The organism is Adhaeribacter swui (assembly GCF_014217805.1).
Taxonomy (GTDB): Bacteria; Bacteroidota; Bacteroidia; order Cytophagales; family Hymenobacteraceae; genus Adhaeribacter; species Adhaeribacter swui.
The window spans coordinates 1,960,828-2,018,498 of the sequence record NZ_CP055156.1 but is presented as its reverse complement, the minus strand read 5'-3'; the positions used below and the strand labels follow the sequence as shown (position 1 = coordinate 2,018,498).

The following is a 57,671-nucleotide window of genomic DNA, read 5'->3' as shown; positions in this document are numbered from 1 at the left end:
CGTGCCGCATGCGGAGCGCATTTACCGGGTGGCAATAGATTTTAACAACCAGGGTGAGATTATAAAAAGTGTTCATTTTCAGGCTCCCTTTGCCAAAGCGTTAAAAGCCGATTTCCCGGAAATTGAAAAAGCAGGTCGCTTAATTGCCAGCGAACTTTTTGGGGCCGGCAACGCCCAAATTAGGCGCAGCGATAGGCTGGAAAACTCCTACGAAGAACACGTAGCCTTTGTCGATCAGGATTTAATAGATTTGCTGCAACTGCCCATGGTATACGGCGACCGGCAGCACGCTCTCGCGGAACCTAACACCATTGTTATCTCTAAAACAAAAGCCGATAAATTTTTCCCGAACGAAAACCCGGTTGGCAAAACTTTAATCATTAACGACAACACCGAAAAGCCTTACAAAATTGGCGGCGTAATGGCCGACATGCCGGCTACCTCGCACCTGCAGTACGATTTTTTACTTACTTTAACCGGGCTGGAATTTTTCCCGGGCGAACAAACCAATTGGCAAAACACCAATTACCTGACTTATGTATTGCTGCGGCCAGGAGCAGATGCCAAGCAATTAACGAAAAAATTAATCTCCGTTATTGAGAAAAACATGGTGCCGCAAATGGTGGCGAATGGTAACGTAGAGGCGGCAAACATTGTTAAAAATATTACGTTTAAGCTGCAGCCGCTTCTGGATATTCACCTGTACTCCAACGGCATCCGGGACACCTGGTCTAAGTACGGCGATATTCGGTTTGTGTATTTGTTTGGCGCTATTGCGGCCTTTATTTTAATAATTGCCTGCATTAACTTCATTAACCTGTCTACGGCTAAATCGGCCAACCGGGCCAAAGAAGTAGGCTTACGCAAAGTGTTAGGCTCTTACCGTAGCAGTTTAGTTAAACAATTCTTAACCGAGTCGCTTTTATACAGCGTTATTTCTTTTGCTGTTGGGCTTATCCTGGCCTGGCTTTTACTGCCTTATTTTAACCAACTAGCCGCTAAAGCGCTGGTTATTCCGTGGCAGGCCTGGTGGCTGCTGCCTACTTTACTTTCTGCGGCTGTGGTTGTAGGTGTAGTGGCAGGATTGTATCCGGCATTTTACTTGTCGGCTTTTCAACCGGTTAGCGTATTAAAAGGTGCTGTCAGCCGCGGTAGCAAAAGCTCCGGCACCCGCGGTTTATTAGTGGTTTTTCAATTTACTACTTCTATTGTTCTAATTGTCGGTACTTTTATCATCTACCGGCAAATGAATTATATTCTGAATAAAGAAATTGGCTTTGAGAAAGACCAAGTGATTTTACTGCAAGGCACCAATACGTTAGGCAATAAGATAAAAACTTTAAAAACCGAACTCCTGCGCTTACCTGAGGTAAAAAGTGTGAGCGTAAGCGATTACCTGCCCGTGAAAGATACCAAACGCAATGGCAACTCTTTCTGGAAAGAGGGAAAAGTTACCGAAGAAAGTTCTATTAATGGTCAGATTTGGGAAGTAGACCAGGATTACGTGAAAACCCTGGGCATGAAAATTACCGCTGGACAGGATTTCTCCCGCGACCTGGCCTCCGACGCCCAAGCCGTAGTAGTAAACCAAGCGCTAATTCAAAAATTTAATTTTGCACAACCCATTGGTCAACGCATTACCAATGGCGGCCAAACCTGGACGATCATCGGGGTAATTGAAGACTTTCATTACGAAACGTTTAAACAAAATATCGAACCCTTGTGCCTGGTGTTAGGCAATAGCCCGTCGGTAGTGGCGGTAAAAGTAAATACCCCGCAAATGGCTAACCTGCTGCAAGACCTAACCACCGTTTGGAAAACCGTAGCGCCGCACCAACCTATCCGGTTTAGCTTCCTCGACGAGTCTTACGCCCGCATGCACGAAGACGTGCAGCACATGGGCCAGATCTTTAGCAGTTTTGCGATACTGGCTATAATCGTGGCTTGCCTGGGCTTGTTTGCTTTATCGGCATTTATGGTGGAGCAACGCAGCAAAGAAATCAGCATCCGGCTGGTGCTAGGGGCTTCTACGTTTAACATTTTCCGGTTACTGACTCAGAATTTTTTAAAATTAGTGTTCATTGCCTTACTCCTGGCAGTGCCTATTGCCTGGTTCGGTATGCAAAAATGGCTGCAAGATTATGAGTACCGCGTTTCTATCACTTGGGATGTATTCTTGATTGCCGGGATACTAGCCGTTTGCATTGCGGTGCTTACCATCAGCTATCAATCTATCCGGGCTGCTTTTACTAAACCGGTGAAAGCTTTGCGTAATGAATGATATCCGAACCAGGATTTATGCGATTAAAGGCTCCTCGTGATTCAGTTATTTTTGATTTTCCATCTTTTTAACAGAATTAGAGACTCCGCTTAGATTTTAAGTAATGGTCATCTTCTATTTTCTGGCGTAAGTTTCCAAAACTTGGGTCTACTTATAATGTAAAGTCTGTGACTTTACTCCGGCTGGCGTCCGGATTAATCATCTGCTTTAACAAGCTATTAGAAGCTAAATTCTTTTAGAATAATTTAAGAATAAGAGTTTTCCACTGCTTGCTTTTAGAAAGATTTCATCTTTCTAGGTAATGGTGCTATCTAGCTTGAACAGTAACCAGTTTGCCTCTTGGCCGGCGGGCCTCGTTTGACTCTTTCGGGCTGGTCTAAGCTTCCTTTCCTCGCTCCGCTGAGGAATTTTGCTGCGCAAAACCGGAACCTTAGAAGGCCCTCAACAGCCAAACTGGTGTTAGTAGCATTTAGCTACTGTTTGATGATAAGTTGAAATCTTAAAGACAACCTTGGCGCAAGCCGTAGCGTAGCGAGACTTGTGTCTTCATAACAAAAGCTTGTCTCCCGACTGGCGGCAATATCTGCTAATTTGTTTTACGTGAGTCAGGAGACTTCCTTTTGCTCATGAAGCACCAGTGACGCTACGCTGAACACTGGCGCTAGTTTAAGGGAGCTTTTTATTCGCTCTTGAAAGTTGCCTGAAGCGTCCTGTTTTTACGAAAGCAACTTTTCTATTTCTTCTTCCAGTTTTGGAAGGTCTTTAATCACTATAGCCCAAATGATGTCTTCCGAAACAGTATCGTAGCAGTGGATTATTCTATTTCTTGTATTTACAATTCTTCGGGCATTTGTAATATTTATTTCAGGATGTATTCTTAAAATTCGATTGAGGGCTTCTCCTATTATTTCCAGATTTCGCTCAACTGCTTTCCTGGTTTTCAGGTCTTGCTGGAACAGGTGAAAGTCTTTTTCTGCTGGTAAGAAATCATAAATTTCTACTACAGACCTTTTAATGTCGGCTAACCATAATTGAATATCACTTTCCATAAACAAGTACTTTGGTTCGATCAATTTCTTGTTTGAGGAAAGGGTTTCTAATAGCTTTTTGTTCTAGTAAATCAACTTCTCGTTGCAGGATTTGTTCTAACTCAAATTTTAGTTCAAAGTAATGATCCGTATATTCTAAAGGATCAGGTGCATCAATATCTACCACTAAGTCAATATCACTATCGGCTTTAAACCTGTCGTTGGTGACAGAGCCAAATGCAAAAAGGCTTCTAACGCGGTGCTGCTCACAAAGGCTTTTTATTTGCTCCTTATAGTCACTAATTGTTTGTATCATAACTAAGTTTACGATTTTCGTTAATCTTTTTTATTCTGTGCTTAGTACTAACAATTCGTAATTTAACGAAGTGCGAAACTGCGGAGTAATTAATCTTCGGACTGAATTTATGTTAATAAAGTCTAATTAACCAATAGCTTGCATACCACTTTCATGTCGCGACAAACCGTGCTCTCAGTATTTTTTATTCCCATATACTAAACTTACTTTTGATTTCAAATGAATAATTGTCAGCATTTAAGTCTGTTTCTTCTTTAAACTCCTTAATCTTTTCTTCACTCCAAGACTCGAAAATATCAGGGGATATTGCCCAAAAATCGCTCCTATACGTCACAATATCACTAATTTCTTTATCAGCGTAAGTTTCATTAGCCTTAATTTTACTTAATAGGTTAGTAGTCCATTTACATGGGTATTTTGTGTGAAAAGAGGCTAACAAGTACGAATTATTTTCATAAGGAAAATAATTTAACACACTTATGACTATGGGCTTTGTTCTCGTGTAACCATATTTGTCGTACTCAAAAGTAAGAGGATTATTTTGGTCGAAAATAGAAACTACTGTTGAAAAGCATAATTGTCTTTCAGGTAGTTTTAAGTAAAAATGGTTGAACCTTTTCTTGTCTTCGAATAACTCAGACTCTAATTCAGCTTTAAAAAACTTCAAATCAGAAATTGCGAGCTCTGCTGGTCCTAAGTCAAAATAATTTGTTACTAAAGGGAAATGCTTTTTCCTAGTTGCTTTTATTAATTGAACGAGCTCTAAGTAAATCTCTTTTCTTCTTAATTCTAAACATAAAGTTCTATAAGCAAATAATGATTTAAGCCTTCTACTTTGAAATATGAGTTTATTATTTTCTATTTCAGAGAAAAAATCTCTGTCACAGCTTTGGCAAAATCCAGGAAAAATGCATGCTTCTTTTATACCCATTTTTTTAATAATGAGCAATCCTCTGTGTTCTTTATTAAAAAGGCTAGTTTTTTCTAGAACGTAAAATTTGTTCGTTGCATCAACAATTTTTTCTAAAATTCTCTTCCTCTGTAACACATGACTATTCTTAATTGCATATTTTGTACAATCTGGAATTAGACACATTCTTTTACTACAATAAATTTTTTGCCTACCCTCTTCGAGTTCTCTTACATAATGAATATTCTCCATAATAAAATATTGATAACTTTTAAGATATTTACCTAAGTTGTCTAAAGTTAGAAAATAGATAGATTATTAGACCAACTTACCAGGAATAGAACTTACCATAAAATCACCATAAAAACTTACGTTGTAGTCAATTACAAAAACGCAATACCTGCTAAAGCAATAGCAAGAACACTAATCACTGCTTACCTTTTACGCTAAAAAGAAACCTCCTTTAAAGCCCACTCCCCGCCTGTTTCAGAATCGAACAATATATTGTATCAAAACCGGACATTTTTAAATTTAAGAACAGTTTACACCTATATAACAATCTAAATTTCAGTGTTTTATAATCGTGGCATTTTTATTACGCGGTATTTTGTACCGGTCTATTAAATCGCTTCGGCTATGTTACTCAACTACTTTAAAATTGCTTTCCGAAATTTATTGCGGCACAAAGCTTTTTCGCTGCTGAACATTGCCGGCTTGTCGGTGGGCGTAGCGGTGGCTTTGCTGATCTTTTTAATCGTGCGTTTTGAGCTGAGTTTTGATACGTTCCACCAGAAGCGCGACCGGACGTACCGGGTAGTAAACGATTTTACCCACGAAGCCGGTAAAGATTACCAGGTGGGCGTACCGTTTCCGTTTGTGCCGGCCTTAAAAACCGACTTCCCGCAACTAGAAAAAGTAACTACTACATTTCAAGCCTATAATTCGCAAATCACGGTTCTGGATGAGCAAGGTGCTATTACCAAAAAGTTTAGAGAAGAAAACAGCCTTTTATTTACAGAACCCGAGTTTTTTCAAATTTTTGATTACCCGTGGCTAGCCGGAGATCCCAAGAAAGTTTTAGTAGAACCCAATACCGTTGCCCTCACCCGCTCTATTGCCGAAAAGTATTTTGGCTCCTGGCAAAAAGCTTTGGGCAAGTTTATTAAGCTCGATAACAAGCAATTGCTGCAAGTAAACGGCATTTTAAAAGATCTGCCGGATAATACCGATTTTCCAATACAAATAGCCGTTTCGTTCCCTACCCTGCGCAAGTTTATAGATGCCAATGAATTTACCAATTGGGGCAGTGTCTGGAGCAGCACGCAATGCTACCTGGTACTTCCGCCCAAGGCATCGCCCACGCAGTTTGACCGGTCATTAGCGTCTTTTTTAAAAAAACACAATTCCGACGACCGGAACCACACCTACAAACTGCAAGCTTTATCGGATCTGCATTTTAATACGCGCTACCCTTCCATGACGTACCGCAGCATCAGCAAAACTACGGTTTTATCGCTGGTGTTAATTGGCGCTTTTATTCTAATCATTGCCTGCATTAACTTTGTGAACCTGGCTACGGCGCAGGCTATTGGCCGGGCTAAAGAAACCGGCATCCGCAAAGTGCTGGGCAGTAACCGGGGACATTTAATAGTGCAGTTTCTCGGCGAAACTTTCTTTATTGTGCTACTGGCGGTATCCGTAGCTGTGTTGTTGGTACTAGCCGTGCTGCCTTTCGTGCGGTCAATTTCGAACCTGCCCGACGATTTTCAGCTGCCTTTATCTTTAGAAATGGTCGGTTTCCTGCTCTTTTTGATCTTGGTGGTTACAGTGCTTTCGGGCTTTTATCCGGCCTTAATTTTATCGGGGTTTCAGCCGGTGCAGGCTTTAAAAAGCAAAATGACGCTGCAAACCGTGGGTGGCATTTCGTTGCGCAAAGCTTTGGTGGTAATGCAGTTTTCTATTTCGCAGGTACTCGTAATTGCCACCTTGATTGCCATTACGCAAATGGACTACGTACGCAAAAAAGATTTAGGTTATAACCAGGAAGCCATCTTGCTGGTAAGCGTACCCCAGGACAGCCTGAGCCAATTTAAATTACAAACGTTAAAAAACCGGTTCCAGGCTTTATCGGCAGTACAAAAAGTAAGTTTGCATTTTGCGGCGCCTTCGTCGGGTAGTAATTCCATGACCAATTTCCGGTTTGGCAAGGCCACCGAAGACGCGCAGTTTCCGGTTAACTTAAAAGCCGGCGACGTTGATTATTTTTCTACGTTCCAGTTGCGCTTAGTGGCGGGCCGAGCTTATTTCCCCAGCGATACGGCGCGCGAAGTAGTGGTAAACGAGAAATTACTCCGCCAAGTTGGCGTGAAACACGCCCAAGATGCCATCGGCCAGACCATCCGCATCAACGACCGCAATTATCCGGTAGTCGGCGTAGTACAAGATTTTCACAATGTATCGCTACGCGACCCTATTGCGCCCACCGCCATTCTCGCAAACAAAAGCAGCTACCGGCAGGTAGGGTTAAAACTAAAACCCGCGAATGCGGACATGAAAGAAACCCTCCGGACTGTGGAGCAAATCTGGAACGAGACTTTTCCGGAGTACGTGTACGAGGCCAGTTTCCTGGATGAGCGCCTGGCTGAGTTCTACGAAGGCGAAACCAAACTAGCCCAACTTTTTAAAATTTTTGCCGCCATTGCCATTTTCATTGGCTGTTTGGGTTTGTACGGTTTGGTATCGTTCGTAGCAATGCAAAAAACCAAAGAAATCGGTATCCGCAAGGTATTAGGGGCCTCGTTGCCCAACATTGTTTCGCTGCTATCCCGCGATTTCCTGAAACTGGTTTTATTGGCTAATGTGCTGGCCTGGCCGCTAGCCTGGTGGGCCATGCAACGCTGGCTCCAGGATTTTGAATACCGCACCCCCATTGGCTGGTGGATGTTTGCCGTAGCCGGTTTGGGCGCCTTGTTGATTGCCTTGATTACGGTCAGCTTCCAAGCCATCAAAGCCGCCGTTGCCAACCCCGTGGAGGCGCTGCGGAGTGAGTAGTTTTTAAACCTTTGATTATTAGGATTGAAGGATGAACAGGATTTTTTAAAATCAATGAGGAAGAACTTACGCAGAAGTTATCGACGAAGGAACGAGCATCGGGACTGCCGCCGTTTGTGTATGCACAATCGGCTTTTTGATCCTTTGCCGCGAATAATGTCGGAACCTTGATTTATGAGATTTTAGGATTATCCGGATTATTTAGGCTTCACAAAAACACTCTAATGGTTGATTTGAAAATCATTTCCTGTAGTTGCGGTCTGTGCAGACACAAACCGCGGCAAGTCGTGGCAGAAAAAGTTTAATCCTAAAATCCTTTAATCTTGAAAATCTTGGTTCAGACAAATGCATCCGGTAATCCCAAAATCTAATAAATCAAGGTTCAGACTAAACCCCAAAGAGTATGCTTACCCACTACCTGACACTCGCCTGCCGGAACTTGTTCCGGCATAAATTTTACTCTTTTTTAAATATAGCTGGGCTGGCGATTGGTATGGCGTGCTGCCTAATCATATTCCTGTACGTGCGCACTTCCTTGAGTTATGATACGCACCACCGGGGAGCCAACAATATTTACCGGATAGTGGGCGAAGATAAAAAAGACCAGCAAAAATGGATGGCCTTTACCACGCCCATGCTGGCGCCTACCTTACAAAAAACTTTCCCGGAAGTAGCACAGGCCGCCCGCCTGCTGATTTTACCCGGCACTTTAATCGAGCACGACAACCGCCGGTTTTACGAAGACAACTTTTACCTGGCCGATTCCGCCCTGCTCCAAATCTTAAATTTACCCTTGCGTTCCGGCGATGCCCGCACGGCCTTGCACACGCCAGATGCGGTGCTGATTTCAGCAGATGCGGCCCAAAAATACTTCGGCTCCGAAAACCCAGTAGGTAAAATTTTGTCCCTGGATAAAGAAGTAAAACTTACTGTAACCGGGGTACTGGCAAAACCCACCACGCCAACGCACCTGAAAGCGGATTTTATCGGCTCTTTTGCGCTGGCCCGCAGCATGTACCAGGAACGGTTAAACGACTGGACCTGGCAGCAGTTTTATACTTACGTCCGCTTGCGGGAAAACACTTCCGCGCCCGCGTTTGAAGCCAAACTCGCTGATTATATACAAAATAAGGTACAACCCTTGCTCCAAGACGACGACATCGGGTTTAATTTTCATCTGCAGCCAGTAACAGCTATTTACCTGCGTTCCGCGCACCTGGAGTACGACCAGCCCAACCGGGGCAACAGCAATTACGTGTACGCCTTTGCCATTATCGCGGTATTTATTCTGGTAATTGCCTGCTTTAATTTCATGAATTTATCTACGGCGCGTTCATTAAAACGGGCCAAAGAAGTGGGCGTACGGAAAGTAATTGGGGCACACAAAAGCCAGCTCATTGGCCAATACCTCGGTGAATCTATTTTGCTCACTTTCATAGCTTTTACGTTAGCTATTCCGCTGGTTAGAGTAGTGTTGCCTTTCTTCAATGAGTTGTCCGGCGAAGTGCTGCAATTACATTTCACGAAAGATTTGCTGGTAATAGTTGGGTTGCTTTTGCTAAGCATTCCGGTGGGTTTACTGGCGGGCTTGTATCCGGCTTTTTTCCTGTCGTCTTTGCGACCTATTGCGGTATTAAAAAGCAATACTACCACCAGGGGCTACCGGCTTTCTTCGTTGCGGCAAGGTTTGGTAGTGGCGCAATTTGTAATATCAGTGGTGCTGATTGCCGCTACCGCTATCGTGTACCGCCAACTGAATTACCTCCAAAACAAAGATTTAGGGTTTGATAAAGAGCAAACTTTGGTTTTCCGAATGGAAGGCACCCGCATGCTTCAGGCCGCGGAACAATTTAAAATTGAACTGCTCCGCAACCCACACGTGCTAGCGGCGGCTACTTCGTACGGCGAACCGGGCGGAATAGCGGCCGGCGAAACCATTCGGCTGCGCGGCGACAAGAATAACCGGCACATTAGCATGTTTACCGTGGATTACGACTACATCCCGCTAATGAAAATGCAAATGGTAGCGGGCCGGCCTTTTTTTAAAAAATTTAAAACCGATGAGCAACAAGCCTTTATCCTGAACGAAACGGCCGTAAAAGAATTTAACCTCGGCACGCCCGAGCAAGCTCTGGGTCAGGAAATTTTCTGGGACGAATGGGAAGCACCCGACAAAGTAAAAGCCGGTAAAGTTATCGGGGTAGTTAAGGATTTTCATTTTAAATCCTTGCAGCAGAAAATAGAACCTTTCGTGATGCACGTGTACCCGGCCGCCGCCACCTGGATGACCGTACGAATTCGCCCGGATAATGTCTCCAATACGCTAGCAGACCTGGAAAATACCTGGCGCACCCTAGCGCCAGAATATCCTTTTACCTATCACTTTTTAGACGAGTCGTTTGACCAGATGATCGGGAAAGAGCGGAAGATGAGCCAGGTATTTACCCTTTTCTCGGGTTTAGCCATTTTTATTGCCTGCCTGGGTTTGCTGGGATTAGTGGCTTTCTCGGCGCAGCAGCGCACCCGCGAAATTGGCATCCGCAAAGTAATGGGCGCCTCCGTGCCGCAAATCATGTTGCTGCTTTCCCGCGATTTCACCCGGCTGGTACTCATTGCTATTGTTATTGCCTGCCCCATTGCCTGGTACGGCACCCACCGCTGGCTGCAAGACTTTGCCTACCGCATCGACATTAACTGGTGGGTATTTGGGCTAGCCGGTGTAGTGGCCCTGCTCATTGCCTTAATCACCGTTAGTTTCCAGGCGATCAAAGCCGCAGTAGCCAATCCGGTAAATGCCTTACGCAGCGAGTGAGTCGGAACCTTGATTCGTAGGATTATGGGATTATCAGGATGAAGGTGTTAAAAGGAAATCAATTTATTTCGGGAGTTCAATTTTTTAAATTTTATCAATCCAGGCAATCCCTTAATCCCATAAATCAAGGTTCAAAAGACTAAAAATATGCAATACATCCACTTTAAAATAGCGCTCCGGAATTTACGGCGACACCAGGTGTTTTCGTTGATAAACGTGCTGGGCTTGGCCATCGGCATTAGTGCCTCGCTGCTGATTTTTTTAATCACGCAGCACGAACTGAGCTACGATCAACTTCCCGACAAGGACCGCGTTTACCGGGTGGTGCTGGATTTAAAATTTAACGGGGAGGCAGGGCATAGCGCCGGGGTGCCGGCTCCTTTAAGCCAGACTATTCCAGTGGAAGTAACCGGAGTAGAATTAACCGTGCCAATCATGCATTTTCAGGGCGATGCTACGGCGAAGGTAACCATCCATCCAGGAAGCACTGGACAAGCCAAAATTTTAAAAAAACAGGCCGGTATTATCTTTACCAATCAACAGTATTTTAGTTTGCTGCCTTACCAATGGCTGGCGGGCTCGCCGGCTACGGCGCTGCAACAGCCTTTCCGGGTAGTGCTCACTCAAAGCCGCGCCCAACAGTATTTCCCGACGTTAAATCTGGCGGACATTATTGGTAAAACCCTGCGGTACAACAGCGATTTTACGGCTACGGTGGCCGGAATTGTACAGGATTTACCCCAGAATACCACCCTGGATGCCGTGGAGTTTATCTCCTTCCCAACCATCGCCGAAACGCACCTGCAGGAAAACTTTATGATGAACGTCTGGAACGATTGGATGGCTTATTCGCAGGTGTACGTGAAATTGGCCCCAAACAACCCGGCCGCTCCAGTGGCGAAGCAGTTAAATGCCCTGTTAAACAAGTACCACCCCAATGCCAACCGCCAACCAGGTAACGCCCTGCGTTTTGCCTTGCAACCATTGCCCGACGTGCATTTTAATCAAGACTACGCAGGGTTTAACCAAAGAGTAGCCCAGAAATTTATACTGTACGGATTGTTGGCCGTAGCGGCTTTTTTGTTAACGCTGGCCTGCATCAACTTTATCAATTTAACTACCGCTAACTCGGCGCAACGGGCCAAGGAAATTGGTATCCGTAAAACCATGGGCAGCTCCCGGCAACAACTCATTACGCAGTTCCTCACCGAAACCTTGGTGTTAACTAGTCTGGCGGGTTTGCTCTCGTTTGGGTTAGCGCCCGTTTTACTGCAATTGTTCGCCGATTTCTTGCCGCCGGGTCTGCAATCCGGGGCGTTGTGGCAACCGGGTGTGTTTTTGTTTTTAGCCGGGCTAACGCTATTAGTTAGCTTTTTAGCGGGTTGGTATCCGGCTTTGGTTTTATCTGGCTACGAACCGGTTAAAGTGTTAAAAGCGCAAGCCACCGTTACCGGCGCGCAAACCCGGCAAGTTTGGATTCGGCAAACGTTAACGGTATCGCAGTTTGTCATTGCCCAGGTTTTTGTGGTAGCCACCTTGCTGGTGGGCAAACAACTAAACTACGCGGTGCATACCGAACTGGGCTTCACCAAAGAGGGCGTACTTACTTTTAACCTGCCCCGCAACAACGGCATAAACCATCGCCAGCAAATGTTAAACGAAATTAATGCTTTGCCTACCGTAGAAGTAGCGAGCACCGGTTTTCTGGCCCCCATCGAAGAAGGCCCGGCTTTTACGCAAATTACGTACGCCCCTAAACCCGAGCTAAAAGATCCGGTGCAAATCCGCTGGGGCGACCCAAATTACCTGCAGGTGTATCAAATTAAATTACGCGCCGGCCGCAACGTGCGGGCCAGCGACAGCATTACCGAATTTTTAATTAACGAAACCTACGCGCGCCGCCTGGGCTTTAAAAATCCGGAGGCTGCCATTGGGCAAAGTCTTATTTTCAACGATAAAAAACTGCCCATTGTGGGGGTGGTGCAGGATTTCCACGCGGAATCCATGCACCGCCCGATTACCCCGGTGGTGTTGGGCAACAACAACGGTGATATTTTTCACGTGCGGTTAAAACCCAATTTGCCCGGTACGGATAATTGGCAACAAGCTATTGCGGGCATGCAGCAGATTTACCAGCGCATTTACCCCGGCGAAGATTTCGATTACCGGTTCGTAGACGATGCCGTGGCCAGCTTTTACCAAACCGAACAACGCACCGCCAAACTGCTCAACTGGGCCACCGGCCTATCGTTGCTGATTAGCTGTTTGGGTTTGCTGGGTTTAGCCATGTACACGATTCAAGCCCGCACCAAAGAAATTGGCATTCGCAAAGTGCTGGGCGCTTCGGTAAACAGCATTACCGCGCTGCTCTCCCGCGATTTTTTAAAATTAGTCTTGCTCGCCAATTTACTGGCCTGGCCCGTGGCCTGGTACGGTCTGCACCACTGGCTGCAAAATTTTACGTACCGCATTGCCATTGGCTGGGAAGTATTTGCTTTGGCGGGGGCAGCCACCTTGCTGGTTACTTTGCTTACCGTCAGTTTCCAGGCGATCAAAGCCGCAGTAGCCAATCCGGTAAATGCGTTACGCAACGAATAAGTTAAATTTTTAAAAAAATGACGATTTATGTTCTATAACTATCTGGTAATCGCGTGGCGGAATTTAATCCGGCACAAACTTTACAGTCTGATTAACTTGGGCGGCTTGGCGGTGGGTTTAACAGTTTGCATGCTGATTCTAATTTACGTGGCCCACGAACACAGCTTCGACCAGTTTCACGCGCAGGCTAACCAAACTTTTGCCGTGCACGAACAGTTAAAAATGGGGGGTGGCGAGTCGGTGCAGTTCCCGACCATGAGTTATTATACCGGGCCGGCGGTGCAGCAAAGTACCCCCGCGGTTACGGGTTATATGCGCACGCACCAGCCCCATAAAAGCGTTATTATTCAAAATCCGGCGGTGGCTAACGCTACTTTTACCGAAAGCAATTTCTTGTTCGCCGACGCCGATTTTTTCCGCTTTTTCACTTTTGAGTTGAAGCAAGGCAACCCCGCTACCGTGCTGCGGGAACCTTTAGCGGTGGTTATTTCCCAGAAAATGGCAACCAAGTATTTTGGCACCAGCAACCCGGTGGGTAAAACCTTACGCATTAAAACTGACAGCACGTTTACTTACCAAGTAACCGGCGTAGCCGCCCCGGCACCCTCCAACTCCAGCATTACCTTTGACTTTGTAGCTTCTGTGGCCAGCTTAAAAGTAATGCCGGCCACCGCCGAATTAGTAAAATCAACCCAGTTGCGGGGCGGGGATTTCCGCACGTATTTCCGGCTGAAGCAAGCCGCCGATACCACGCAGCTCCAAAACACCATGCGCCGGCTGGTGCAGGAAGACTCATTCGCGCAGGTGCAAAAGTTTGTTTTTACCGCCCTGCCGGATCTGCACTTAAAAGCCAACTTCGGCGATTTTACCAATTCCAAATACATTAAAATATTCCCGTTGGTAGCAGGTTTAATTTTGCTGCTGGCCCTTATTAACTACATGAGCTTAACCACCGCTCGTTCTACCATCCGGGCCAAAGAAATTGGCGTGCGGCAGGTGTTTGGCGCCAACCGCAAAATTATCATGGCGCAGTTCTATGTGGAGTCTACGTTGTTTGCGGTGCTGGCTTTTAGTCTGGCCTACGGCGCTTGTTACTTGCTAACGCCCTGGTTTTTAAATAAACTGCAATTGCAGATTGATACGGCATTTTTGTACAGCCCTACCTTGTTGTTGCTGTTGCTTGGCTTGCTGGTCTTTACCATTTTGGTGGCCGGCAGTTACCCGGCTTTTGTGCTTTCGGGTTACCAGCCGGTGGCTACCTTAAAAGGCAAGATGGGCAAGCAAATTGGGGCAGTGCGGGTTCGCCAGGTGTTTACCACGGCGCAGTTTAGCATCTCGGTAGGTTTAATGATTTGCGGCCTCGTCATCGACCGGCAGCTGTATTATTTCCGGCACACCGAAACCGGTATCAACCGCGAAAACGTGGTAATGATCCCGATAACCGAAATGTTCGGCAACCATTACCAACAGTTTAAACGCGAAATAGCCGCTTTGCCCGGCGTGGCCCAGGTAGCAACCGCCCGTTACCCCATGTACAAGGGGTACGACATGTGGGTAGCCAAAGGAAAAAACAGTACCGAAGATATTCTGCTGCCCGTTTTATCCGTGGATAAAAACTTTGTACCGACTTTAGGCATCCAGTGGAAAGTGCCACCTGTATCGCAGGATGTATTAAACCAACCGCAAAAAATAGTGGTGAACGAGCTGGCGCTGGCCAAATTAGGCTTGCCGGCTAACCCGGTGGGTAGTTTGGTAAACATGCCGGGCGGGGACGGATTTGAAGTTGCCGGCGTCGTAAACAATTTTGTTTTTGGCTCGCTGGTGCACGAAACCCAACCACTGGGCTTAGTACTGGCCCCCGATACAGCCAATGCTTGGGGCGCGGTAGGCGGGTGTTTGTTCGCGCGCATTAATCCGCGTACCAACCTGCCCACCGTCCTGGAAAGAATGGCGAAAACCTACCAGCAGTTCGACCAGACCACCCCGTTTACCTATACTTTCCTGGACGATGCTTTTAACGCCCAGTACCAGGCCGAAGACCGCCTGGCAAGCATCTTCGGGGTATTTACCGGCCTTACCGTGCTGCTGGCCTGTCTGGGATTATTTGGCCTAACCACGTTTACCATTACGCAACGCACCAAGGAAATCGGCATCCGCAAGGTACTGGGAGCTACTACGCTCAGCATTGTAACGCTTGTTTCTAAGAATTTCCTGCAACTGATTCTGGTGTCCATTGTGGTGGCGGCACCGGTAGCCTGGTGGTTTATGCAACAGTGGCTGCAGGATTTTGCGCACCGCATTACTATTAGCTGGTGGATATTCGGCTTGGCCGGTGGGGCTGCGCTGATAATTGCTTTCTTAACCATTAGCTTCCAGGCTATAAAAGCCGCCCTGGATAACCCGGTAGAGGCCTTGCGCAACGAGTAAAAAATAAATTTAAAAAGCTGTTACCTTTTAAAAAAGAAGAAGTTACCCTTGGCAGTTAAAGCAATCTATCATCCTAATAATCAATTCCATGAAAAATGTCGTTCTTACCTTCCTGCTGATTATTATTGTTTCGGGCGGTGTTGCCGCTCAGACTTCCGTTAACGCCGCCGACGTGTTTGCGCAGATTAACCGCGGACAGGCCGTTACTTACCAAAACGTGGAAATTACCGGGGACCTGGATTTAACTCAACTGGCCAACAAGCAGTTAAAAAAAGGTGGAAATAAAGATGATGATAATCCTTCGACGAAAGAATACGTGAGCACCGTTACGGCTCCCTTAAAGTTTACCAACTGCACGTTTACCGGCAAGGTGCTGGCCTACTATAATCCCGATCAGGGCATTTTGTATTTTAGTAAAGACGATAGCAAAAACGAAATCTATAATACCAATTTCGAAAAAGAGGTAAGCTTTCAGCATTGCACTTTTCAGCAAGACGCGGCATTTAAATATTCGCAGTTTAAAGAAGCGGTTTCCTTTACCGGCAGTACTTTTGCCGACGAAGCCTTTTTTAAATATGCTAAATTTGAGCAAGCCCCGGATTTTAGCAAAGTAAAGTTCTCGGATAACGCGGTTTTTAAATACGTGCACTTCCCGGCCAACACCAATTTCAGCCAGGCCGTTTTCACCGACGATGCCGATTTTAAATACGCTAAATTTCCGGGTAAAGTAAATTTTGAAAAAGCGCAGTTTAACGGTTTCGCCAATTTTAAATACGCCGATTTCTCGGACGAAGCAAAACTGCAAGGGCTGGCCTTTAACGGCAATAAAGATTTTAAATACACCAAACTGGGCGGCCAGAAATTTACGGATACCTACCGGCAAGAGAAGTAGGGGCCTCACCCCCCGGCCCCTTCTCCTTCAGGAGAAGGGGAGTTATTTATAATCATTTCTAAACAAAGTTCCTCTCCTTAAAAAGGGACTTTTTTGCTCCCCTTCTCCTGGAGGAGAAGGGGTTGGGGGATGAGGTTTAAACCAGCAACAAATTCCAACCGGCCAGAGGCCGGACGATAATTATCACGAGCGAGGACGCTCGCGATAGAAGAATACATGGTTTCACTGGTGTGCGCTACCATCCTGCACCAGTGATGGCGCTAAAACAAAATTTTAAAATTTCTTTTAACCAACCTGACTATGCTCCGGAATTATTTTAAAATTGCCTGGCGCAACATGCGGCGGCATCGTGGCTTTACTTTTATTAATTTGTTTGGTTTGGCTGTGGGGTTAACCTGTTGTTTGCTCATTGCCCTGTACATCCGGCAGGAGTTAAGCTACGATTGCTATCATCAAAATGCCGACCGCATTTACCGGGTTACCCGCAACTTCTCCGACCCGGATGGTAACGTAAACTTGCATTTAGCCAACGTGGCGCCGCCTTTCGGGCCCTTGTTAAAAAACGATTTTCCGGATATTCAGCAAATAGCCCGCACGCTGCAAACCAATACCTTGCTGGCCGTAAACCAGGAACGTGCTTTTAACGAGCGGGAGGTTTTCTTTGCGGAGCCCGCATTTTTTAAAATTTTTACGGTGCCGGTACACCAGGGCAACCCCGAGCAAGCGCTGTCGGAACCGTACTCCCTGATGCTCACCGAAAAAATGGCCGAGAAATATTTTCCAGGGCAAAACGCGGTAGGGAAAGTCTTGCGCCTGAACAACCAGTTTAACGTGAAGGTAACCGGCGTGTACGAGTCATTCCCGGTAAACGCGCACCTGCACCCCGATTTCCTAGTATCGTTTAATACCCTGGAAGATAGCACCATTTACGGCAAACAAAACTTACTCACCAACTGGGGCAACAACGCTTTTACCACCTACTTGCTGCTACCCGAAAACTACCCGACCCAAAACCTGGAAGCGCAGTTCCCGGCTTTTCTGGACCGCCACATGACCGATGACCCGGGCAATGGGATAAAGCCTTCGTCGTGGACCAAGCTGTTTCTGCAAAAACTCACCGACATTCACCTGCGCTCCCACCTGGATTCGGAGCTGGAGCCTAACGGCAATATTACCACGGTGTACTTGTTCTCGGCAGTGGCCTTGTTTATTTTACTTATTGCCTGCATTAATTTCATGAACTTAAGCACGGCGCGTTCGTCGCTGCGGGCTAAGGAAATTGGTTTGCGTAAAGTGATGGGGGCTACCCAGCCTAATTTAATCCGGCAGTTTCTGAGCGAATCTATTTTGTTTGCTTTGCTGGCCGTAGTTTTAGCGGTGGCGCTTACATGGGTGTTTCTACCGGTACTGGGTAACTTTATCGGCAAAGAGTTGCGTTTTAGCTTCGGCAACAGCTGGTCGTTGGTGTTGGTGCTGGTGGGTTTGGCTTTGCTGGTGGGGCTGCTGGCGGGTTCTTATCCGGCCTTGTTTTTAGCTTCGTTTCAACCGGTAAAAGTACTCAAAGGCAAATTAACCATTGGCCGCAATTCGGTATCGCTGCGCAAATCGCTGGTAGTGCTGCAATTTGCTATTTCGGTGGTGTTGCTGGTGTGTACCGCCGTGGTGTACAAACAACTTTACTACCTGCGCCACCAAACCTTGGGCTTTAACAAAGAACACATTATTACGGCCAATTACACCAGCGAACTCGCCGACAAGTACCAGGCTTTTAGGAACGAGTTGCTGGCAACGGGGCAGGTAAGTGCCGTGGGGCGGTCGGTAGGCGTGCCTTCGGATCGCTTGTTAAACTCCATGGGTACGCTGCGGATTCAGAAAAACGATTCGCTGGCGCCTTCGCCGGTTTCTTTTCAATATCTGGCCATTGACGATTATTTCGTGAACACTTACCAGCTTAAACTCAAAGCCGGCCGCAACTTTAACCCGAAAGAATACCCTACCGACGATTCTATGGCTTTTATGCTGAACGAAGCCGGTTTAAAAATGCTGGGCTTTACCAACCCACGCGAAGCCCTGGGCCGGAACATCGAATACGGCAATCGCAAAGGAAAACTGGTGGGCGTGCTGCAGGATTTCCATTTTGAATCGCTGCACGAAAAAATTAAACCGTTGGTGTTTATTATGGCTAACGGCGACGGCTACAACGATCTTTCTTTTAAACTGCCGGGCAACCAATTACAGAGCGGTTTAGCGCACATCCAGAAAACCTGGCAAAAGTTTTTACCGCACCGGCCTTTAGAATATACTTTCCTCGACGAAAAATTTGGTCGCTTGTACGAATCCGAACAACGGCTGGGTACTTTGTTTTCGGTTTTCTCGGGCATTGCCATTGTTATTGCCTGTTTGGGCTTATACGGTCTGGCCTCGTTTGCCATGGAACAACGCGCCAAAGAAATCAGCATTCGCAAGGTTCTGGGCGCCACGGTACCGGGCATTGTTTCTTTGCTTTCCCGGGATTTTGTAAAATTAGTGTTGCTCGCCAACTTGCTGGCCTGGCCCATTGCCTGGTACGGCATGCACCAATGGCTGCAGGACTTTGCCTACCGCACGTCTTTATCCGTCTGGACTTTTGGTTTGGCTACGGTGCTGGCTTTGCTCATTGCCCTGGTAACTGTGGCGTTTCACGCGTTAAAAGCCGCGGCCAATAACCCGGTAAATGCTTTGCGTAACGAATAGCACCTTGATTGATTATAGTAAAAGTAGTTTTTGTAGCGGGATTGTTGTTCTTTGGAGCCTTTTCAGGTCTCCAGGAGTTGGTACTACCTTGTTTGAACAGTAACCTGTTTGCCTCATGGCCGGCGGGCCTCGTTCAGCTCTTTCGGACTGTCTAAGCTTCCTTTCCTCGCTCCGCTGCGGAATGCCTCCGGCACCGGAACCTTAGAAGGTCCGAAAGAGCTGAACTGGTATCAATTGCTAGTAGCTACTGTTCTTGGCTACTTGAAGAAATGATAATTAATGGTATTATATAACTTGTCAGTCCTTTTTCCGCAGAAAAAGGGCTGACAAGCTAATTTCTGTTTCTTCCTGTATTCTATCTAAACCAAAACCTTTAATCTCCATCATCCAAGTAGAAAAGCCGAAGCTAAGCGCAACTAACACCAGTTTGGCTGTTGAGGACCTTTCGGATTCTGCGAATCTAGCGTTCCGGTGTCGACGTTAACAGGCATGGCGCAGTGAAATGAACCAAGGTTCGCTAAACTATTTTTAAGCTCCCTTCTCCTATAGGAGAGGGGTTGGGGGTGAGGTCCAAACAAGGCCCGCCGGACACGAGGCAAACGCAGCCTTATCAAATAAGATGGAACCTGCGCACGGAGACTTGAAAAGGCTCCAAAGAAATACTTGTAATTGTAAGTAATAGCTATAGAAGCTGGTTAGTACGATTTGATATTAGATAAAATTTAAAAAATAGCAGTAATCAATCCCAAAAGCCCCGCTTGGTTCGCCGGCGGGGCTTTTTTGTGCTTTTAATTAAAAAACCAGTGGTAAGCCGGTATGGTGTTATAAAAGCGAACAATTATTTGTATCGGAACCGGACAATCTTAATTAACGGCCCAGTTGATTTAAACACAACAAACTAACAATCAATAATTTAGCAAAATGGCATTTTATTGTATACTCCTTTTAACCGGAAAGTAATTCTACCGGTAGCCAGTAAATCAGCTGGTGCTATTGGCAAAGAAACAGAACGCTAACCGCTCTAAATCGCGCATTATGTTTAAACATTTAACCTTAATTCTAACTTTTTTGCTGCTTTTTTCCGCCGGGAAACTGGCTGCGCAGCAAACTCCCCGCGTTTGGTCTTTAGATTCGTGCATCAACCAGGCCATTTCGCAGAACATTCTGGTAAAGCAAAGCGAATTAAATTTGCAGGCCAGCCGGGTTACCAATGCCCAAGCCAAAGCGGCTTTTTTACCCATCAGCCAATTTTCCGGATCGCATTCGTATAACACCGGCCGGTCCATCGACCCGTTTACCAACCAACCTACTACCGATCAAATTCAATCAAATAACTTTGCACTGTCGGCCGATCTACTTTTATTTAACGGGGGGCAATTGCAACACCGGTTACAGCAAAGCAACCTGGGCTTAAAGGCCAGCCGCTATGAACTGGAGCAAACCCGGCAAACGGTAGCTTTAAACGTTACGCTGGCCTATTTAAACGTTTTATTTAGTCAGGAGCTGTTAACCATTGCCGAAAACCAGTTAAAAAATACCAACTTGCAGGTAGAGCGTTCTAAACATTTAGTAGATGCCGGTGCCCTGGCTACCTCTACCCTCGCCGATTTAGAAGTGCAGGCCGCCCAGGATGAGCTGCAACAAGTAACGGCCGCTACCGATTTAAAAACTGCTCAACTGAGTTTGCTGCAGTTGCTTAACTTACCCGCTACTACGGCTTTTACCATTCAGCCATTAGCCACCGAAATACCCGCTACTACCCCTTACGCCAAAAGTACCGCCGAGCTGGTTGCCATCGCCGAGAAAATACAACCGGGCATTATTGGTGCCGATTACCGGGTAAAAAGCGCGAACCGCGGCGTACGGGCTGCCCGCGCCAGTTTGTTGCCGAGCTTAAGTTTGGGCGGGTACATTGGTAGTAATTATTCCAGCGCCGTGCCTACCTCTAGGTTTGTGGCCGACGGTACCGGCACTACCACCCGCGAAGTACCTTCCGAAACTGATTTTGTGTTAATAAATGGCACTCGCACGCCCATCATTAATACCCGGACCGAACCGAACGGCAGAGTAGAAAACTTTTACTATTTCGACCAGTTGGAGTTTAACATGCGCAAAAGTGTCGGGTTTAATTTAAGTATTCCGATTCTGAATAGCTGGCAAAACCGGGCCCGTTTGAGCAACGCCATTATTGCCGAAAAAACCGCCGAGTACGCCGCCGAAAACGCGCGTTTGCAACTACGCCAGAACATGGAACTGGCCCATAATAACCTCGAAGCTGCTCAAATCCGCTATCAAACGGCCACCCGGCAGGTAAATGCGTCTAAAATTGCCTACGATGCGGCCCAAAAGCGTTTTGAAAGCGGCAGCGTACATTACGTAGATTTAAACCTGGCCAAAACCAACTACGACAAAGCCCTGAGTAACCAGGTACAAGCCAAATACGACTATTTGTTCCGGGAGCGCGTTCTGGACTTTTACCTCCAGGACACTACCGCGAAGTAAGAAATTTAAAAATTTAAAAAAGCGCTGCTTCGGCGGGTTTATTCCTAGCCGAAGCAGCGCTTTTACGACGTTGTTGATTGCGTATAATTTAAAAAAGGAAGCCCGCTTGCTACGGCTTCCTTTTTTAAATTCCCGTAAATTTTTAAATTCCGGGAACAACCGCGCTCTTCCGGGCACCGTAGTTTCCGGACTTAAAATAGGCGCAGTTGCTGTACCCACTTAACCGCTCGCTTATGCTGATTTCGGCTACCGTTACCAACCGCTACCAATCGCACGAAGTGGTTGTTACCACCAACGCTAATTCCCGCACCGTTACCATTCCGGGTAAGCCTACTGGTTACGGCTCCGCGGTAAACGGCGGCGAATTGCTTTTTCTGGCCTTGGCCACCTGCTTCTGCAACGACGTTTACCGCGAAGCCACTAAGCGCCAAATGCACATCCAGGCGGTAGAAGTAACGGTGTCCGGCGAGTTTGGCCAGGAAGGCGAGCCCGCCACCTCCATTACCTACCAAGCCCATATCCAGGCCCCGGAACACACCCCACAGGAAATTGCCGATTTAGTCTCTTACGTAGATCAGATTGCCGAAATTCATAATACTTTACGGCAAGGAATTGCGGTTACTTTGCAGAGTTAGTTCTATAACATTCCTGTTATCGGCTTGACCAAGAGCAAGATTACTCCGTATATCTCGCTTATACTGGAAGGTTGATGTAATAACTCCGGATATATTAATTAGGCAAAATCATAAATTCACGAATGTTAGAAAAAGAAAGGCTTGAACAGCTAATTGAAAAAGGCAAGGCAGTACTTAAAACTCATTACCATGTAGAGGGCACATTTGGATTTCCTACGCTTGACTCGGGAAAGTTTGAAGCATGGAAGACACAAGTACTAAGCTATCTATCATCCAACCTTCCGCCAGACAATCAATACTTGCTTCATTTTAAAGAACAAGTAAAGCGCGGTTATCAAAGTTCTTGTGAACAGGGTATTGGCATTTTACAATCGGTTTTAGAAGACTTAGATTTGAATTTGCTAAATACAAAGCCGAAAAAAGTATTTGATCCGAGCGAGATATTAGAAAAAATATTTGCAAAGTTCCATTTGATAGTTCGTCAAATGAGAAATAGATATTCAGCTCGTCCTACTCTTGATGTTGCCGATGAATATGATGTTCAAGACCTGCTTCATGCACTTTTGATTTTACATTTTGAAGATATCCGTGCCGAGGAGTGGACACCCAGTTATGCTGGCAAATGTTGCCGGATGGATTTTTTACTAAAGGATTATAAAATCGTCATAGAGGTTAAAAAGACAAGACGCAGTCTTAACGCAAGCCAAATTGGCAGCGAGCTAATCGAAGACATTTCACGTTACAGTGTTCACCCCGATTGTGAAACTTTAATCTGTTTTGTTTATGACCCCGAGGGTTATATCGCAAACCCAAAAGGGATTGAGAAAGACTTGTCTAGGGCTGAAGGTAAGATGGCAGTAACAGTTTTTATAAGACCATGACTTCGCCCAACAGTGTGTTTATGAAATTGTGGCTGGACATTAAGCACTCAACAATAGATCATAATTTTGCTTTTGTCTTTAATTGAAACTGACGTTTTTCAAATGCCACAACTTCATAAACACGTTAAAGTTGTAATCAATACTAAATATGAAAATTGGAAAGGAAAAAAGAAGGCTTAAAAAATAAAATGTATTGTAAGTGGTTCTTTGGCTTGACCTTCTTTACAGGAACAACTTTAATGGTCTTCCAAATTGATATTTACAGAAGAACTATCATTGACCCAGCCATTCCACTCACAATTATCATTGTTTTTGGGGTTGTGGCTCACCTTGCCAGAGTAGCGCAGTTGTAGATTTAATTACAGGGAAGGTTTACGATGGTCCAGCAGCAGCATTGGGTTATCAATTTAAAAAAGATAGTAATATGCTTATCGTAAACCCACCCGATAGTACTGGCTTCTTCGATGATTGCTTTTATTGCCATCCAAAAATCTACATTTGGGATGAAGACAAGAAAGTGTTTCGGGAGAAAAAACCAAATAGTAAATAACACGCTACATTCATCGTTTAGCCAAGCAACTATCATAAACTATAAAGTATCAGTATAGAACGGAACAGCATGCAGGTGTATGTCACGCTCGGAGTTGTTCTGGTCGGTCTTCTTTCCTTTTACTTTATCGCTACTACTACCACGAACTGGAAACAACCTGAGTTACCCCCAGAAACACGCGTTAAGGATACGAAATTTATCTTACTGGATTCTCAACAAAGCCCATATCGTTGCTGGCATGGCCCTGAAAAAGAAAATTACTACCTTTTTGCGGCAAGTTCTACGAAAAGAGAAAATCTAATTCGGTTTTTAAAAGAATTTTAATCACCTAATAATTGTAATTGCTGGATTTTATTCCAGAGCGGAAAAACAATAGCAAAGAACTGGAAACAAGCGGCCCGTTTAAAACCTTTACAAGTAACATTGCCCCAAAATACCTTTGCTCACAGTTATCATCAAACAAGTGGTTTTAGCTTAACCGATTTAAGCGGAGGAAAAATTAACGGGCTATTTCGCAAATTTCACTCTAATGGTAAGCTTATTATAGAGCAAGAAATAAAAGACAATATTGCCGCCGGAAAACGTAAAATACATTACCCTACATTCCAAGTAGACCAAGTTTGGGAAAATGACGTGCTTATCTCAACGGATACAATCCAAGTATCCAAGTAGTTTTAGACTGGATTTCTGAAGTTTAGTTTCAGATGTATCCAGCAGCCAGGTGAAATTAAAAACTATGAACATGGGTTTAAAATGTTTCAGAAAAGGAATCTTATTTAAAATAGCCTTATACACTTTATTTGCCGGGGTATACGGTTGCGCCGGTAAAATAAACACGATTAAGAAACCGGAGCATAATACGTCTAATTACACCAAAGCCTATATTATTTCGGCAGAAAACTCCCAATACATTAAATTTAGATTCGGCACTATTACCCCTTTCGGCTACCTGGTTCCGCCGGATAATCCTGCTCAACAACACGAAGTAATTGGCCATACCGCTACCGTAATCAAAAACGAACTTGAAAAAACAGGGATAACCGCAATCATTGGCCAAAAAGATGATATCCCGGAAGGTTTTGACCTGATAATTATGTACCAGGACACATGGCGATGGGATTTTAAAAAAGTGCTGGATAAATTAGAAATTGTTTTTGTCTCGCCGGATGGGAAGGAAGAATTGGCCCGATCTACTTATAACATCTATCAAAACAAAGAGCTTCACAACTTCCCAACTCCGGAAAAAGAAGTACCCAAGATGATCCGGGAGCTTTTAGGAAAATAAAAAATGCCGCTTTGCGATAGCGGCATTTTAAAATTTCGAACTACTTACAGCAAACCACCGGATACGGTAATTCGTTCACCCGTTACCCAGGCGGCATCGTCTGAGGCCAGAAAAACGGCTACTTTGGCAATGTCGTCTGGTTGGCCAATACGGCCTAATGGGGTAAGCGGAAGCATTTGTTTCTCAATATCCCCGCCAATAATGCCGGCCTCATGATTTCCTTCGGTTTCGGTAACGCCCGGCGCTATCGCGTTAACCCGTATTTTTTTGGGTCCCAATTCTTTAGCCAAGGTTTTGGTAACATTATCAATGCCGGCTTTGGCGGCAGAGTATACCATAACCCCCGGAAGTGGATTTAAACTTACGGTAGAACTAAGATTGATGATACTGCCACCCTTTTCGCCTAACAGGTTAACCGCTTGCTGAATACTAAGAATTGGCCCTAGTAAATGGGTGTTTACTTGTAAATGGAAACTTTCTTCGGAGATGCCATCCAGCAGTTCTATTTTAAATACCCCCGCATTGTTTACCAGAACATCTAAGGTACCAAAAGCTTTTTTTGTTTCTTCAAAAAGCCGGATGATATCGGCAAACTTGGAAACATCGGCCTGCACCGCTATAGCCGTGCCCCCGTTTTCTGTTATCTCCTGCACTACTTTATCGGCACTAGCCTTACTGGAAGCAAAGTTTATAACAACTTTGGCGCCTTCTTTCGCAAATGCTTTGGCAATGCTGGCCCCAATGCCTTTGGAGGCGCCGGTAACTACGGCTACTTTGTTTTCTAATTTTAAGTCCATTTTGTTAATGCTTTAATGAACTACAAAACTGAACGATCCGTATCTTTATGTCAAGTATGTACTTTTTGGTATCTTACATACTAAAAAGAATGTATTGTTGATTATCAAGTAATTAAAATGCGAAACAAAAACAAAGAATGCCCGGCGGTTGCTACCTGCTCCGTGGATTATGCGTTTAAACGGATCGGCGGAAAGTATAAAGGCCGGATATTGTGGTACCTGCACGAACATGTTATTTTACGTTACGGCGAGCTAAGCCGGAACTTACCCGACATTACCACCAAAATGCTAACCCAAACATTACGGGAACTGGAAACGGATCATTTAATTCACCGCAAAGTATACCACGAAGTACCCCCTAAGGTAGAATACACCTTAACCGAAATGGGCCAGGAACTTATTCCGTTTATCAGCTACCTGAAAGAATGGGGCGATAAACAGATTGCCAAAGAAAAGCAGGAAGAACCCAAAAAGAAAAACAATAGCCCTAAAAGGCCAGCCAATAAAGTACCCGTAAGTTGATAAAAGTAAGTTCACGTTTAAAACACGTTTACCAATCAAGCAAAATGGCCGCCTTTGATTATTCTAAAATCCGTAAGCGGCCAATTATAGCCTGATAAAAATATATTTTTACAAAGAATTTAAAAAATCCAGGTACAAGGGCACGCTGCGTTCAATCCACTCCGCCGCAGGATTAGAATCAATGCCATAGTACGCGAAAAAAGGCTGGTAATCGGCTTTTACGTAGTCAAACGTGAGCTCAAAAGGCCGCAGCAACTCCGCCAAGGTGTATTGGTATTTATCGCCAGGTTGGTACTCGTGCTCATCGGCGCCTAACGAAATAGCCAGGGCAATTTTCTTTTCCGCAACTTTGTACCCGCTTTTGCTGCCGTAAGCCCAGCCGTAGGTTAAAACTTCGTCTAACCATTTTTTAAACAGGGGCGGGCTATTAAACCAATAATAAGGAAACTGAAAAACGATGGTGTTATACTGCTCCACCCGTTTTTGTTCGGCCAGCACGTCAATTTTTTCGTCGGGGTAAACGTCGTGTAATAGATGTACGTCGTACTTCTCCGGAAATTTACTTAACTCTTGTGTCCATCTTTTATTAACCACCGAGTTATTTATATCGGGATGAATGACGATTATTAGCGTTTTCACTTTATTTACTTTAGAATTGCCTTGCGTAAAAGTAAAGCGTAAACTTTCAATTTTGTTTCGGTACTGCCCATTGTATGGTACTATAAAAAGTGTAAGTAATGTCCGTGATTAAAGAAACCTCTACCACCTTTGCCAACAAAAAAGCCTTAGCCGACGAATGCCTGGAAGTATACGCGGCGTATACTATTGGCGGCCAGTGGGCTTTAGTGATTTGCTCGTGGTTAATAAACGGGAAGCTCCGCTTTAGTGAGCTAAAAGGGCATTTGCCCACCATTACCGAACGGATGCTTACTTTGCAACTGCGTAAATTAGAGCAAAACAAAATTGTGCAGCGCACCGTTTACGCCGAAGTTCCGCCCCGCGTGGAATACGAACTGACCCCTATTGGCTACGAACTAAAACCCATTATTTTGCAACTCGAAAGCTGGGGCAAAAAACACAAAGAGTTGCTGGAAAAGCCTTAAGTTGCTTAGCTTGCCCCGGAAAAGGGAAAGCGATAATCCGGTTGCTAATTTCTAAGCGGGTTAAGTTTAGCAAACAGCCAAATATGGCCCTTATCGCTACCCGGCATACACCAAGGCAGTTATATTTTTAAAAATTTCAAAAACCGCATCCGCATGAAAACAATTGGGCTAATTGGAGGAATGTCCTGGGAAAGTTCGGCTTTATACTACCAAATAATTAACCAAAAAGTACAAAGGGAATTAGGAGGTGTCCATTCGGGCAGCTGCTTGCTGTACTCCGTAGACTTTGCCGAAATTGCCGACTTACAACATCAGGGTCAGTGGGATATACTGGCCGAAAAAATGGTGGCCGTTGCGCAAAAACTGGAACGGGGCGGGGCCGATATGATCCTGCTTTGTACCAACACCATGCATAAAGTAGCCGATGCGATTGAGCGCCAAGTTACCATTCCGTTTTTACACATTGTGGATGCCACCGCCGAAGAAATACAAAAAAAGTCGTACCGGAAACTGGGTTTGCTCGCTACTAAATTCTCCATGGAAGAAGATTTTTTAAAGGCGCGGTACAAAAACAAATACAACCTGGATCTAATTGTGCCGGATGCGCAAGGCCGCCAGGAGGTGCACCGGATTATTTACGAAGAGCTGGTAAAAGGCATTATTACCGAAGAATCAAAGCAGCGCTACCTGAAAATTATTGCTGATTTAATTCAAAACGGCGCCGAAGCCATTATTGCGGGCTGCACCGAAATAGAACTTTTAATTAAACCCACCGATATGCACGTGGACTTATTCCGAACCACAAAAATTCACGCCGAAAAAGCCGTTAAAATGGCCTTAAAGGTTTAAAACTGTACTTAACCGAAGCTTAAAGGGTTTATTTTTCGTTGCCTTTGTCCAATATACCTGCTTTTTAATATAATTGTTTGAATTTTGCAAGTATTGGTTTGAAGCGTACAAATTTAAAAATCCTGCCTGGTTTACCTTTGCCTTTGTAAAACAACGCACATTGGTATGACTACAAACAAAGTATGGTACGTTACCGGAGCATCTAAAGGCTTAGGGCTAGCGCTGGTAAAAAAATTATTACAGGCCGGTTACGCGGTAGCCGCAACTTCCCGGTCTAAAAACAACTTAATAGCCGCCGTGGGCGATTTTGACGCCAACAACTTTTTACCCCTCGCGGTAGATCTCACCAGCGAAACTTCAATCACTCAATCCGTGCAGGAAACCCAGGCGTTTTTCGGGAAGATAGACGTGGTGGTTAACAATGCGGGGTACGGCATTGGGGGGGCCGTAGAAGAGCTGAGCGCTGCCGAAATCCAGCAAAGTTTTGAAGTAAACGTGTTTGCTCCCATCCGGGTAATGCAAGCCGTAATGCCGTATTTTCGGGCGCAGAAATCAGGGCATATCATCAACATCTCCTCTATTGCAGGCTTTTCGGCGGCAGCTGGCTGGAGCATGTACGCGGCTACTAAATTTGCACTTACGGGCTTAACCGAAGTAACCGCCGACGACGTGCAAGAACTAGGCATTAAAGCCACCGTAGTAGCGCCCGGCGCTTTCCGCACCGAGTTTCTAACGGACGATTCACTGGTGTTTGCCGAACAACAGCTCGATGATTACGCTACCATTCGCCGTTCCCACGAAAAATACCGGACCATGAATGGCAACCAGCAAGGCGATCCGGAAAAAGCCGCCGAAGCTTTAATCGCGCTCGCCGAAAATCCTAATCCGCCGGTCAGGTTGTTTTTAGGTAGCGACGCTTACCGCCGCGCTCAGGCAAAAGTTAATGCCCTGGCCCAAGAACTGGAAGAAAACAAAGCCGTAACTTTCTCCACGGATTTTTAATAAACCCTACTTAAAACGCAAGCACGATGGCCGAACTGGAAACGCTCGAAGAATTCTATAAACATAAGTTTAACAAAGCACCGGAAAACCTGCAACTCGACAATGAGCATTTTAATGTATTTAGCCTGGCAGAAGTGCAAGGTCCCGGGAGTACCTCTATCCAATACAACCGGCGCGATTTTTTTAAAATTTCTCTGATGCGGGGCCAGCATATTTATCATTACGCCGATAAAACCTTGGAAACGGATGGTCCTACCCTGATATTCTTCAACCCGACTGTACCTTATAAATACGAGTGTATTACCGAAGGTGCCACCGGTTACTTCTGCATTTTTAAGGAAGCTTTTTTTAGTGAGCACATCCGCAGCAACATTAAAGATTTGCCCATGTTTCAGCCGGGCGCTAAACCCGCTTATTTGCTAAACGCCAGCCAGGATGCCGCTATCAGCAATTTGTTTCAGAAAATGAAAGAGGAGGTGCAATCAGACTACGCTTTCCGGTTCGATCTGATCCGGAATTACATTATGGAAATGGTGCACGCCGCTTTAAAAATGGAGCCTTCGGAGAGTTTATACAAACAAACCGATGCCAATGCCCGCATTACCGCGGTTTTTACCGAATTGCTGGAACAACAGTTTCCGATTAAATCGCCGGAGAAGCCATTTTCATTACGCTCCGCGAAAGATTTTGCGAGTTTGCTGCACGTGCATCCTAACCATTTAAACCGTGCCTTGCGCACTACCACCGGCAAAACCACCACCGAACACATCGCGGAAAGGTTATTGGCCGAGGCTAAAGCCTTGCTTAAACATACCAACTGGAACATTGCCGAAATCAGCTACAGCCTGGGTTTTCAGGAACCAGCTCATTTTAACCATTTTTTTAAAAAACACACTAGTTCCCGGCCCAGTGCCTTCCGTACTTAACTTTCGGTTTGTAGTTACGGTGTTTTGTATTTTTTTAAACATGTATTTATAAAATGCCCCGGTAGCCCTAAACTACCGGGGCATTTTATTTTAAAGCTAAACCCAAATCAAGTCTTATTAAAAATATTTGCCAATTTAAAATACTTGCTTACCTTTACTGACTGATTAGTCAGTTATGAAATTCATGTATATTTTTCTGGGTATAATTCTCTCTGTTATAATGAGTACAACTATTTTTCTCCGGCAAGCCCAATTTGGAAAATTGCCGAGTGGCGCGCGCTTGGAGCGCATTAAAAAATCGCCGAACTACCGGAACGGGGCTTTTCAAAACGAAAGCTTTACGCCCGACCTGGCCGAAGGAGTTACTTACTTTTCGGTGGCGAAAGATTTTTTCTTCGGCAAAAACAAACGGGCCACCCCTACCGATTCTATCCCGTCTACCAAAACTGATTTACTGCATTTAGATCCGAAGCAGGATGTGTTGGTGTGGTTCGGGCACTCGTCTTACTTTATGCAGGTAGATGGTAAACGCTTTTTAGTGGACCCGGTTTTAAGCGGTGCGGCCTCGCCGGTGTCTTTTACCACCAAAGCTTTTAAAGGTACGGATCGCTACACCCCCGACGATCTGCCGGAAATTGATTACTTGCTTATCTCCCACGACCACTACGACCACCTCGATTACGAAACTATTTTAAAATTAAAACCCAAGGTCAAAACCATTATCTGCGCCTTAGGAACCGGCGAACACCTGGAATACTGGGGCTACGATCCGGCCAAAATCATTGAAAAAGACTGGAACGAAGAAGTAAACCTGGGCGATGGCTTTAGCGTGCATACCGTACCGGCCCGGCATTTTTCCGGCCGTGGATTTAAAAGAAATCAGGCGCTCTGGACCTCGTACGTGCTGCAAACGCCTACCCAAAAATTGTTCATTGGCGGCGACAGCGGCTACGACAAACATTTTGCGGCTATCGGCGAAAAGTTTGGTCCTTTTGACCTCGTAATTCTGGAAAACGGCCAGTACAATCAAAGCTGGCGCTACATCCACATGCTGCCCGAGCAAATTTTACAAGCCGCTAAAGATTTAAAAGCCAAACGGATCTTCCCGGTACACTCGGCCAAATTTAACTTAGGTTTGCACGCCTGGGACGAACCTTTAAAGCTGATTATGGAAAACAATAAATCCGAACATTTAAAAATTATTACGCCCATGATAGGCGAGCAGGTGAATTTAAATGATACTACCCAACAGTTTTCGCAGTGGTGGGTAGGGGTTAATTAGTTGTTGGTTGTTCGTTGCTAGTTATTTGTTGCTGGTTGTTTGATTTTTCCTGAATTTAATCGGCCACTTAGAGCTAAATTTTTAAAATTAGTAGATTTCATCTAACCAACACTAGCGCAAAAAACTAACCGTGACCCTATAAAATATCGGTCATTCAGGAGGAAACTATTTGGCTACGTAGCTAAATGGTTTCTTCCCGAATGACCTAAAAAAGATAACGAGCGGAAACATGTTCCCCTTCGGAGGGAATGAGAGGAAGGATAACTTAGAAAAAATTTAAAAATACGGGATGGATAAAAGAGAAAGATTGTTAGAAGCGGCGTTGCACCTTTTTGTGGAACATGGTTTCCATAACACCCCCACCAGTAAAATTGCCCGGGAAGCCGGCATTGCTAATGGTACCCTATTTTACTTTTTCCCGACCAAAGACGATCTGGTAACAGCGCTGTACCTGGAATTAAAAAACCGCATGGCCCAGGATATTGCCGGCGAAATCCAGAATAAGGATACCCTGCACGACATTATGGAGGCCTACTACACGGCTTCCTTAAACTGGGCGCTGCAACACAAAACGGAGTTCCGGTTCATGGAGCAATTCAACTCCTCGCCTTACCTCAAACAAATCGCCGAAGAAGAAATCAGAAGAAATAAACAACCCTTGCTGAACCTGTTGCAAGACGGCATTAAAAATCAGATAATCAAACCCCTGGATGAAGAGATTATTCTGACCTTAATTACCGGGCATGCCTTTAGCGTGAACCAGTATTTGATTACTAAACAATTCGAGAAACCCAAACAAGACCAGGTTATTCAACTCACCTTCGACCTGCTCTGGGATATGCTCACTTAAAAAATTTGCTAGGCGCAGGCCTTACAATAGCCCGTTAGCAGACAATTCACGTTTTCGATCTGGTAACCGCTCGGGACATTTATTGCTACTTCTTCCTGCAAACATTCTACTTTCTGGCATTTTAAGCACCTAAAATGAAAATGATTATGGCGGTGCTTTTTCTCTTCGCAGTTATGGCATAAGGCAAAGTAAGACTTACCATCATCCGATACTATTTTGTGCACGTGCCCTTCTTCGCAGAACCGGTTCAGGATGCGATATACCGTAACCCGATCCATGGTGCCTTTTACTTCCTGCTCAATGGTTTCCTGATTTAAGGCTTGCTGGGCCGAATGCAAAATATTTAAAATTGCCTGCTTCGAGGGAGTGCTTCTTCGCTTCATAAATTTTTAATGCAACTAAGTTGCAATAATAAAAATAAATCCTAAGTTTGCCAAACTAAAATACAGGTTTGGCCGCCTTATAGACAAGCATACCACCTAAGTTGTTCCTACGGGCGATCATTCTTATCACGCACTTCTTAATACATTTTTTATGACAGACGCCAAAAACTTTGATGTTATAATTGTGGGCGGCAGCTACTCGGGTTTGGCCGCCGCTATGAGTTTAGGTCGCGCTTTGCGACGCGTATTAGTGTTGGATAGCGGCAAGCCTTGCAACCAGCAAACACCGCATTCGCATAACTTTATTACCCAGGATGGCTACACGCCCAAACAAATCCGGACGACGGCCCGGGAGCAGGTGGCCCAATACCCTACCGTGGTGTTCCAGGATGGTTTGGCGGTAAGCGGCGTTAAAACCGCAACTGGTTTTGCTATTACCACCGAAAATCAGGACCAGTTTACCGCTAAAAAGCTGGTTTTTGCCACCGGCATTAAAGACCAAATGTTAGATATCCCGGGCTTTGCCGAATGTTGGGGAATTTCCGTGATTCACTGCCCCTATTGCCACGGCTACGAAGTTCGGAACCAGAAAACCGGGTTACTTGGGAACGGCGATGCCGGTTTTGAATACGTCCGGTTAATTTCTAACTGGACGCCGGATTTAACGCTTTTCACAAACGGCCCATCTACCTTAACCGCCGAGCAAACCGCCAAACTAAAAGAACACAACATTGGTATTGTGGAAACCGAAATCCAAAGCTTCCCCCACGACCAAGGAAAAATCCGGAGCGTAGTATTACAAGACCAAACGGAGATTCCGGTAACTGCTTTTTACGCCCGTGCGCCATTTGTGCAACACAGCACCATTCCCCAGGCTTTAGGCTGTGAACTAAATGAACAAGGCCTGCTCAAAGTAGACATGATGCAGAAAACCACCGTCTCCGGCGTATACGCCAGCGGTGATAATGCCACTTCCATGCGCTCGGTTGCTAGTGCCGTAGCTGCCGGAACCATGGCCGGTGCCGCCGTAAATAGAGAATTGATTGCAGAAGAATTTTAAAAAATTTGGTTGATTACTCCCTTTAGGCACACTCGCCACTTATTGCTGTTTCTTTCAAAATAAAGCGGCAATCATGCAACTTACTTTAAAATTGCGTTTTTCAATTCGCCCAGCCAGAGGCCTACCAGATAGTTAGACACGAGCGAAGACGCTCGCGCCAGCGAGAAAGATTCTAAATTTTAAATTTTTTAAATTTCCTTCGTCAGCTATGCAACAGATAGCCGTTCCAGGTGCAAGAAATGACGCTAAACTGTTCGAGCGTTCAGCGAGTTTTTAGCGTCTTGACTTTTTTGGTTCTTTTTGTGTCAAGACAAAAAGAACAAGAAGCGAGCAATGAAACAACTTCATTCAACAATCATAGGTAAAGCAGCAACTATGCGAACAGAAAATTTAAAATTTAAATACTTAATCTGATTCGATAGTCACGGAAGTAACTTCCGCGCCATAGTGCATGTGCCAAACAAAAGCAGCAGCCAGTGCTATGCAAATCAGGGCTTAAACAATCTCCTGATAGAAATAACAACTTTAAAAATTTGAACTAACCAAAAAAACACCATCTTTGCACACATAACACGCATCGGGGTGCTTCCGACTGGAGGCTGAGATTATACCCGTAAACTTGAACTGGATAATACCAGCGTAAGAAATGCCGCAAACCGGAACCACTATATTGTTGAACCACAATTCCATTGTACCAATGGGGTTGTGGTTTTTTATTTTATAACCTATGGAGAAGCAACTCACCACCCCCGAAATAAGAAACTGGCAAAACCGGCAGGAATGGTTCTTTAACCGCGACCACACCGATACCTACGAACTGTGGTACGAAGGCCGCTACAAACGCGCCGAAGTGTGGCAGAAAAAAGTAATGGAGCAACTGGTTTCCGGCGACCCGCGGGTGAAAACCTTACTGGAGTTTGGCTGCGGCACCACGCGCTTTACCCGCTGGTGGCACCAGATTGGCATTGAAGCGACCGGCGGCGACATTTCCCCGTTTATGCTGGGCCAGGCCTTGCATTTATTTAAAGGCGACCTGGTGCTGGCCGATTCGCATTACATGCCATTTAAAAACCACACCTTCGATGCCCTGGCTTTTATCACCACTTTTGAGTACTACAAAAACCCGGTGCAGGTAATCCGGGAAGCGGCCCGGGTGGGCAAATACGGCATTGCCATGGGCATGATGAACCGTAATACTCCCAAGTTTTTTCGGCGCCGGATACAACAGGCTTTCGGGAAGAACCCGTTTTACGTGACTGCTACTTTTTACACCCCGGCCACACTAACTAAAATTATTCAGGAGGCTTTAGTAGGCCGCGACTACTCCATCCAGTGGACTTGTACCGGCTTACCCAAATGGTTTCCGGTGCAGCAATGGCACGTACCCTACGGCGATTTCTTTGGCTTGTACATCAAATTCAACAACGTTGCATGAAGGCTTTCGGCAAAATAACCCAATCCGATTTCGACGACATCTTTGCCGCCAGGCTGGGGCATGCGCGAACCGAGGTAAGTACCGGACCAGGCTTTGGGGTGGATGTGGCCCTTATTGATTTACCGAACAACCAGGCCATGGCGGTAACCAGCGATCCTTTGTCCCTGATTCCTTCGCTGGGATTAGCCGAATCAGCCTGGCTATCGGTGCACTTAATGGCGAACGATATGGCTACTACCGGATTGGCTCCCCAGTTCGGGCAATTTGTTTTAAACCTACCACCCTGGTTATCCCCTACCGACTTTCAGACTTACTGGAACTACATTCATCAGTTTTGCACCGACATAAAAGTAGCGATTACGGGTGGGCACACCGGCGTAATCGAAGGGCAAAACTCCACCATTGCGGGCGGTGGCACCTTTATTACCGTCGGCGAAAAAAGCAAAATGCTGGTTTCCAAAAACGCCCGCGTAGGAGATGTAATTCTGGTGACCAAGCAATGCGCTATTTCCTCCACCGCTATCCTGGCTATGAGCTTTCCGGAAACAGTAAAAGCCAAGCTGGGCACGGAAGTGTACCAGCAAGCCTGCGACTTATTCTATCAAACGTCTTCCTTACCCGAAGCCTTACTGGCCGCTCAATTTAACCAGGAAACCTCCCTAGTATCGGCGATGCACGACGTTACCGAAGGTGGCGTATTGGGCGCCGTTTACGAGATGGCCGTGGCTTCCGGCAACGGAGTACTCATCGAAAATTTTAAAATTCCGGTGGATATCGTGCAGCAGGAAGTATGCCGGCTCTTTTCGCTGGACCCGCGCTATTGCATTGGTGCCGGAGCCATGCTGCTAACCGTGAAAAAAGGTTCGGAAAACGAGATTATTTCCGCGCTGACGCAGCAAAACATTCTGGCAACAGTAATTGGCGTGATGGTGGACCAAACCGAAGGATTGCAGATACTAGAAGCAACCGGCGAAAAAGAACCGCTTATTTACCAGCAAAAAGACCCGTATTGGGCGGCTTTTTTTACCGCTTTACAAAACAACTGGAAGTAAATGGCGCAAAACACGGAAATATTTAACGGCATCTACTTAATCGTGGATGCAAATCTGGCGGAAGGCACGCTGCAAAACAAACTGGAGCAAGCTTTAAAAAGCGGCATTCACCTGGTGCAGCTATATAACACCGAGAATGTACTGGAATCCAAAATCGATTTTATCTGCGTATTGTGCCATGCTTACCAGGTACCGGTTCTGGTAAATAACAACTGGCCTTTGCTGCAAACCACGCTAGTAGATGGGGTTCATTTTGACGGCATCCCGGAAGATTTAGCAGAAATAAAGCAGGCCGTTAACAAAAACTTTTACAAAGGCATTACCTGTTCCAACGATTTAGCCGTGGTGCAATGGGCTGACGAAAACCAGTTCGACTACATTTCGTTTTGCTCGCTTTTCCCCTCGTCCACCGCGGGTGCCTGCGAAATCGTGGCTTTCGATACTATCCAACAAGCGCGCGCTATTACTACATTACCCTTATTTGCCGCCGGGGGCATTTACCTGGATAACCTGAATCAGTTAGCAGACTTGCCTTTAAGCGGCATTGCGGTAGTATCGGGTATTATGGCCGCCCCCGACATAGCCGCTACCACCAAAAAATACGTGCAGGAATTAAAAAATTTAAAAAAATCATGAGACTCGAAACCATTCAGAAACTTTGCTGCCCTTTCGACAAAGAAGATTTGTCGTTGCAGATTATAACCCAGGATACCACCAAAAATATTTTGGAAGGCGTACTTACCTGCGGCACCTGCCAGCGTTACTACCCCATTATCAGCGGCATCCCCATTATGGCTCCCGACGAGTACCGCGAAAACCAGCTCGAAGCGCCACTTCTGGAGAAATGGAAGCCGGAGCTTTTGCAAAAGGCTAAACCTGATTTTAAGCTACTCGGGAATAATTATTAGATAGCAAAAAAGTAAATTTTTAAAAATCCGTTGGTTCAACCTCACCTTAAATCCCTTTCCCGGGAGAGGGACTTTTAAGCAGCAGGAGTTATTACATTTCTATCGGGAGCATTCCAAATCTTACGCTTTAATTTCTTGTTATTTTCTGGCGCAATTTTTCAAACTTGTGCCTAAGTACAAGGTAAAGTCTGTGACTTTACTCCGGCCAAAAGCCGGAATAATCATTTGCACGAAATGTTTTTTATTTAAGAAATACTTTTCCCTGGCCTAATAAAAAAGTGGATTAAAAAGTTTATTTTAAGGCAGTAAAGTAACAAGTACTTGTATTTTTATGACACCTACCACCTTCCTCCGCACCGATTCTGATAATCCGGATTTTCAAAAATTAGTGGCTTTACTGGATCAGGATTTAGCCATCCGGGATGGGGCCGAACACGCTTTTTATGCCCAGTACAACAAAATCAACATGATTAAACACGCGATAATAGCCTATCGCGCAGATGAGCCGGTGGGCTGCGGCGCCATCAAGCAATACACCGACGACACCATGGAAGTAAAGCGCATGTATGTGCTGCCGGAATACCGCGGCCAGGGCATTGCCGCCGAAATTCTAGGCGAACTCGAAAAATGGGCCGACGAACTAGGCTACGCCGCGTGTGTTCTGGAAACCGGTAAAAAACAACCCGAAGCCATCCGTTTGTATCAAAAGTCGGGCTATACGGTAATTCCTAACTATGGGCAATATGTAGGGGTAGATAACAGCGTGTGCATGACCAAGCAGTTATCTGAACCTTGATTTATAGGATTAAAGGATTACCAGGATTTTCGTACAGTAGAACAAATTTTAGAAATCCAATTAATCCTAAAATCCTATTAATCCCGGTTCAGACATAAAATGAAGCACGAAGAAACTACCAAGCAGATTATTGGCTGCGCGATGCAAGTACACCGAACACTTGGGAACGGGTTTCAGGAAGTAATCTACCAAAGAGCTTTGGCTATTGAAATGCAATTGGTTGGACTTTCTTTTGAACGGGAGAAAGAAATAGGTTTTTTTTACCGAAATGAATTAATAGAAACCAGAAGAGTAGACTTCTTTGTAGAGAAAACTATTCTGGTGGAGTTAAAAGCACTGATTAAATTAGAAGATGTTCACCTTGCCCAAGCGCTGAACTACTGCGAAGCTTACCAGATGGAATTAGGGTTACTAATTAATTTCGGGGCGAGAAGCTTAGAGTTTAAAAGAGTATACAACAAAGCCTTTCGTCAAAACGCATAATATTTTAAGATCAAATACGTAATACGTAATCGTTTACCTTAATCCATAATCCTGGCAATCCCAAAATCCTAAAAATCAAGGTTCAGAATCATCCTTAAGGACCAGTATAAATACGGTGCCCCGTATTCCCCGCAATTAATTCCCGGAAATCGCAACTTATTACCGGCAATCAGGTTAAAAATAATATAAAAATTTACGGATTTAATTGCTGACGCTACGCGCCACATTAAAGAATTTATAATTGTGTTCCCTTGCTTACCCGGCTCAAAAACAGATTTAGCTGTTTTCTGGCATCCGGTTGTTCCATTTTTTAAAAATTTTAAATTTTAATAATTCGGAGTAACTATGAGAAACCTCTTACCCCCTTTATTTGCTGCATTGGTTGTTTTTCGTTTAGAACGAGGCCGACCATCTATGGCTGCTCTCTGGCCCATGCTGGCTTTTGCTTTGTTTTTCAGCAGCAACCTGTACGCACAAACTTCCGTGACCGGTACGGTTTCAGGTACCAACGGTGAAGGCTTACCCGGTGTAACGGTATTATTAAAAGGCAGTACCAACGGCACCACTACCGATGTTGGCGGTAATTATACCCTTTCTGTGCCGGCGGGTCAGGAAAACGGCACCCTTACTTTTTCCTTTATTGGCTATACCAGCCAGGAAGTGCCACTTAACAATCGCACTACCGTAAACGTAACCTTAGCCGAAGATACCAAAGCCCTGCAGGAAGTAGTAGTTATTGGTTATCAAACCGTGCGGAAGCAAGATTTAACCGGCGCGGTTTCCGTAATCAATCCAGCAGCCGCTAACCGGGTAGCTACCAACTCCGTGGCCGAATCGTTGCAAGGTTTGGCGCCTGGGGTTACGGTGCGCAACAGCGGCGCTCCCGGCCAGATGGCCCGCATTGAAGTGCGCGGCGCCGCCAGTTTTGCCAACACCGACCCGCTGTACGTGATCGACGGTATGATTGCCGATGCCAATACCACCATTAACAACAACGACATTGAATCCATCCAGGTGTTAAAAGATGCCTCTGCGGCGGCTATTTACGGCGCCCGGGCAGCCAACGGGGTTGTAATTATTACTACCAAACAAGGCAAAGAAGGTCCGGCTAAAGTTTCCTTGTCGGCGCGGTACGGGGTACAGTACATTCCGAAACGCTACGACGTAATGAACAGCTCCGACTTTGCCGCCATGCAGCGCACCCAATACGAAAACTCTGGCCAAACGCCTCCGGCCAGCGTAGGCTCGGCCTTTAACCCCAACATTAACACCGATTGGCAAGACGAGGTCATGCGCACCGGTAACGTGCAGGATTACAATTTGTCTTTATCGGGTGGTTCTAAAACGGGCACATATTTAATATCCGCCAGCTATTTTACCAACAAAGGCGTTCTCATTGGCAACTCTTTCGACCGGGGAACTTTACGCGTGAATACCCGCAGCACCAAGGGCCGCATTACCTTCGGCGAAAACTTAGTACTTTCTAACTCCAACACCCGCGATATTCCGGGCACCAATACCACCGAAATCAATCCGTTTTACAATGCGCCCCAAATGTTACCCATTATTCCGGTCCGCGACCCGAGTTACGTAAATGCTACAAACCCTACGGGCTGGGGCTTCGGGCGAGTAGATGCGGTTACCTATGTATCTAACCCAGTGGCTATTGTGGATTTAAACCCCCGCAAATTTAATTATGCCAAACTGGTAGGGAATGCCTTTGTGGACGTAAAAATTGCCGATTGGCTAACATACCGCTTCAATACCGGGGCCGAAGTAAGTTTTGATCATTACAACGAAATCCGGAAGTTGGGCGTGTGGGAATTTAACGCCGCCCCGCGTAACAGTTCCGTAGACGAAGACCGCTCCCGTTATTTAAATCTACTACTCGAGAATACGTTAAATTTTAATAAAACATTCGGGGTGCATAGCATAAACGGCGTAGTGGGCGTTACCCAACAACACATTACCCGCGAAAATACCTCCGGTGGCCGCTCCGACTTACAGCTTTATAATAATCAGTATTTAACTACTATTGGTTCGGCCAGCGGAACTTCGGTAGCTGGCGGTGGTCGCCCGATAGATTACCGGCTTTTTGGTTACCTGGGCCGCATTATTTATTCTTATAACGATAAATACCTCTTAACCCTTACCGGCCGCATTGATCAGGATTCCCGTTTTTCGGAAAAGAACCGTACAGGTTTCTTCCCGTCGGTAGCGGCGGGCTGGCGCATCAGCAAAGAAAACTTCTTTAACGTGGGCTGGGTTAGCGATTTAAAACTGAATGCCTCGTACGGCCAGTTAGGCATTGTAACTTTAAATTCCTGGGATTATACGGCTTTTATCAACAACAGTCCGCGGGCTATTTTTGGACCTAACCAAACGCCATTTGTCGGCAGCACCCAAGCCCAGGTAATCAACGAAAACTTAAAATGGGAAGAACGCACTGTGCGAAATATCGGCATTGATGCCGGATTTTTAAATAACAGTTTAGTGGTATCGCTGGAAGCTTATAACTCTTTATCGAAAGATAATTTATTGCAATTATCCGTACCGGGATATTTAGGTAATTTGCGGGGCGATCCTTTTGCCAATGCCGGTTCTATCCGCAACAAAGGCATTGAGTTTTCGGCCACCTACCGCAACAGCAACCGCCCTTTAAAATGGGATGTAAGCGGTAACTTTACCACTATCCGGAACGAAGTAGAAAGCGTAGGTTTCCAGGGCGAAGGCATCAACTACATTCAGTCGGGCAATACCCGCACCCAGGTAGGCCGGTCGCTCGGCGAGTGGTATTTGCTGCAAACCGACGGCTTATTTCAAACCCAGGAAGAAGTGAATAACTACGTAAATTCGGCCGGTGTCCGGATTCAACCGAATGCCAAACCCGGCGATGTACGCTATATCGACCAGAACGGCGACGGCACCATTAACTCCGACGACCGGACTTTTAGAGGTTCGCCGTGGCCGAAACTGCAAACCGGCGCGCAGTTTAATGCTTCTTACAAACAATTTAGCTTAAACCTGCAGCTAGTAGGCGTATTTGGCTACAAAATCTACAACGATGTGCGCCGCTCCCTGGATTCTTATCAGCAAACCAACTTCCGGAGCGACATTAATCCCTGGTCGCCGACCAATACCGATACCAGCGACCCGCGGATTGCTTTAAATACCGAGCAAGGCATTATCGACAATAACCGCGGCGAAAGCGACCGTTGGTTAGAGAATGGCTCGTACGTGCGGATGCGGAACGTAGAACTGGGTTACAATGTGCCGCCTACCTTTTTAAGCCGGGCTGGCATCCAAAACGCCCGGGTGTTTATCAGCGGCCAGAACTTGTTTACCATTACTAAATATTCCGGCCTGGACCCCGATGTAGTAGGTAACCCCGACCCGAACAATGCCCAGGTGCGCATTCTGCAACGGGGCGTAGATTTAGGTAACTGGCCCGCCAGCCGCGTATTTTCTTTAGGTGTTCAATGCGATTTTTAAAAAAGCTTCATCCTGTTTGTATATATGAAAAAGATACTGATCATTACCTTGCTAGCTTTTGGTTTCGGATTAAACAGTTGCGAGGATAAGTTAGATATTGTAAACCCAAACCAACCCACGGTAGAAGTTTTCTGGAAGACCGCCGATGACGCCCAAAAAGGCGTGAACGCTATTTACAGCACCTTGCACCGGGGCGCCATCTCGCGTTGGTTGCCCTTTTACTACATCATTCGATCCGACGAAGGCCGCAGCCAAAGTCCAGCTACCGACATCGTGAACAACATGGACCAGTTTTTAATTACCGATTATAACTACGGCGCGGCTTACGATATTTACCGGGATAATTACGTGGGCATTTTCCGGGCGAACCAGGTAATTGCCAATGTGCCGGCCATTCAGATGGATGAGACCCGGAAGCAGCAATTAATCGGCGAAGCCAAAGTATTACGTGGTTTGTTTTATTTTCATCTGGCTACCTTATGGGGCAACGTGCCGCTTATGCTGGAACCCTCTACTACTGCTGATCGGCCAACAACCACGCCGCAGGCGCAGGTATGGGCGCAAATTGAAAAAGATTTAACCGAAGCCGCTGCCGCTTTACCTGTACAGTACACCAACCCCGACGATTTAGGCCGGGTAACCAAAGGTGCGGCTTATGCTTTACTGGCAAAAGCTTATCTGCAGCAACGGAAGTACAACGAAGCGCTCACCCCTTTGCAATGGCTGGTAACCGGCGAAGGCAGCAGCATTTACAGCTTAATGCCCAACTACCGCGACAATTTTTTAATTACCACCGAAAACAACGCGGAGTCCGTATTCGAATGGCAATTTCAACGGAACCCTACCGAAAACCACGACGACGACACTGATCCCCGGGCCGATAATTTAAATTACGGTACATCCATTGCCCAGTTTTTTGCCCCACCGGGCATTGGCTGGTCCGATGGCGAAGCGCAACGCTGGGTAGTGCACCAATTTTTAAAAGAACCAACTGTAACCGGTCAAAGAGACCCGCGTTTAGCCGCTACATTCCTGTACGATTCTACGGATGTGCGCGGTCCGCAATTTACCCAGATTTACGGTCAGACTTTTACGCAGCGCTACGGCACCAATAACCAGAACCGGGTATGGTTCCGCAAGTTTTTGAACGATCATTGGAAAAACGAAGAAGGCTACAACTCGCCCAATAACTGGCGCTACATCCGTTACGCCGATGTGCTGCTCATGTACGCCGAAGCCTTAAACGCTACCGGCAACACCACGCAGGCCTATACCTACGTAGACCAGGTACGGCAGCGGGCCGGCTTAGCGCCTTTATCGGAAACTCAACCTAATTTACCGCAGGATCAGTTTCTGGCGCGGTTAAAAACAGAAAGATTACTCGAATTAGCCGGCGAAGGCCACCGCTGGAACGACCTGGCCCGCTGGGGTGATCTCGGCCCGGAACTGGCCCAACGTGATCCGGCGTTCAGCACGTTTACCAAAGGCAAAAACGAATTACTCCCCATTCCGCAACAAGAAACAGATATTAACCCGAACCTAAGCCAGAATCCTAATTATTAGAGATTAATAAATTAAGCACTATGCAAATAAAGGGCATCATTGCTCTTTATTTATTTTTAGAATAGCTCCAACCTGTTAGCTTAATAGCAATGGCTATTTTTTAAAATTTTAATTTTGCAGCGGTAAATATTTACCCTTCCGCCTGCGGCACCTTCCCTAAAAACAGGGAAGGAGATGCAGCTTTTACCAGTTACCAATTACCAGGTACCAAATACCATTTATCATTTACCAATTATCATATATCGATTAACAATTGCCAGGTATAAGTAAGGGATTATGAGTGTTTCGCCAATGTTTTTAGCTAGCAGCAAGCCTAGATATTAAACGATCCTGTGGTTTAGCCAATGTTACGGAAACAAGCTTTGGCAAATGATAACTGGTAATTAATAAATGAACCCTGGTAACTTGTAAATGGTACCTGGTAACTGGTAACTGCAAAAAAGCTCCCCGCCTTGGATAAGGAGGGGTTGGGGGTGGTTGATTTTACGGAGAACCGTTAAATTTTTAAATTTTCTTCATTTCACCGGTACAGAGTATAAATAGAAAAGGAGTTCCCGTATTTATAAAAGCATTTCTACGTTATTCCTATACCGAAGCAAGCAAACAATGCATCTATATAAACCTAAAGCGTTATTATTCCTTCTAAGCTTATTCCTCTTTACCCAATGTAAAGACGAAACCGATCCTGATCCGGTAAACCCGCCCACCAGCAGTTTCCATCCGGAGGAACAGCCGCCTATCGACAATACCACCCCTACCCTCACCATCCAATGGGATGCTACGGCCACCAAATTGTCGCACGATGTATATTCAGCGGAGTACGGGCGCATTCACCGGGTGAAAGGCGATACCTTGCTATTTACTTACCATTTCGGGCCGCAGGGCGAAGAATGGGATAATATCGCTATTAAACGTAGTGTGGATGGCGGCGCTACCTGGTCGGAAGCAGAAACGCTGATGGCCGACACCAACCCGAACTATTACGGTTTTTCGAACCCCGATATACTGGTGGCCCAAAACGGCGACGTGCTGCTCACCTACACCGGCCGGGGCCGGCCCGACGATAACGCGCACGCCAACATTCAGGTGCGCATCAGCAAAGACCGGGGTTGGACGTTCGGGCCGCCTATTTTAATCCAAACCGGACGGGCCTGGGAACCGGCCATTATTCAGTTGCCCAACGGCGAAATGCAATTGTTTTACTCCAGCGAAGCTAACTGGTGGCCTAGCCCCAATCCGCAGCAGGAAATCCGGATGGTTACCTCCACGGATAACGGTTTAAGCTGGGCATCTTCCCGAACCGTAGCCTACACCTCCGGCATGCGCGACGGCATGGCGGTGCCTTTGGTTTTAAAAGACAACAAAGGCATTGTCTTCCCGATTGAGTCGGTAAATAACTCGAAGTCGCCGTGGGTGGTGTGGTCGTCTACGACCGCAAAGTTTAATTATGCCGAGGCGGGCAATCTGCAAAACAAACGGCGCTGGCTGGCTACCACCGAAAACATCTGGGGCGGTGCGCCTTACCTCATCCAACTGCCAACCGGCGAAACCATCTTGTCATGCCAGGATGCCGGCGGGCGATCAGTCGGTTCTGACTGGAAAAAGAATACCATGCTGGTAATGGCGGGCAACAGCATGGCGCAAAAGTTTATCAATATTTCATACCCTTGGCCCAATTTACCAGTAAACGAAGGCGCTTATTACAGCTCCTTATTTTTAAAAAATGAGAACACGTTGGTGCTGGTTACTACCCGTAATTTCGCCAACGGCCACAGCGAGATTTACCTGAAAGAAGGACACATTCAGCGGTAACATACCGATGGATTGGTTTATAAAATCAACCTAAGCCCAATAGTCCACTCCTCATTCCTGTTTCAAGTTTTCAACTTGGAACGGCAATAAGTGCCAGTTTGTAACTGGCGTGACTGGTAAAAACCTAGGAGCTGTTTTGAATTTTAAACCTTATTAATTAAACACCAAGACAATCGCCCTTGGTGGTGTCTTCACCACCAATTCAGAATAATGCTCTGAAATGCAAATGGCAAAACTTCCAAACAGATATTTTGATTGAACTAAATTATAGAATATTCCTCTACAGCAATCCGCTTTTATTCCGTTTCTGCTTAAAATAAAACAGGTAGAATAATACCGGAAAAGCTGTATCTTACTGGGCAAAATCAACCTGTTCTGGACAGATAACCGGGTAAATGCCGTCGCGGGCAGATACCGGTGAGTCGCTCCTGATTATCTGTTATGCGGTAAGCTGATTTCGGCATAGGATTGTTTTATCAAGAGCATTTTTTAAAATTTTAGCAGTTTCGCAGCCCCGCTGGGCTTATAAATTACTATTCAGAGTTAAGTAGGTGCAGAGAATATTTTTAATACTTCTTTCCTTTTTTTTCGTTTCAACCGTCTTATTCGCTCAGTTAAAAAACGAAGGCGTTCCGTTCATTCATAACTTTACCCAAAAGGTTTATAACGCTTCGCCGCAGAATGGCGCCATTGTGCAGGACAACCGGGGCGTGATGTACTTTGGCAACAGCTACGGCATCCTGGAGTACGATGGCAACCGCTGGCGCCTGGTAGAACTCCCGAACAAAACCATTGTGCGCTCTTTGGCCAAAGATAACAAAGGCCGCATTTACGTGGGTGGGCAAAACGATTTCGGGTACCTTCAACCCAACGCGCAGGGGCAAATGAGCTACGTGTCGTATAAGCCGCTTATTCCCGAGCAGTATAAAGAATTTGAAGACGTCTGGGATATTTACCCGACCAAAGAAGGCGTTTATTTTGCCACCGGCGCCGGCGTTTATCAATTGCAAAACGGGCGAATTCAGTTCTACGCGGTGCCGGGCAGTAGCAGCGGCTTTTCTTTTTACGTGCAGGAACGCTTATTAATGCGGGCCTCGGGCAAAGGAATTTACGAATTTAAAAACGGCCGGGCCACCTTTATTCCTAACAGCGAAATTCTGGCTACCTACAACATCGCCGACATGGTGCCTTACGCCGATAACCGCATTTTAATGGTTACCACCGAACACGGCATTTTTGAGTACGATGGCTACAGTAATTTTAAACCCTGGGGAACCCCGGCGCAGGATTTTTTTAAAAATAACCGGGTAAACTGCGCTATTCCCCTGGCCAATGGCTACGCAGTGGGTTCTACCCTGGGCGGACTCTTAATGCTGGATAAAAGCGGGCAGCCGCAAAAACTACTGAACCGGGAAAACGGTCTGCAAGCGAGCCACATTCAATTTATTTACCAGGACAACTCCGGCAACCTGTGGCTGGGCTTAAACAACGGCATTGATTACGTCGAAATAAATTCGCCCTTTACCTTGTTCAGCGCCAAAAACGGCGTGCCGGGCTCCGGGTATGCCTCCTATTTGCAAGCCGATAAACTGTATTTAGGCACCAACGACGGCCTGTATTTTAAAAATTGTTTAGCCAACGAAAGTCCCTTGCAGCCCGCGGCCTTTCAGCTCATGACCGGTACCCAGGGCCAGGTAAATAACCTGCAAAACATTAACGGCAAAATCCTGCTGGCGCACCACAATGGCCCTTTCGAAATTACTAACGATAAAGCCGTCCGGATTTCGGAGCATACGGGCATCTGGCTTTTCTTGCCTTTAAAATCGCGGCCGGGGTACGTGTTGTGCGGTACTTTCCGGGGCCTTTTGCTGTATAAAATAGAGGCCGGGAAAATAATGTTTGTGCGGCGTATTTCGGGTTTTCAGGAATCGTCGCGGGTAATGGAAGAAGATGCGGCCGGCAACATCTGGATTGCGCACGTGTACAAAGGCATTTACAAAGTAACTTTATCGACTGGGTTAGATAAAGTAGAAAATTTAAAATTTTACGATGCGCACCAGGGTTTTCCGTCTAATTTGTTTATCAACGTTTTTAAAATAAACAACCAGCTGGTTTTTACCGGCGAACATGGCATTTACCAGTACAATCCGCAAAAAGACTTTTTCGAAGAAAACGAAGAGTTTACGAAGTACTTCGATAAAAACAAACCCATCCGCAAGCTTATCCAGGACCGCGAAGGCAACATCTGGTTTGCGGCCGGCAACGAGATGGGCGTACTACAAAAACGCGGCGACGGCACCTACAACGTAGAGCGCAAGTTATTTAATAAGCTGGAAAGCCGTTTGGTAGCCGGGTTTGAGCATATTGCTTACTACAATCCGGCCACGGTGCTTATTGCCACCAACGAAGGTTTTGTGCTGTATAATTCTACCTTCCCGTTAAATAAAAAACAGGAAAACCAATTCTCAACCTTAATCCGGCAGGTAGAAATTACCGGCGGCACCCGCGACTCCTTGCTCACGGGCGGCACTTACCTCGCGCAAGGCCTAAATACGGTAAATCAGCCCGCCAATAAAATTCCGCAGTTGCCTTACCAGCTGCATTCGCTGCGCTTTACCTACAGCGCCACGTCTTACGAAGAAACCGATAAAATGCAGTACCAGTATTTTCTGGAAGGCTACGATAAAAACTGGTCGGCCTGGACGCTGGCTACCCAAAAAGAATATACCAATTTGGTAGAAGGCACTTACGTTTTTCACGTGCGGGGTCAGGATATTTACAACAAAGCCGGCACCGAAGCCACCTACACGTTTACCATTGCACCGCCCTGGTACCGCACCGGCTGGGCCTACGCAGTTTATATTATTGTGGGCGTTTCGCTGCTCTTTTTACTTAAAAAAATAATTGAACAACGCGAAAAGAAAGAAACCGAGCGGCTGCGGCAAGAACAGGAAAAAGCTTTAAAACTACAGGAAGCCCAACACGCCGAGCAGGTATTAAAAGCCGAAAAAGAAATTATAAAGCTGAACAACGACAAACTGGAGAATGAGCTGAACCACAAAAACAAAGAATTAGCCTCCTCGGCGATGCACGTTACGCAAAGCCTGGACAGCATTCAGCGGTTAAAAGACCAGCTCCAGGAAACCATGATCCGGATTAACGACGGCGAAGCCCTGCACCACATGCGCAAGCTGCTGCGTTCGGTAGAAGAAGAAATTAATTTTGAAAATAACTGGGAGCAGTTCGAAATTCACTTCAACCAGATACACCAGGATTTTATTAAACGGCTCCGCTGCGATTACCCGCAACTCACCCACCGCGATATTAAACTCTGCACCTATCTCCGGCTAAACCTGTCGAGTAAAGAAATTGCTTCCTTACTCAACTTATCGTTGCGCGGCATCGAAACCAGCCGCTACCGCATCCGCAAAAAAATGAACCTGGAACAGGATATTAACTTAACGGAGTTTATTCTGAAGTATTAGTAGAGCAACGGTACGGAAGGGCCTAACTCTAGTTATGGAATTTAGCCCGGAGTGCCATCATCATTTATATTTGATGATGCTATTATGTACCGTGCTAGAAGAAAAGTTTTATACGTTCCGGGATTACTCAGTTTAACCAGCTTATTTTTCGCCTGCTACTTTTATCTGGAATCTCACCAGGTTTTTAAGCAACAATCCATGATTGAAGTTAATTGGTATAATCCTAAAACAAGTTCTTTCTTGGGTCCAAATCCCTACAAACCCCAACCTATCCGGAATTACATTACTTATAAACTAATTGGCCAGAACAACCACGATAGAGCAACGCTTCGGTTGGCTCAAGCTGAAATCAGAAAGCAAAAACTTCAAAATGATACTATCCAAGGGGTTCGCTTTTACTTTGAGGCAAAAGCTAAATACGGAAGTTTAGTTAAGGCCTTTGACATTTGCTTACAGGAAGATGTTAAAGGCTATCTACCCTATCAAAGCGATATATGGGTCTTCAATTTACCGCAACCCAAAGAAGAAACATACTCCTCATTTGGTATATGCAATCATTCTTGGGATTATATGATTGATGAAAAGTCAGAAATTCAAAGAAAAATAACTTTTATCATTAACGCCTTGCAACAATATTGGCCCTCTTTTCTTCTACTTTTGCTATTGTCCATTTCTATCTTATTTCAGAAAAGAAGAAATACTACTTGGTAATCTTTACCCAATCTACCAGTACTTTACCCTGACCGTTTTTTATCTTCTGCACCGTTGATTCCGGAATGCCGTTGTAAGGCGTTTTAACCCCGTTGGTTTTAAAAGGATAAGCGCCACCCAAAGCCAGGTTTACAATTAAATACTTTGGGTTATCGTAGGACCATTTACCGTAATGTTCCACCATAGGGCGAGTCGCCCGGTAGATCACGACATCATCTACTTTAAAGACTAGGGAATCTGGCGTCCAATCGACGGAGTACACGTGCCACTGGGTTATATCGCTGCCCGATTTAAAAAAACCTTTGTTCACCAGCGGGGTTTCGCCGGAATAACCCGGGCCGTGCAAGGCTACGCCGGTCCAATCGGGTTCGCCTACGTTTTCCATAATGTCAATCTCGCCGTTATCTGGCCATTTACCGTCGCCCATGGCCCAAAAGGCGGGCCAGAAACCGGCTCCGGCGGGTAGTTTCATGCGGGCCGAAGCGGTACCGTACGTAAAATTTGCCTTGCCACGGGTATCGATGCGGCCGGAAAGAAAATCAAACTTTTTCCCGTCTTTGGTAACAAACCCCGGACTAAAACGCGGCTCCAGCACCAATACGCCGTTCTTAGCACCCGCCGTTTCGGCTGGTTTTTTAGAGATATACACGGTAGCCGCCGAGTCTACGTAAGCCTGCTGCTCGTTATTTACGTGGAAGCCCGTTACTATCACATTCCACTTGGAGCGGTCGAGAGTGGCGCCGGAAAAATCGTCGAAGAAGATTACTTCCGATTTCGCTGCTTGTTTGGTTGTTTTTGATTTTGGGTTTTGTGCCAATACTGCTACGGAACACAGCAACCCGAGACAAGTAGCAATTGCTTTGGTTTTATAGTGGGCCATTTAGAATAACGTGTTTAGTTTTTTAAATTTTTAGATTTTGAAGATGGTTTGCCAGAAAGCTTTTTTGATTGATGGTAAAATTAATACTTAGCAACTGAACTGCTTTTATTGTTGCTACACTTCTGCTACTTAGCGGGTACTTCAATACTACTTCAAATTCTTGATTTCAGCTTTTGCATAGGTAGAAGTGACCGATGCTTTGGCTTTTGATTGAAGTTGTTTGATTGCTGAGTGTGTGTCTTTTCATCTTGATATAAATACCCTTCCGCCTGCGGCACCTTCCCTAAAAACAGGGAAGGAGATGCGGTTAGTCTGGAATAGTTATTCTGGAATACACGATAGAACCAGCCGCTAAAAACCCGCTGAACAACAGAACAGTTTAGCATCAATTTCTGCACCTGGCTGAAGCAATCTGTTCTAATAGCTACTAAGGTGAAATTTAAAAATCCAAAATTTTTAATTTCCTACCCACACATTCCTCCGGAATGAACTGTCAATGATTGTGAATTAGAAGGTTCCAGGTAAATCATTGAAAGCCACGATGGCATCAGCTGACCATATTGAATCTGAAATTGTATTGCATTTGAGCTAAGAAAACAGAAAAAAAGCAGTAGCTAAGCGTAACAGACACCAGTTTGGCTCTAGAGCGCCTTGTAGACTTCCGGTGCCGAGGAACGAGGCATTCCGCAGCGGAGCGAGGAAAGGAAGTCTACAAGGCGCTCTAGAGCCAAACGAGGCCCGCCCGCCACGAGGCAAAACTTGTAGTTAAAAAGTTAGATAGCACCACAGCCTAGAGACGGGAACCGGCTCCAAGTAAGTACGGGAACTTAATAATTTTAAAAAAATTACTTTTTAGCAGCTTATTAAAGCCGATGCAGGTTCCGGCTTTTAGCCGGAGTAAAGTCAGAGACTTTACCTTGTAGGTAGGCACAAGTTTGAAAACTTGCGCCATGGGAGCTATGGAAAGATGGAGTTTGAGCCGGGAGCTGGCGCTAAAGACAAACAGAAAGAAAATTTTACGCTAATTGATACGCCTCTACTTTCTTCGCTTTGCGGGTGAGCAAATGAATGATAATCCAGGCGGTTAAGTACGTGAAACCGCAAATGGTAAACAGCAGGTTATAGCCACCGGCTAAATTGCCCTGGGCCTTGTAACTATCGAGTAAATAACCCACCAGAATCGGGAACAGAATACCACCTACAGCACCCGCCATACCACCAATACCCACCACGGAGCTAACCGCTTCTTTCGGGAACATATCGGAAGCCGTGGTGAAAACGTTGGTGGCCCAGGCTTGGTGCACGGCTACGGCTAAACTTATCAGGCCCACGGCTACCCAAACGTTGGGGGCAAACTGCGCCAAAATAATAGATACTTCCAAAACAGCAAAAATAAGCAAAGCAGTCTTGCGGGCTTTTAACGTCGGCATGCCCCGTTTAATCAACCACGACGAAAAATAACCGCCGCCAATACTGCCTACGGTGGTTGCCGCGTAAATAATCATGAGCTGCAAACTCGGCTTTTTTAAATCCAGGTTAAACGTCGACGAAAAATAAGAGGGCAGCCAGAATAAGAAGAACCAGTAAATCGGGTCTATCAGGCCTTTGCCGGTAACAAAAGCCCAGGTTTGCGGAAAAGTAAACAAACGGTACCATTTAATAGAATTGGTTTCGGTAAGGTTTACCGGGGCTTCTTCTTGCCCGCTTTCAATATAGGCCAGCTCGGCAGCAGATAAACGTTTTTGCCGGGTGGGTACTTCGTAATAAATCAACCAGAAAATAAGCCACACAAAACCCAAGGCACCGGTAATCCAGAAAACTTCCTGCCAGCCGTAATATTTCAAAATCCAGGGCACAATGATCAGTGCCATAACTACCCCAATACTGGTACCCGCGTTAAAAATACCGGTGGCTTTGGCTCTTTCGCTTTTCGGAAACCACTCAGCTACGGCTTTCATGGCGGCCGGAAAGTTACCAGCTTCGCCTAAACCCAAACCTACCCGGGCCAGGCCAAAACCAAAAGCGCCGCGGGCAATGGCGTGCAACATGGCCGCCACACTCCACACTACTACCGTTACCGTATAACCCAGCTTCGTCCCGATTTTATCGATTACCCTGCCGGACAATAATAACCCCACGGCATATGCAGCGGTAAAAGCCATTACAATGCGGGCAAAATCAGTTTCGGTCCAGTTAAATTCTTTTTCGAGGGTAGGTTTTAATAACCCGATTATTTGCCGGTCTAGGTAATTAATGGTGGTAGCAGTAAATAATAAAGCAACGATAACCCAGCGGTAATTACCTATTTTAGTGCTCGACATAAATCTGTTTTTTAAAATTTTTAAATTTTAGATGCGATTATTGGTTTCGTGCGGCTCTATATTGCTTGGCAAAAGCTTCGAAATGCGCTTTCAATGCCTGCCAGTCTTCTTCCTGAATCATTTTTTTATCGAACAGTTGGCTGCCAATGCCAAATCCATCGGCTCCGGCTTTTAAGAAGCTGGCTAGGTTAGCAAGGTTTACACCACCCGTCGGCATTAACTTTATTTGATTTAAAGGCGCTTTTACGTCTTTAATGTATTCCGGCCCCAAAGCTGTAGCCGGGTACACTTTTACCATGGTAGCGCCCAAAGACCAGGCCCGGTATATTTCGGTAGGCGTGTAGGCACCCGGGAAAATCGGGATATTTTGTTCGGCGCACGCCCGGATTACTTTTTTATCTATAATAGGCGTAACAATAAACTGGGCACCCGCGGCTAAGGCTTTTTTTAAATCCTGGGTATTGCAAACCGTACCAGCGCCTACATTTAACCGGTCGGAATACTGTTCCAGTGCCTGCGCAATCATTGCGTCTACCCCGGGCGTATTCATGGTAATTTCGATGGTAGTAAAACCGGCTTCCAGGTACAAAGGCAAAATTTGTTGGATGGCCTCCGGTGAAATATTCCGGATAATACCAACTAAAGGCATCTGGTTAAATCGCTCCGCCGAAAATTTTAGCTCGCTCATTCTGTAGTTTTAATATCGTGTAAAAGCTGATTTTGAAAAATAGTAACCTGCCCGGCTATGGCTGCCCTGTCAATCAGGTCGGGCGGTATGGTTATGGTATGCTCCGTTAAGCCCAGTTCTTCCACGGCCAATTTGTAAAACTCATACAAGTTGCTGCCGCTGCTTAAAATAATCTGGGGAGTATCTTTTTGCTGCAAGCTGCGGAGTTCGGTACCAATTAGCAGACCGCTCAGGTAAAAGTAGTTTTGCTTTTTATTTAAATTTTGAAATAGCTGGTTGGTTCTAACGGTAAATAAACCGTGTAAAATGCCGGCTTTGCCCGATTCCTGTACGCCTTGCCGGAAACCATTTAATTCTGATTCGCTTATTTCTTTCGTAACTGGACTCTCGATGGAATCTTTTAAAATGCTGCCGTCGGCCATTAAATTAAAAACCTCACCGGTCATGTAGGTTTGAAAATCTACTACCTGTTGCTGGCGCACGATAATGTGTTTGGAGTGGGTGCCGGGAAAAATAAAAATAGCTTCCTCCGAAATGCTAGCCGTTTCCATTAACTCAATTAAACCGACTAGCTGGGTTTCTTCGCCGCGCATTACATCCTGTTGGGTGCGCAGCCCGGAAATCAACATTAAATCATGCGGAAAATCTGGCTGACTGCCGAAATAATGCACGCCGGCCTGGCTGCCATCTACGGCAAAAGGCAATTCGGCGTAAGGCAACTCTTCCAAACCCAGCGACGACGAAGCCATTCCGGATAAAACTATTGGAACCGTGTCGAGGGAAATTCCTAGTTGCTGGGCTAACGCCATTATTTGCTGACGCAACTGCTGCTGAAAATACTGCTTCCGGGGAACCGGACTGGTTTGATTAGCGGCCGCCCAGGCGTTAAACGTAGTAGCAATCCCCTCCGGCCCAAAAACTTCTCCTACAATCTGCAGATTATCCTGGTTTACCAATCTTAACCGAAAAGACGAGGTTCCCCAATCACAACATAACAAATTATTTCTCATCTAAATTAAAAGCAGCTATAAGTGAAGAGGATAAGTTAAGGCGTATGCAGGGTTTGTGCCCTTTAAAAAACATTAGTTTGATGAAAAGCCGGGTGTACTAAAAATACTTTTTTAGTTGCGCAGGGCTTGTCGGCTGGTTAAATCAACGCCAATATATTAAGCTTAATCGTTAAAACAATATTTTAAAATTAATTTTTTAAATTTTATTTAATTCTAACCTAAATTGTTAAACAGCCATTATATAAAACGTATTATTCCAGCTTTTTAAATATTAAATCCAATAATAAAACACTGCAAGTATTAACAAAATTTAAAAAATATAAGTGATAAGTGCTTTTCAAGTTAGAATTATTAAATTTTATACAATAAAAAAGCAGATTATTTAAAGATTACATAAGCATACACTAAGGTTAACCGTAAAATTAGTAAATTTTTAAAAATCTGGCTTTTACATTTTTTTTGTTTAAACGATTAAATTATGTTTGAGATAAGCTTTTTGTTTCTATCCTTGTTAGATGAATAAAAAAATATCTTTAAAAGACATTGCTCAAAAAGCCGGGGTTTCTACAGCCCTGGTTTCTTATGTATTGAGCGGGAAAGAAAAAGAAAGCCGGGTTGGCCAGGAAATCGCTTTAAAAATTAAGCAAATAGCTAAAGAGCTAAACTACCAGCCCAACCATCTGGCAAAAAGTTTAAGAAGCGGTAAAACGTATACCATTGGTTTAATAATAGCGGACATCTCGAATCCATTCTTCGCCAACATTGCCCGGATTGTAGAAGACGAAGCCAAAAAATCGGGTTACACGGTAATTATTGGCAGCTCCGACGAAAACCCGGATAACTCTTGGGATTTGTTAAATGTGCTGTTAAATCGCCAGGTAGACGGTTTTATAATCGTTTCGTCGGAGAATTCGCAGAGCCAGATTCATTATTTAAAAGAACAGCAAGTACCTTTTGTTTTACTGGACCGGTACTTTCCGGAAATTCAATCGGACTTTGTGTCAATTAATAATTTTAAAGCTGCCTACGATGCAGGCATTCATTTAATTCATCATCAATACCGCCGCATTGGGTTTATTGGTTATAAGTCGCAGCTCTTTCACATGCAGGAAAGAATCCGGGGTTACCAGCAAGCTTTAAAAGAAAAAAACATTAACCTCAATAAAAACTGGCTAAAAGAAGTACGCATTCAGCACATAGAGAAAGAGGTACGGGCAGCCATAGACGACATGGTTTTGGGTGATGCCCCCGTGGAAGCCATTATTTTTGCTACGTACAGCTTAGCCACCAATGGTTTAAAGTATTTAAACGAGTTGCATTTAAATGTACCGGCCAATGTAGCCATTGTTAGTTTCGGGCAAGCCGAGGTGTTTGATTTATATTATTGCCCCATTACTTACTTGCACCAACCCATTGGTGATTTAGGCAAAACAGCGGTGGAGCTTTTAGTAAAAAAATTAAAAAATCCGGAAGAAGGCATGCGCCAGGTACTTATGGAGGCAAAACTGGTCAGCCGGGAATCGTCCAGAATGAAAGCCTGAGCGGCTTTTTTTAAATTTTTAGCTTAATCGATTAAATATTTTTCGCGGTTTATAAAAGTACCTACTATTCATTTACATACCATGCAACGACGCCATTTTTTAAAATCTACGCTGTTGGGCTCAGCCGCTGTGCTGGCCGGTTTTCCGCTAATAAAAGCCGAAGCGGCTTCTAAAATGAAAATTACGAAAATCCGGTACTACAGTGCGCCCGGCTACAACAAGCCTTTGTTTAACCAGGCCCGGGGCATCGTAGAAATAGAAACCAGCGGCGGCATTATTGGTATTGGCGAAGGCGGCTCTAAAGACATGATTGAGCAATGCGCCCAAATGATGATCGGAGAAGATCCTTTCCGGATTGAACATATCTGGCAAACCTTATACCGGGGCATGTTTTACCCGCCGGGCCGCGAAAAACTGCACGCCTTAGGCGCCCTAGAAATGGCTTTGTGGGATATTAAAGGTAAAGCCCTGAACGTGCCGGTGTATGAGTTACTCGGTGGCGCTACCCGCGATTACGTAGAATGTTACGCTACCGGTTTCCGGGCTTCCAAAGCCAAAGACGAAGAACAACGCGCCCGCGATTGCATTGAAGCAGGTTTACGCGCTTACCGCATTGGCCCCACCGGGGGCAACGGAGATACCCGGTTCGATTTTTACGAAAACGCCAAGAAAACCATTGAATTTTCGAAACGGATAGATGCGGCAGTGGGTGGCGGCGGCAAGTGGGCCATTGACTTACACACGCGTTTTGATACCCCCGAAGCTATAAAAATATGTACAGCCCTGGAAGAACTGGAACCTTACTTCGTGGAAGATCCCATTCGCTCCGAGAACCCGGAAGTATTCCGTACCCTACGGCCCATGCTGAAAGTGCCTTTAACGGTAGGCGAACAATTCGGCGACCGTTGGGACATTAACACCCTGATGGAACAGCATTTAATTGATTACTCGCGGGTGACGCTGCCTAATACCGGCGGCATCACGGAATTTAAAAAAATAGCTTCAATCGCCGAAACGCACTACGTGGGCATGATTCCGCACTTTACGGGTCCTTTATCTACGGCGGCTTTAGTACACGTGCTCGGTTCCAGCAGTCCTATTCGGGCCATGATTGAACTGGCCGGCGGCGAACCCGAGAAAATTCCTTACTTCAACGACGATTACGTGCATTTTAAAAACGGCAAACTTTATCTCAATCCGGCACCGGGTCTGGGCGTAAAGTTTAACCCCAAAAAAGCTGATTTCGTGATGGAAATTACCTCCAATACCAAATTCCCGCACCCGATTTTACATAGCCCAGACGGAGCGGTGCACAACTGGTAGCAACTTATGTAAAGAACAGACAGGTTATTTATACTTCCTGTTTTAATAAAAGATACAACCTTAACATAAAGGCCCGGAGAAAAATCTAAACAATTAAAAGATTATTTCTTACCGCCTGGAAATACTACAAACTAAGTCATTAAGAGCAAAAACAAATTTTTATTCATTGACTTTGGCGGGACAATTTTTGTTGCTCGGCCTGCTAAAAGAAGAATTACTAATTAATTTTTAAAATAATAACATCTTCTATGAACAAAACTAGTATTTCCCGACGCAAAGCCATCGAGTCGGTTTTGGGAGTGGCTGGTATGGGATTATTACTGCCTTCTTCTTCCTACGCCTATGCTTCCGGGCCGCCTAAAAACTATTATAAGGATAAAGTAAAAATTACCCGCCTGGAAACTTTCCTGATTAAGCCCCGCTGGATTTTTCTGCGCATTCATACCGATGCCGGCGTGGTGGGTCTGGGCGAACCGTTACTGGAAGGCCGCGCGCT

At 45.5% G+C, this 57,671-nt stretch carries 45 protein-coding genes and 1 riboswitch (2 of these 46 only partly in view); of the genes, 35 read left to right on the top strand and 10 right to left on the bottom strand.

What is annotated here, in order from left to right; genetic code table 11:
* Positions 1-2,281 carry the 3' portion of an ABC transporter permease gene (locus tag HUW51_RS08960; protein WP_185273633.1) on the top strand. The gene continues 149 nt to the left of window position 1, outside the view, so 2,281 of the gene's 2,430 nt are visible here — the last part of the coding sequence; its start codon lies off the left edge, out of view; it ends in the stop codon at positions 2,279-2,281.
* Positions 2,282-2,997: 716 nt separating this feature from the next.
* Here the strand turns inward: HUW51_RS08960 and HUW51_RS08955 are convergent.
* From HUW51_RS08955 to HUW51_RS08945, 3 genes are all read right to left on the bottom strand, one after another.
* Positions 2,998-3,330, bottom strand: coding sequence for a HepT-like ribonuclease domain-containing protein (locus HUW51_RS08955; RefSeq protein ID WP_185273632.1), 333 nt, complete (start codon positions 3,328-3,330; stop codon positions 2,998-3,000).
* Entirely contained in the window at positions 3,320-3,625 is a 306-nt protein-coding gene (locus HUW51_RS08950; RefSeq protein WP_185273631.1) for a nucleotidyltransferase family protein, read from the bottom strand. Before HUW51_RS08950 ends, HUW51_RS08955 begins: the two co-directional genes overlap by 11 nt.
* 184 nt (positions 3,626-3,809) lie before the next feature.
* Positions 3,810-4,787, bottom strand: coding sequence for a hypothetical protein (locus HUW51_RS08945; RefSeq protein WP_185273630.1), 978 nt, complete (start codon positions 4,785-4,787; stop codon positions 3,810-3,812).
* A 384-nt stretch (positions 4,788-5,171) separates the two neighbouring features.
* On the opposite strand from HUW51_RS08945, the gene HUW51_RS08940 reads away from it, so the two are divergent.
* From HUW51_RS08940 to HUW51_RS08885, 12 genes are all read left to right on the top strand, one after another.
* Complete coding sequence (locus tag HUW51_RS08940) at positions 5,172-7,586, top strand: ABC transporter permease (RefSeq protein ID WP_185273629.1); 2,415 nt, start codon at positions 5,172-5,174, stop codon at positions 7,584-7,586.
* A 403-nt stretch (positions 7,587-7,989) separates the two neighbouring features.
* Positions 7,990-10,398 carry an ABC transporter permease gene (locus HUW51_RS08935; protein WP_185273628.1) on the top strand — a complete coding sequence of 803 codons (2,409 nt, stop codon included), beginning with the start codon at positions 7,990-7,992 and terminating at the stop codon, positions 10,396-10,398.
* A gap of 147 nt (positions 10,399-10,545) precedes the next feature.
* On the top strand, positions 10,546-12,996 hold the full coding sequence (locus HUW51_RS08930; protein WP_185273627.1) for an ABC transporter permease: 2,451 nt from the start codon (positions 10,546-10,548) through the stop codon (positions 12,994-12,996).
* 27 nt (positions 12,997-13,023) lie between these two features.
* Positions 13,024-15,423: an ABC transporter permease gene (locus HUW51_RS08925; protein WP_185273626.1), complete on the top strand. Its 2,400-nt coding sequence runs from the start codon at positions 13,024-13,026 to the stop codon at positions 15,421-15,423.
* 88 nt (positions 15,424-15,511) lie between these two features.
* A complete protein-coding gene (locus tag HUW51_RS08920; protein WP_185273625.1) occupies positions 15,512-16,315 on the top strand; it encodes a pentapeptide repeat-containing protein in 804 nt (267 codons plus the stop codon).
* A 300-nt stretch (positions 16,316-16,615) separates the two neighbouring features.
* On the top strand, positions 16,616-19,048 hold the full coding sequence (locus tag HUW51_RS08915) for an ABC transporter permease (protein ID WP_185273624.1): 2,433 nt from the start codon (positions 16,616-16,618) through the stop codon (positions 19,046-19,048).
* Positions 19,049-20,083: 1,035 nt separating this feature from the next.
* Positions 20,084-21,550 carry a TolC family protein gene (locus HUW51_RS08910; RefSeq protein WP_185273623.1) on the top strand — a complete coding sequence of 489 codons (1,467 nt, stop codon included), beginning with the start codon at positions 20,084-20,086 and terminating at the stop codon, positions 21,548-21,550.
* A 233-nt stretch (positions 21,551-21,783) separates the two neighbouring features.
* Entirely contained in the window at positions 21,784-22,185 is a 402-nt protein-coding gene (locus HUW51_RS08905; protein WP_185273622.1) for an OsmC family protein, read from the top strand.
* A 122-nt stretch (positions 22,186-22,307) separates the two neighbouring features.
* Positions 22,308-23,066, top strand: coding sequence for a PD-(D/E)XK nuclease domain-containing protein (locus HUW51_RS08900; protein ID WP_185273621.1), 759 nt, complete (start codon positions 22,308-22,310; stop codon positions 23,064-23,066).
* A gap of 155 nt (positions 23,067-23,221) precedes the next feature.
* On the top strand, positions 23,222-23,419 hold the full coding sequence (locus HUW51_RS08895) for a hypothetical protein (protein ID WP_185273620.1): 198 nt from the start codon (positions 23,222-23,224) through the stop codon (positions 23,417-23,419).
* A gap of 620 nt (positions 23,420-24,039) precedes the next feature.
* Positions 24,040-24,288 carry a toxin-antitoxin system YwqK family antitoxin gene (locus HUW51_RS08890; RefSeq protein WP_185273619.1) on the top strand — a complete coding sequence of 83 codons (249 nt, stop codon included), beginning with the start codon at positions 24,040-24,042 and terminating at the stop codon, positions 24,286-24,288.
* Between the two features lie 64 nt (positions 24,289-24,352).
* Complete coding sequence (locus HUW51_RS08885) at positions 24,353-24,901, top strand: hypothetical protein (RefSeq protein WP_185273618.1); 549 nt, start codon at positions 24,353-24,355, stop codon at positions 24,899-24,901.
* 44 nt (positions 24,902-24,945) lie between these two features.
* On the opposite strand, the gene HUW51_RS08880 is transcribed toward HUW51_RS08885, so the two are convergent.
* Positions 24,946-25,698 (bottom strand): SDR family NAD(P)-dependent oxidoreductase, encoded by a 753-nt coding sequence (locus tag HUW51_RS08880; RefSeq protein ID WP_185273617.1) that lies wholly within the window; start codon positions 25,696-25,698, stop codon positions 24,946-24,948.
* Positions 25,699-25,815: 117 nt separating this feature from the next.
* Between HUW51_RS08880 and HUW51_RS08875 the strand changes: the two genes are divergently transcribed.
* The gene (locus HUW51_RS08875; RefSeq protein WP_185273616.1) at positions 25,816-26,220 is read left to right on the top strand and encodes a winged helix-turn-helix transcriptional regulator; all 405 of its coding nucleotides are present in this window, start codon (positions 25,816-25,818) and stop codon (positions 26,218-26,220) included.
* Positions 26,221-26,328: 108 nt separating this feature from the next.
* Here HUW51_RS08875 and HUW51_RS08870 read toward each other — a convergent pair whose 3' ends face one another.
* On the bottom strand, positions 26,329-26,859 hold the full coding sequence (locus tag HUW51_RS08870; RefSeq protein ID WP_185273615.1) for an NAD(P)H-dependent oxidoreductase: 531 nt from the start codon (positions 26,857-26,859) through the stop codon (positions 26,329-26,331).
* Between the two features lie 98 nt (positions 26,860-26,957).
* Here HUW51_RS08870 and HUW51_RS08865 point away from each other — a divergent pair, with 98 nt between their 5' ends.
* From HUW51_RS08865 to HUW51_RS08840, 6 genes are all read left to right on the top strand, one after another.
* Positions 26,958-27,323, top strand: coding sequence for a winged helix-turn-helix transcriptional regulator (locus HUW51_RS08865; protein ID WP_185273614.1), 366 nt, complete (start codon positions 26,958-26,960; stop codon positions 27,321-27,323).
* 153 nt (positions 27,324-27,476) lie between these two features.
* Positions 27,477-28,172, top strand: a complete 696-nt coding sequence (locus HUW51_RS08860; protein ID WP_185273613.1) for an aspartate/glutamate racemase family protein — start codon at positions 27,477-27,479, stop codon at positions 28,170-28,172.
* Between the two features lie 165 nt (positions 28,173-28,337).
* Positions 28,338-29,174 (top strand): SDR family NAD(P)-dependent oxidoreductase, encoded by an 837-nt coding sequence (locus tag HUW51_RS08855; protein WP_185273612.1) that lies wholly within the window; start codon positions 28,338-28,340, stop codon positions 29,172-29,174.
* A gap of 26 nt (positions 29,175-29,200) precedes the next feature.
* Complete coding sequence (locus HUW51_RS08850; protein ID WP_185273611.1) at positions 29,201-30,100, top strand: helix-turn-helix domain-containing protein; 900 nt, start codon at positions 29,201-29,203, stop codon at positions 30,098-30,100.
* A 220-nt stretch (positions 30,101-30,320) separates the two neighbouring features.
* Complete coding sequence (locus HUW51_RS08845; protein ID WP_228466976.1) at positions 30,321-31,382, top strand: MBL fold metallo-hydrolase; 1,062 nt, start codon at positions 30,321-30,323, stop codon at positions 31,380-31,382.
* Between the two features lie 289 nt (positions 31,383-31,671).
* Entirely contained in the window at positions 31,672-32,232 is a 561-nt protein-coding gene (locus HUW51_RS08840) for a TetR/AcrR family transcriptional regulator (RefSeq protein ID WP_185273610.1), read from the top strand.
* Between the two features lie 8 nt (positions 32,233-32,240).
* Here the strand turns inward: HUW51_RS08840 and HUW51_RS08835 are convergent, their stop codons facing one another.
* Complete coding sequence (locus HUW51_RS08835) at positions 32,241-32,615, bottom strand: Fur family transcriptional regulator (RefSeq protein ID WP_185273609.1); 375 nt, start codon at positions 32,613-32,615, stop codon at positions 32,241-32,243.
* 151 nt (positions 32,616-32,766) lie between these two features.
* Here HUW51_RS08835 and HUW51_RS08830 point away from each other — a divergent pair, with 151 nt between their 5' ends.
* The 12 genes from HUW51_RS08830 (at position 32,767) to HUW51_RS08775 (ending at position 49,412) form a co-directional block, all read left to right on the top strand.
* Positions 32,767-33,675 carry an NAD(P)/FAD-dependent oxidoreductase gene (locus HUW51_RS08830; protein WP_185273608.1) on the top strand — a complete coding sequence of 303 codons (909 nt, stop codon included), beginning with the start codon at positions 32,767-32,769 and terminating at the stop codon, positions 33,673-33,675.
* A gap of 568 nt (positions 33,676-34,243) precedes the next feature.
* Positions 34,244-34,338, top strand: a riboswitch (TPP riboswitch).
* Between the two features lie 64 nt (positions 34,339-34,402).
* A complete protein-coding gene (locus HUW51_RS08825) occupies positions 34,403-35,110 on the top strand; it encodes a class I SAM-dependent methyltransferase (protein ID WP_185273607.1) in 708 nt (235 codons plus the stop codon).
* Complete coding sequence (locus tag HUW51_RS08820) at positions 35,107-36,162, top strand: AIR synthase family protein (protein ID WP_185273606.1); 1,056 nt, start codon at positions 35,107-35,109, stop codon at positions 36,160-36,162. The genes HUW51_RS08825 and HUW51_RS08820 overlap by 4 nt, the downstream gene beginning before the upstream one ends.
* On the top strand, positions 36,163-36,798 hold the full coding sequence (locus HUW51_RS08815) for a thiamine phosphate synthase (protein ID WP_185273605.1): 636 nt from the start codon (positions 36,163-36,165) through the stop codon (positions 36,796-36,798).
* The gene (locus HUW51_RS08810; RefSeq protein ID WP_185273604.1) at positions 36,795-37,070 is read left to right on the top strand and encodes a Trm112 family protein; all 276 of its coding nucleotides are present in this window, start codon (positions 36,795-36,797) and stop codon (positions 37,068-37,070) included. Before HUW51_RS08815 ends, HUW51_RS08810 begins: the two co-directional genes overlap by 4 nt.
* A gap of 331 nt (positions 37,071-37,401) precedes the next feature.
* Complete coding sequence (locus tag HUW51_RS08805) at positions 37,402-37,866, top strand: GNAT family N-acetyltransferase (protein ID WP_185273603.1); 465 nt, start codon at positions 37,402-37,404, stop codon at positions 37,864-37,866.
* Positions 37,867-37,965: 99 nt separating this feature from the next.
* The gene (locus tag HUW51_RS08800; RefSeq protein ID WP_185273602.1) at positions 37,966-38,349 is read left to right on the top strand and encodes a GxxExxY protein; all 384 of its coding nucleotides are present in this window, start codon (positions 37,966-37,968) and stop codon (positions 38,347-38,349) included.
* Between the two features lie 345 nt (positions 38,350-38,694).
* Positions 38,695-41,841, top strand: a complete 3,147-nt coding sequence (locus HUW51_RS08795; protein ID WP_185273601.1) for a SusC/RagA family TonB-linked outer membrane protein — start codon at positions 38,695-38,697, stop codon at positions 41,839-41,841.
* 24 nt (positions 41,842-41,865) lie between these two features.
* The gene (locus tag HUW51_RS08790; protein ID WP_185273600.1) at positions 41,866-43,404 is read left to right on the top strand and encodes a RagB/SusD family nutrient uptake outer membrane protein; all 1,539 of its coding nucleotides are present in this window, start codon (positions 41,866-41,868) and stop codon (positions 43,402-43,404) included.
* Between the two features lie 606 nt (positions 43,405-44,010).
* Positions 44,011-45,216 (top strand): sialidase family protein, encoded by a 1,206-nt coding sequence (locus HUW51_RS08785; protein ID WP_185273599.1) that lies wholly within the window; start codon positions 44,011-44,013, stop codon positions 45,214-45,216.
* A 551-nt stretch (positions 45,217-45,767) separates the two neighbouring features.
* The gene (locus HUW51_RS08780) at positions 45,768-48,701 is read left to right on the top strand and encodes a ligand-binding sensor domain-containing protein (protein ID WP_185273598.1); all 2,934 of its coding nucleotides are present in this window, start codon (positions 45,768-45,770) and stop codon (positions 48,699-48,701) included.
* A gap of 51 nt (positions 48,702-48,752) precedes the next feature.
* Positions 48,753-49,412, top strand: a complete 660-nt coding sequence (locus HUW51_RS08775) for a hypothetical protein (RefSeq protein WP_228466975.1) — start codon at positions 48,753-48,755, stop codon at positions 49,410-49,412.
* Here the strand turns inward: HUW51_RS08775 and HUW51_RS08770 are convergent.
* The 4 genes from HUW51_RS08770 to HUW51_RS08755 form a co-directional block, all read right to left on the bottom strand.
* Positions 49,402-50,292 (bottom strand): glycoside hydrolase family 16 protein, encoded by an 891-nt coding sequence (locus tag HUW51_RS08770; RefSeq protein ID WP_185273596.1) that lies wholly within the window; start codon positions 50,290-50,292, stop codon positions 49,402-49,404. The genes HUW51_RS08775 and HUW51_RS08770 overlap by 11 nt on opposite strands.
* A 1,016-nt stretch (positions 50,293-51,308) precedes the next feature.
* A complete protein-coding gene (locus HUW51_RS08765; RefSeq protein ID WP_185273595.1) occupies positions 51,309-52,613 on the bottom strand; it encodes an MFS transporter in 1,305 nt (434 codons plus the stop codon).
* A 37-nt stretch (positions 52,614-52,650) separates the two neighbouring features.
* Complete coding sequence (locus HUW51_RS08760) at positions 52,651-53,301, bottom strand: bifunctional 4-hydroxy-2-oxoglutarate aldolase/2-dehydro-3-deoxy-phosphogluconate aldolase (protein ID WP_185273594.1); 651 nt, start codon at positions 53,299-53,301, stop codon at positions 52,651-52,653.
* Positions 53,298-54,311 carry a 2-dehydro-3-deoxygalactonokinase gene (locus HUW51_RS08755; RefSeq protein ID WP_185273593.1) on the bottom strand — a complete coding sequence of 338 codons (1,014 nt, stop codon included), beginning with the start codon at positions 54,309-54,311 and terminating at the stop codon, positions 53,298-53,300. Before HUW51_RS08755 ends, HUW51_RS08760 begins: the two co-directional genes overlap by 4 nt.
* A gap of 515 nt (positions 54,312-54,826) precedes the next feature.
* Between HUW51_RS08755 and HUW51_RS08750 the strand changes: the two genes are divergently transcribed.
* The 3 genes from HUW51_RS08750 to dgoD form a co-directional block, all read left to right on the top strand.
* A complete protein-coding gene (locus HUW51_RS08750) occupies positions 54,827-55,852 on the top strand; it encodes a LacI family DNA-binding transcriptional regulator (protein ID WP_185273592.1) in 1,026 nt (341 codons plus the stop codon).
* 81 nt (positions 55,853-55,933) lie between these two features.
* The gene (locus tag HUW51_RS08745; protein WP_185273591.1) at positions 55,934-57,175 is read left to right on the top strand and encodes a mandelate racemase/muconate lactonizing enzyme family protein; all 1,242 of its coding nucleotides are present in this window, start codon (positions 55,934-55,936) and stop codon (positions 57,173-57,175) included.
* Between the two features lie 248 nt (positions 57,176-57,423).
* A protein-coding gene (gene dgoD / locus HUW51_RS08740) for a galactonate dehydratase (RefSeq protein ID WP_185273590.1) crosses the window boundary here: on the top strand, positions 57,424-57,671 show its beginning. 991 nt of this gene lie beyond the right edge of the window; the window shows 248 of its 1,239 coding nt (coding positions 1-248); the start codon lies at positions 57,424-57,426; its stop codon lies beyond the right edge, outside the window.

Excerpts from the sequence above, each read along its gene's own strand:
- HUW51_RS08800 (WP_185273602.1), top strand. The coding sequence starts at position 37,966 with ATGAAGCACGAAGAAACTACCAAGCAGATTATTGGCTGCGCGATGCAA.
- HUW51_RS08750 (WP_185273592.1), top strand. The coding sequence starts at position 54,827 with ATGAATAAAAAAATATCTTTAAAAGACATTGCTCAAAAAGCCGGGGTT.
- HUW51_RS08835 (WP_185273609.1), bottom strand. The coding sequence starts at position 32,615 with ATGAAGCGAAGAAGCACTCCCTCGAAGCAGGCAATTTTAAATATTTTG.
- HUW51_RS08820 (WP_185273606.1), top strand. The coding sequence starts at position 35,107 with ATGAAGGCTTTCGGCAAAATAACCCAATCCGATTTCGACGACATCTTT.
- HUW51_RS08880 (WP_185273617.1), bottom strand. The coding sequence starts at position 25,698 with ATGGACTTAAAATTAGAAAACAAAGTAGCCGTAGTTACCGGCGCCTCC.
- HUW51_RS08790 (WP_185273600.1), top strand. The coding sequence starts at position 41,866 with ATGAAAAAGATACTGATCATTACCTTGCTAGCTTTTGGTTTCGGATTA.
- HUW51_RS08905 (WP_185273622.1), top strand. The coding sequence starts at position 21,784 with ATGCTGATTTCGGCTACCGTTACCAACCGCTACCAATCGCACGAAGTG.
- HUW51_RS08755 (WP_185273593.1), bottom strand. The coding sequence starts at position 54,311 with ATGAGAAATAATTTGTTATGTTGTGATTGGGGAACCTCGTCTTTTCGG.
- HUW51_RS08845 (WP_228466976.1), top strand. The coding sequence starts at position 30,321 with ATGAGTACAACTATTTTTCTCCGGCAAGCCCAATTTGGAAAATTGCCG.
- HUW51_RS08770 (WP_185273596.1), bottom strand. The coding sequence starts at position 50,292 with ATGGCCCACTATAAAACCAAAGCAATTGCTACTTGTCTCGGGTTGCTG.
- HUW51_RS08940 (WP_185273629.1), top strand. The coding sequence starts at position 5,172 with ATGTTACTCAACTACTTTAAAATTGCTTTCCGAAATTTATTGCGGCAC.
- HUW51_RS08930 (WP_185273627.1), top strand. The coding sequence starts at position 10,546 with ATGCAATACATCCACTTTAAAATAGCGCTCCGGAATTTACGGCGACAC.
- HUW51_RS08760 (WP_185273594.1), bottom strand. The coding sequence starts at position 53,301 with ATGAGCGAGCTAAAATTTTCGGCGGAGCGATTTAACCAGATGCCTTTA.
- HUW51_RS08920 (WP_185273625.1), top strand. The coding sequence starts at position 15,512 with ATGAAAAATGTCGTTCTTACCTTCCTGCTGATTATTATTGTTTCGGGC.
- HUW51_RS08955 (WP_185273632.1), bottom strand. The coding sequence starts at position 3,330 with ATGGAAAGTGATATTCAATTATGGTTAGCCGACATTAAAAGGTCTGTA.
- HUW51_RS08765 (WP_185273595.1), bottom strand. The coding sequence starts at position 52,613 with ATGTCGAGCACTAAAATAGGTAATTACCGCTGGGTTATCGTTGCTTTA.
- HUW51_RS08910 (WP_185273623.1), top strand. The coding sequence starts at position 20,084 with ATGTTTAAACATTTAACCTTAATTCTAACTTTTTTGCTGCTTTTTTCC.
- HUW51_RS08785 (WP_185273599.1), top strand. The coding sequence starts at position 44,011 with ATGCATCTATATAAACCTAAAGCGTTATTATTCCTTCTAAGCTTATTC.
- HUW51_RS08915 (WP_185273624.1), top strand. The coding sequence starts at position 16,616 with ATGCTCCGGAATTATTTTAAAATTGCCTGGCGCAACATGCGGCGGCAT.
- HUW51_RS08745 (WP_185273591.1), top strand. The coding sequence starts at position 55,934 with ATGCAACGACGCCATTTTTTAAAATCTACGCTGTTGGGCTCAGCCGCT.
- HUW51_RS08805 (WP_185273603.1), top strand. The coding sequence starts at position 37,402 with ATGACACCTACCACCTTCCTCCGCACCGATTCTGATAATCCGGATTTT.
- HUW51_RS08950 (WP_185273631.1), bottom strand. The coding sequence starts at position 3,625 with ATGATACAAACAATTAGTGACTATAAGGAGCAAATAAAAAGCCTTTGT.
- HUW51_RS08825 (WP_185273607.1), top strand. The coding sequence starts at position 34,403 with ATGGAGAAGCAACTCACCACCCCCGAAATAAGAAACTGGCAAAACCGG.
- HUW51_RS08815 (WP_185273605.1), top strand. The coding sequence starts at position 36,163 with ATGGCGCAAAACACGGAAATATTTAACGGCATCTACTTAATCGTGGAT.
- HUW51_RS08885 (WP_185273618.1), top strand. The coding sequence starts at position 24,353 with ATGAACATGGGTTTAAAATGTTTCAGAAAAGGAATCTTATTTAAAATA.
- HUW51_RS08830 (WP_185273608.1), top strand. The coding sequence starts at position 32,767 with ATGACAGACGCCAAAAACTTTGATGTTATAATTGTGGGCGGCAGCTAC.
- HUW51_RS08840 (WP_185273610.1), top strand. The coding sequence starts at position 31,672 with ATGGATAAAAGAGAAAGATTGTTAGAAGCGGCGTTGCACCTTTTTGTG.
- HUW51_RS08900 (WP_185273621.1), top strand. The coding sequence starts at position 22,308 with ATGTTAGAAAAAGAAAGGCTTGAACAGCTAATTGAAAAAGGCAAGGCA.
- HUW51_RS08795 (WP_185273601.1), top strand. The coding sequence starts at position 38,695 with ATGAGAAACCTCTTACCCCCTTTATTTGCTGCATTGGTTGTTTTTCGT.
- HUW51_RS08935 (WP_185273628.1), top strand. The coding sequence starts at position 7,990 with ATGCTTACCCACTACCTGACACTCGCCTGCCGGAACTTGTTCCGGCAT.
- HUW51_RS08875 (WP_185273616.1), top strand. The coding sequence starts at position 25,816 with ATGCGAAACAAAAACAAAGAATGCCCGGCGGTTGCTACCTGCTCCGTG.
- HUW51_RS08855 (WP_185273612.1), top strand. The coding sequence starts at position 28,338 with ATGACTACAAACAAAGTATGGTACGTTACCGGAGCATCTAAAGGCTTA.
- HUW51_RS08865 (WP_185273614.1), top strand. The coding sequence starts at position 26,958 with ATGTCCGTGATTAAAGAAACCTCTACCACCTTTGCCAACAAAAAAGCC.
- HUW51_RS08850 (WP_185273611.1), top strand. The coding sequence starts at position 29,201 with ATGGCCGAACTGGAAACGCTCGAAGAATTCTATAAACATAAGTTTAAC.
- HUW51_RS08925 (WP_185273626.1), top strand. The coding sequence starts at position 13,024 with ATGTTCTATAACTATCTGGTAATCGCGTGGCGGAATTTAATCCGGCAC.
- HUW51_RS08945 (WP_185273630.1), bottom strand. The coding sequence starts at position 4,787 with ATGGAGAATATTCATTATGTAAGAGAACTCGAAGAGGGTAGGCAAAAA.
- HUW51_RS08810 (WP_185273604.1), top strand. The coding sequence starts at position 36,795 with ATGAGACTCGAAACCATTCAGAAACTTTGCTGCCCTTTCGACAAAGAA.
- HUW51_RS08860 (WP_185273613.1), top strand. The coding sequence starts at position 27,477 with ATGAAAACAATTGGGCTAATTGGAGGAATGTCCTGGGAAAGTTCGGCT.